The 44,921-nt window shown below is 60.5% G+C and carries 33 protein-coding genes and 1 pseudogene; 19 read left to right on the forward strand and 15 right to left on the reverse strand.

Annotated features, from left to right (window positions below; all coding sequences use genetic code 11):
• Positions 1–271 precede the first annotated feature (271 nt).
• Positions 272–1,108 (reverse strand): phytanoyl-CoA dioxygenase family protein, encoded by an 837-nt coding sequence (locus AC1RT2_RS31280; protein WP_493108312.1) that lies wholly within the window; start codon positions 1,106–1,108, stop codon positions 272–274.
• A gap of 102 nt (positions 1,109–1,210) precedes the next feature.
• On the opposite strand from AC1RT2_RS31280, the gene AC1RT2_RS31285 reads away from it, so the two are divergent.
• From AC1RT2_RS31285 to AC1RT2_RS31300, 4 genes are all read left to right on the forward strand, one after another.
• Positions 1,211–2,251: a LacI family DNA-binding transcriptional regulator gene (locus AC1RT2_RS31285; protein ID WP_493108314.1), complete on the forward strand. Its 1,041-nt coding sequence runs from the start codon at positions 1,211–1,213 to the stop codon at positions 2,249–2,251.
• A 1,411-nt stretch (positions 2,252–3,662) separates the two neighbouring features.
• Entirely contained in the window at positions 3,663–4,127 is a 465-nt protein-coding gene (locus AC1RT2_RS31290) for an MgtC/SapB family protein (RefSeq protein ID WP_493108316.1), read from the forward strand.
• A 453-nt stretch (positions 4,128–4,580) separates the two neighbouring features.
• Complete coding sequence (locus tag AC1RT2_RS31295; RefSeq protein WP_493108318.1) at positions 4,581–5,810, forward strand: putative DNA modification/repair radical SAM protein; 1,230 nt, start codon at positions 4,581–4,583, stop codon at positions 5,808–5,810.
• Positions 5,810–7,333, forward strand: a complete 1,524-nt coding sequence (locus AC1RT2_RS31300; protein ID WP_493108320.1) for a UdgX family uracil-DNA binding protein — start codon at positions 5,810–5,812, stop codon at positions 7,331–7,333. The genes AC1RT2_RS31295 and AC1RT2_RS31300 overlap by 1 nt, the downstream gene beginning before the upstream one ends.
• Here the strand turns inward: AC1RT2_RS31300 and AC1RT2_RS31305 are convergent.
• The gene (locus tag AC1RT2_RS31305) at positions 7,269–7,703 is read right to left on the reverse strand and encodes a pyridoxamine 5'-phosphate oxidase family protein (protein ID WP_493108322.1); all 435 of its coding nucleotides are present in this window, start codon (positions 7,701–7,703) and stop codon (positions 7,269–7,271) included. The genes AC1RT2_RS31300 and AC1RT2_RS31305 overlap by 65 nt on opposite strands.
• Positions 7,704–8,366: 663 nt before the next feature.
• Here AC1RT2_RS31305 and AC1RT2_RS31310 point away from each other — a divergent pair.
• Positions 8,367–9,080: a carboxypeptidase-like regulatory domain-containing protein gene (locus AC1RT2_RS31310; RefSeq protein WP_493108324.1), complete on the forward strand. Its 714-nt coding sequence runs from the start codon at positions 8,367–8,369 to the stop codon at positions 9,078–9,080.
• 437 nt (positions 9,081–9,517) lie between these two features.
• On the opposite strand, the gene AC1RT2_RS31315 is transcribed toward AC1RT2_RS31310, so the two are convergent.
• A complete protein-coding gene (locus AC1RT2_RS31315) occupies positions 9,518–10,903 on the reverse strand; it encodes a glucoamylase family protein (RefSeq protein ID WP_493108326.1) in 1,386 nt (461 codons plus the stop codon).
• A 454-nt stretch (positions 10,904–11,357) separates the two neighbouring features.
• On the opposite strand from AC1RT2_RS31315, the gene AC1RT2_RS31320 reads away from it, so the two are divergent.
• The 7 genes from AC1RT2_RS31320 to AC1RT2_RS31350 all read left to right on the forward strand — a co-directional run bounded on the left by AC1RT2_RS31320 (position 11,358) and on the right by AC1RT2_RS31350 (position 24,699).
• Positions 11,358–11,768 (forward strand): SyrB-like regulator, encoded by a 411-nt coding sequence (locus AC1RT2_RS31320; RefSeq protein WP_493108328.1) that lies wholly within the window; start codon positions 11,358–11,360, stop codon positions 11,766–11,768.
• A 128-nt stretch (positions 11,769–11,896) separates the two neighbouring features.
• Positions 11,897–12,484: a hypothetical protein gene (locus tag AC1RT2_RS31325; protein ID WP_493108330.1), complete on the forward strand. Its 588-nt coding sequence runs from the start codon at positions 11,897–11,899 to the stop codon at positions 12,482–12,484.
• Between the two features lie 292 nt (positions 12,485–12,776).
• Positions 12,777–12,917 (forward strand): hypothetical protein, encoded by a 141-nt coding sequence (locus tag AC1RT2_RS31330; RefSeq protein WP_493108331.1) that lies wholly within the window; start codon positions 12,777–12,779, stop codon positions 12,915–12,917.
• Between the two features lie 1,279 nt (positions 12,918–14,196).
• A complete protein-coding gene (locus AC1RT2_RS31335) occupies positions 14,197–14,448 on the forward strand; it encodes a DUF1488 family protein (RefSeq protein ID WP_069062419.1) in 252 nt (83 codons plus the stop codon).
• Positions 14,449–14,616: 168 nt separating this feature from the next.
• On the forward strand, positions 14,617–23,247 hold the full coding sequence (locus AC1RT2_RS31340) for a GH36-type glycosyl hydrolase domain-containing protein (RefSeq protein WP_493108333.1): 8,631 nt from the start codon (positions 14,617–14,619) through the stop codon (positions 23,245–23,247).
• A 474-nt stretch (positions 23,248–23,721) separates the two neighbouring features.
• Complete coding sequence (locus AC1RT2_RS31345; protein WP_069062421.1) at positions 23,722–23,973, forward strand: YMGG-like glycine zipper-containing protein; 252 nt, start codon at positions 23,722–23,724, stop codon at positions 23,971–23,973.
• A gap of 183 nt (positions 23,974–24,156) precedes the next feature.
• Positions 24,157–24,699, forward strand: coding sequence for a DNA-3-methyladenine glycosylase (locus tag AC1RT2_RS31350; protein ID WP_493108335.1), 543 nt, complete (start codon positions 24,157–24,159; stop codon positions 24,697–24,699).
• A 12-nt stretch (positions 24,700–24,711) separates the two neighbouring features.
• Here the strand turns inward: AC1RT2_RS31350 and AC1RT2_RS31355 are convergent, their stop codons facing one another.
• The 4 genes from AC1RT2_RS31355 to AC1RT2_RS31370 form a co-directional block, all read right to left on the reverse strand.
• Positions 24,712–26,250, reverse strand: coding sequence for a sensor histidine kinase (locus AC1RT2_RS31355; protein WP_493108337.1), 1,539 nt, complete (start codon positions 26,248–26,250; stop codon positions 24,712–24,714).
• A 77-nt stretch (positions 26,251–26,327) separates the two neighbouring features.
• Positions 26,328–28,298: a hybrid sensor histidine kinase/response regulator gene (locus AC1RT2_RS31360; RefSeq protein ID WP_493108339.1), complete on the reverse strand. Its 1,971-nt coding sequence runs from the start codon at positions 28,296–28,298 to the stop codon at positions 26,328–26,330.
• 70 nt (positions 28,299–28,368) lie between these two features.
• Positions 28,369–28,626, reverse strand: a complete 258-nt coding sequence (locus AC1RT2_RS31365) for a hypothetical protein (protein WP_069062425.1) — start codon at positions 28,624–28,626, stop codon at positions 28,369–28,371.
• 107 nt (positions 28,627–28,733) lie between these two features.
• The gene (locus AC1RT2_RS31370; RefSeq protein ID WP_493108341.1) at positions 28,734–28,982 is read right to left on the reverse strand and encodes a DUF982 domain-containing protein; all 249 of its coding nucleotides are present in this window, start codon (positions 28,980–28,982) and stop codon (positions 28,734–28,736) included.
• A gap of 149 nt (positions 28,983–29,131) precedes the next feature.
• Between AC1RT2_RS31370 and AC1RT2_RS31375 the strand changes: the two genes are divergently transcribed.
• A complete protein-coding gene (locus AC1RT2_RS31375; protein ID WP_493108343.1) occupies positions 29,132–29,386 on the forward strand; it encodes a hypothetical protein in 255 nt (84 codons plus the stop codon).
• Between the two features lie 469 nt (positions 29,387–29,855).
• On the opposite strand, the gene AC1RT2_RS31380 is transcribed toward AC1RT2_RS31375, so the two are convergent.
• The 3 genes from AC1RT2_RS31380 to AC1RT2_RS31390 all read right to left on the reverse strand — a co-directional run bounded on the left by AC1RT2_RS31380 (position 29,856) and on the right by AC1RT2_RS31390 (position 31,005).
• Positions 29,856–30,077 (reverse strand): hypothetical protein, encoded by a 222-nt coding sequence (locus tag AC1RT2_RS31380; protein ID WP_493108345.1) that lies wholly within the window; start codon positions 30,075–30,077, stop codon positions 29,856–29,858.
• Between the two features lie 175 nt (positions 30,078–30,252).
• Entirely contained in the window at positions 30,253–30,513 is a 261-nt protein-coding gene (locus AC1RT2_RS31385) for a PepSY domain-containing protein (RefSeq protein ID WP_493108347.1), read from the reverse strand.
• Between the two features lie 135 nt (positions 30,514–30,648).
• On the reverse strand, positions 30,649–31,005 hold the full coding sequence (locus AC1RT2_RS31390) for a DUF982 domain-containing protein (RefSeq protein ID WP_493108349.1): 357 nt from the start codon (positions 31,003–31,005) through the stop codon (positions 30,649–30,651).
• Positions 31,006–31,126: 121 nt separating this feature from the next.
• On the opposite strand from AC1RT2_RS31390, the gene AC1RT2_RS31395 reads away from it, so the two are divergent.
• The gene (locus AC1RT2_RS31395) at positions 31,127–31,369 is read left to right on the forward strand and encodes a hypothetical protein (protein ID WP_493108351.1); all 243 of its coding nucleotides are present in this window, start codon (positions 31,127–31,129) and stop codon (positions 31,367–31,369) included.
• Positions 31,370–31,422: 53 nt separating this feature from the next.
• Positions 31,423–31,665 carry a DUF982 domain-containing protein gene (locus tag AC1RT2_RS31400; RefSeq protein ID WP_493108353.1) on the forward strand — a complete coding sequence of 81 codons (243 nt, stop codon included), beginning with the start codon at positions 31,423–31,425 and terminating at the stop codon, positions 31,663–31,665.
• Between the two features lie 198 nt (positions 31,666–31,863).
• On the opposite strand, the gene AC1RT2_RS31405 is transcribed toward AC1RT2_RS31400, so the two are convergent.
• The 3 genes from AC1RT2_RS31405 to AC1RT2_RS31415 form a co-directional block, all read right to left on the reverse strand.
• The gene (locus AC1RT2_RS31405) at positions 31,864–32,454 is read right to left on the reverse strand and encodes an SOS response-associated peptidase (RefSeq protein WP_493108355.1); all 591 of its coding nucleotides are present in this window, start codon (positions 32,452–32,454) and stop codon (positions 31,864–31,866) included.
• A gap of 102 nt (positions 32,455–32,556) precedes the next feature.
• On the reverse strand, positions 32,557–33,645 hold the full coding sequence (dinB, locus tag AC1RT2_RS31410) for a DNA polymerase IV (RefSeq protein ID WP_493108357.1): 1,089 nt from the start codon (positions 33,643–33,645) through the stop codon (positions 32,557–32,559).
• A gap of 1 nt (position 33,646) precedes the next feature.
• A complete protein-coding gene (locus tag AC1RT2_RS31415) occupies positions 33,647–35,716 on the reverse strand; it encodes an ATP-dependent helicase (RefSeq protein WP_493108359.1) in 2,070 nt (689 codons plus the stop codon).
• A gap of 217 nt (positions 35,717–35,933) precedes the next feature.
• Between AC1RT2_RS31415 and AC1RT2_RS31420 the strand changes: the two genes are divergently transcribed.
• Genes AC1RT2_RS31420 through AC1RT2_RS31430 form a run of 3 tightly spaced genes read left to right on the forward strand, consistent with a single transcriptional unit; the run spans position 35,934 to position 41,384 of the window.
• On the forward strand, positions 35,934–36,692 hold the full coding sequence (locus AC1RT2_RS31420; protein WP_493108361.1) for an ImuA family protein: 759 nt from the start codon (positions 35,934–35,936) through the stop codon (positions 36,690–36,692).
• On the forward strand, positions 36,610–38,124 hold the full coding sequence (locus AC1RT2_RS31425) for a DinB/UmuC family translesion DNA polymerase (RefSeq protein WP_493108363.1): 1,515 nt from the start codon (positions 36,610–36,612) through the stop codon (positions 38,122–38,124). Before AC1RT2_RS31420 ends, AC1RT2_RS31425 begins: the two co-directional genes overlap by 83 nt.
• Positions 38,124–41,384, forward strand: coding sequence for an error-prone DNA polymerase (locus AC1RT2_RS31430; protein WP_493108369.1), 3,261 nt, complete (start codon positions 38,124–38,126; stop codon positions 41,382–41,384). Before AC1RT2_RS31425 ends, AC1RT2_RS31430 begins: the two co-directional genes overlap by 1 nt.
• Before the next feature lie 126 nt (positions 41,385–41,510).
• Here AC1RT2_RS31430 and AC1RT2_RS31435 read toward each other — a convergent pair whose 3' ends face one another.
• Together AC1RT2_RS31435 and AC1RT2_RS31440 are read right to left on the reverse strand one after the other, a co-directional pair.
• Positions 41,511–41,759: a DUF6894 family protein gene (locus AC1RT2_RS31435; RefSeq protein ID WP_493108365.1), complete on the reverse strand. Its 249-nt coding sequence runs from the start codon at positions 41,757–41,759 to the stop codon at positions 41,511–41,513.
• Between the two features lie 833 nt (positions 41,760–42,592).
• A complete protein-coding gene (locus AC1RT2_RS31440) occupies positions 42,593–44,203 on the reverse strand; it encodes a winged helix-turn-helix domain-containing protein (RefSeq protein WP_493108367.1) in 1,611 nt (536 codons plus the stop codon).
• 277 nt (positions 44,204–44,480) lie between these two features.
• On the opposite strand from AC1RT2_RS31440, the pseudogene AC1RT2_RS31445 reads away from it, so the two are divergent.
• Positions 44,481–44,804, forward strand: a pseudogene (locus AC1RT2_RS31445) (integrase core domain-containing protein); the annotation flags it as partial.
• Between the last annotated feature and the right edge of the window lie 117 nt (positions 44,805–44,921).

Raw genomic sequence — 44,921 nt, forward strand, 5'->3', positions numbered from 1 at the left:
CCGCTACCGCCGCAAACACCGAAACCAAAAACCGCTGGAGCGAACTCAAAACTGGATAAAACTTGGGGGCAAGGTCACTTCGTCTTCCTGAGAGGCTTTCAACCGACGCCAGGTCATGGAATTCGCCGCGAGCGCCAGCATCCAACTCTGTCCCGCAACAATTGCCATCGATGAGCAACGATATCCAAACCTCAGGGTGATGATGTCGGTCGCGATCAGAATACCTTGCTTTCTGTCGGTGACGTCGCGATAGGCCGCCGTAAGGCGGTGATCAACTTGGGTCAGCGCCCATAACAAGGCCCTCGATGTCGTGCTTCTGGGTAATCGGAGCGAGCTCCTCAACGACGCGGCAGACGAGGTGCTTCTTGCCGATTTCGGGTAGGGCATCGTACCAGTCGCGGGTAACCATCATGTCGTGCAGTTCGGCATGTCCAGCGCCCGGCCTGTCCACACCCAGCACCAAGACCGGCCGCGCAATTGGGGACTGATGCTCCGTGCCACGGTGGACCGTTAGCGCCGAGCGGCAGGAAATGTCGCCGCGCTGCGGATACTTGCGTGTTGCACGTTCCTGGAAACGGCCCCAGAGCGCCTTATCCGGGAACATTTCGTGCTTCCATTCCCGGCCATCGTCGTATTGCGTTCCAGGCGCCACTTCGAACGGCCCCATGTCTTCGGTGACGTCGACACCGGTGAGGTTGAAGGCAAGCGAGGTGATCTGGCGGTCGCGATAAGTATCGGCGGGAGATGGGAAGTCGCGGTGCCACGGCTGGTACTTCGCCCCCTGGAACGGTACGTCGAGGCCGATCTCCACGATCTGGTAGTCCGGTCCCAGCACATTGGTGCAGACATCCACGACCCATGTATGGGTGATGAGATCGACGAAACCGCGGAAGGCCTGCGGATGGATTTCGACATACCAGCGGCGTGGTCCCCGGCCGACCGCGCCCCCGGGTCTTTGGATAGCCGACCAGAAGGCCGTCATCATGTCTTCGCGCATCTCGTCGGCCCATGCGGGGCTGAAAGCACCCTTCAGCCCGATGATGCCGTCTGCTGCCAGTTGCGCCATCTGCGCAGCGATATCGTAGTCGAATGCTGGCTTCGTGTTCATCCGGTTCTCCTCCCGATCTTCGGAAAGGCTACCTCTACTAATAATTATTAGTCAATGGCCGAATTTTATTAGTTAGTGTAGAGAGGGAAAAATGGGGGGTACATGAGCGGCGGGAAAACGAAGAAGCGCGTGACTATGATGGATGTGGCCAAGGCGGCAGGCTGCTCGCAGGCGACGGTCTCGGTCGTCCTCAACAATGTCACGGACATCAAAATATCCTCTGACCTTCGCGTCCGCGTGATAGATGTAGCGCATAAGCTTGGCTATGGGCTCGCAAGCCCGATACGTCGCGCGGGCCTCGAAGACATCCGAGGTGGCTGTATCGGTTTCATCGTCGACCAACTCGCGACAACCCCGGAGGCGGTCAATGCCATCGAGGGCGCCCGGCACGCTTCATGGGAGAGCGATGTTACAATTCTCGTGGCGCAGACGCAGGGGCGAGCCGAGAATGAGCGAAAGGCGGTGGCACGCCTTCTGCAGGCCGGAGTTCAGGGTATCGTTTATATGTCGATTTTCACCCGTCGCGTATCGCTCGACGCGGTCTTCGACGACCTTCCGGTGCCGCTGGTTCTGCTCAACTGCTACACCAGTGATAACCGTTTTCCCGCCGTCGTTCCTGATGAAATGACCGGGGGGCGCACGGCCACGACATCCCTCATCAAGAAGGGGCATACACGCATCGCAACGATCGTCGGCGAGAGCTTCATGGAGGCCGCGCAGGATCGCCTCGCGGGCTATCGTAAGGCGCTGGCGGAAGCGGGGCTCAACTACGATGACGCCCTGGTGGCCGAAGGAAATTGGACGCCGACATCCGGCTTCGAGGCAACACAAAAGCTCCTTTCACTTCGAGAGCCGCCGACGGCGATCTTCTGCCAGAACGACAAGATGGCGATGGGCTGCTTCATGGCGATTGGCGAAGCAGGTTTGCGCATTCCCCAGGACATCTCCGTCGTCGGCTACGATGACGACGAACTGTCGCGCCATTTGCGGCCACAACTGACCACCCTGGAGCTTCCGCACCGGCCGATGGGAGCCTGGGCCATCGAGGAACTCGCAAAGAAGTCCCGCTCAGGGCACCGCAGCCTTCACAAGGTCGTATGCACGTTCGTCGCCCGGGGCTCGATCAGTCGCAAGTCGGCCTGACATGATGACGCGGGTGCAGAGAAGAGAGACAGGTGATTTCTGCGGATGGATATTTTGGACCTCGCACTTGAATGAGGGCATGCAAGGCTCAGTAACGTAAGCCGGAAGCTGAGGTCAGTGCTCAAGAGTGTGGGACAGCCGTTGCAAGTGCCACGGCCATGTCTCGGTTTCTTAGACGTGTGCATTGATTTGCGCAACGCTGAACACTGCTTGGCTCGAAAGAACTACTGCGCCGAACAGTACGCCAATCGGTGGACAATACTCCCCATTCGCAGACGCTCAGGATGGCCGTGATTATCACATGGTAGACTCGGCATAAGCCGGGCGACAGGCGATCTGGCCCGCGCGATTCCCCCCTACAATGTGCAACTTTCGCATGATGCTTAAAGGGCGAGAAAGCCCATGGCATGAAGAACGAGCCAAAGTGGTAAGCCGACGGTCGCCAAAGTCGCAGCGCCCACCGACAGCCACTTAATTGAATAGGCGCGCCGAGCGCGCTTTGCGTCCCACTCGTAGACCATTTGAAACTTCCCCTTCGCTTGAAATCAAACACGGGTTACGGGGCGAGTCGAGTCATCAGAAAGATATAGAGAAGAGTAATGGCAAACCCTAAGCTCACCATGCTTACCGCGTGTACATCACTTTCACGCGTACGGGCGCGTGCCGCCAATCTATGCAGGGCGCAGTGTTTAGACGCCAAAGAGAATCCACGGCGGAATGCCAAGCATCATAAGCCCGGCTACCACCAGCGCCCCAGCCGCTAAAAGAGTATGGTCTTGCTTTCTTTGCTCTTGCGATCTGCCTCTCATAGCGCTCTCCCAGCTTGACTGATCGGACGCTCAAATTCCCATTCGGCCCTCTTTGTTCCGACCTCCACCACACAAGTAAAACGCCATGAACGGAGCGGCATCCTTTGCCGCTCTGTGGGGCCGTACCGTATCTCCGAACGGCTTCTCCACCTTACGTTTGAGGTGCTTCATGCGGTCGCCTACGGGCGGAGATGCGAGAGGACTTTTTCCCCTCATCGCTATGTTCTCCGAGGTCTATCCCGGAGACCTGCGGCCAGACGCAGCCCATTGGTGCGGAGCTCCAGAAAGGTGGGGTTGGCGCGCCCTGCCGGTGAAAGGATTGGGGCGGTCGGAGCGTATTCGGATGCGGAGCTCGGCAAGAAGCGCCAGCGCGCGCCGCCCGACGGCCGCCTTCGAAGGTACCAGTTCGGAAGGCCGCCGCGATCCTTTCTACCTCCCAGATACGGCTGTGATTGGCCAATGAGCTGGCGTCGGGCTGTCGCGGGAAGGGAGCTATGCCTATGGAGCGTTGCCGGTGATAAATAATTCCGATGGAGACCTCCACACCTTGTCCCGCGGGGGTGGGAAGCTATCTAACCTGCAGATTGGCAGAGGGGGCGTGCTTGACCGAGTGGCTGCAAACGATTGGGGCAAACTTCGATTTCCTTCCGCATCTGGGGTCGCTTCTCTTCGCTTATGTGCTTGCCCTACCGATCGGTTGGGACCGCGAAAAGCACGAGAGAAGCGCCGGCCTCAGGACGTTTCCCCTGGTGGCGATCGCAAGCTGTGGCTTCATCCAGGCCGCGGAACCGCTCATTAGTGGCAACGCTGAAGCCACGGCCCGGATCGTCGAAGGCTTAATCACCGGAATGGGCTTCATCGGAGGCGGCGCCATCCTCGTCGTGAAGGCCAGCGTACGCGGCACGGCAACGGCCGCAAGCCTGTGGGCGACGGGCGCTATCGGAACCGCCGTCGGGCTCGGCTCCTTCGACACGGCAATCGTGCTCTCTCTCGTAACATTTCTGACGTTGCGCACCCTCTCAAACCTCAAAGAAGAGGGCAAGGATGACCGCCGGGACGGCGAGTAGCTCCTAGTGCTGGTGACAGCGAGTAACCTACAGCGTTTGAAATGGATATGGCGCTGTTCGTCGGTTATCTCGCATCGGCTTGTTCCATCACGAGCTTTATTCCGCAGGTCTGAAAGGTATTTTAGACAGGTGACACCGCAACGATATCAGCGAAGATGCACACGCTGACGGTCACCGGATTCGCCCTCTGGACGGCGTACGGTGTTTTGCGTGTCGAGTGGCCGACTATCCCGACGAACCCTTTCTGCTTTTAGCTTTCCGGACTGGTTCTCATCAAAACGCCCAGCGCGAAGCTGCATCGAAGGGTTGATACCTAAATCGGATCTATGCCACGCTGGCACGCTGCTTCCATGAGGCGGCTTCGAAGATCCGTTGAGGTCGGTTCTGCGCCCAGCTTGCCCTGAAACATTCTTTCCAATTGACTACACAGGAAAGAACATATAGTGAACATATATGAAGAAATCGCTGCAGCAACGCTTGGCCATCCTGTCGGATGCCGCCAAATACGACGCCTCGTGTGCCTCGAGCGGAACGGTCAAGCGCGACTCCGCTCGAACCGGCGGGCTGGGCTCGACGGAAGGGGCGGGGATTTGCCATGCCTATGCGCCGGACGGGCGGTGTATTTCGCTCCTCAAGATCCTGCTCACCAACTTCTGCATTTTCGACTGCGCCTATTGTATCAACCGCTCCTCCAGCAACGTGGAGCGCGCCCGCTTCACACCGGAGGAGGTCGTATGGCTGACCCTCGAATTCTATCGGCGCAACTATATCGAGGGGCTGTTCCTGTCCTCAGGCATCATCCGCTCGCCGGATCACACGATGGGCGAGATGGTGCGGGTAGCGCGGGACCTGCGCACCGTGCACGGTTTTCGCGGCTACATCCACCTGAAGTCTATTCCCGATGCCGCTCCGGAACTGATCGAGGAGGCCGGGCTTTATGCCGATCGCCTCTCCCTCAATATCGAACTGCCGACCGATGCCGGCATTGGGCGCTTCGCGCCGGAAAAACGTCCAGAGGGAATTCGCCGCGCGATGGGGGAATTGCGCCGGAAGATCGAAGCGGCCGATGACCCGACCTTGCAGACCAAACGGCGCAAGCGTTTCGTTCCCGGCGGCCAGAGCACGCAGATGATCGTCGGCGCCGATGGTGCGGACGACGCCACGATCCTGAAGACCAGTGCCCGGCTCTATAGCGGCTACGGACTGAAGCGCGTCTACTATTCGGCCTTCAGCCCCATTCCCGATGCCTCCCGTGCGCTGCCGCTCATCAAGCCGCCACTGGTACGCGAGCATCGGCTCTACCAGGCGGACTGGCTCTATCGGTTCTACGGTTTCGGCGTGGAGGAGATCACCGGGGCGACGGGCGGCATGTTGGATCTCGACATGGATCCCAAGCTGGCCTGGGCGCTCGCCAACCGCCAGGATTTTCCGGTTGACGTCAACCGGGCGGAGCGCGAGCGGCTGCTGCGTGTGCCTGGCCTCGGCACGAAGACGGTCACGTCCATTCTCTCCAGCCGTCGGTTCCGGCGTCTCAGGCTCGAGGACCTAGCGCGGCTCGGCGTTTCGCTGCGCAAGGTACGTGCCTTCATCGAGGCGGAGGGCTGGGTGCCGCGGCGGCTCGCAGATCGTGCCGACCTGAAAGCGCTTTTCGCGCCGAAGCCGGAACAACTCTCGTTGCTCTGATGCAGACGATCCCGCTTTCCGGACGAGGCGATTTCTCCGAGTGGCGTGATGCGGCGCGGGCCCTGGCCGCGGCCGGCATTTCTCCCCGCGAGGCGGATTGGCGCATCCGTGGCCTAGGCGATGAGCTGTTTGCTGCCGATGCGCTGCCGGATTTGCCGAAGCCCGACAAGGGCGCGCTGCCGCTCACCGTGCCGCCCGCGTTCCTGTCCTTGGCCGAGGCGGTCGTCTGTCACACGGAGCCCGGCCGTTTCCATCTGCTCTACAGGCTGCTGTGGCGGCTGCAATCCGACCGCCACCTGCTGGAACTGGACGCGGACACGGATGTCGCCTGGGCACGGCTGCTTGCCAAGAACGTCAATCGGGACGGCCACAAGATGACGGCTTTCGTGCGCTTCAAAGAGATCGGCGGCCAGATGAACGGCCGGCGGCGCTTCTTCGCCTGGTTCGAGCCCTCCCATTTCGTCGTCGCCCGGACCGCACCCTTCTTCCGCCGGCGCTTTGCCGACATGGACTGGATCATCGCGACGCCGAACGGCACGGCCAGTTGGGATGGCGGCAGCCTGATCTTCGATGCCCGGCCGGGCGAAAATCCTGGTCATGGCGATCCGACGGACGATCTCTGGCGGACCTATTATGCGAGCATCTTCAATCCGGCCCGCCTCAAGCTGAAAGCCATGCAAGCGGAAATGCCGAAGAAATACTGGCGCAACCTGCCGGAGGCGGATCTCATTCCCGGTATGATCGCCAATGCCGAGGCCAATGTGCGGGCCATGGCCGAACAGGCGGCGAAAGATCCACCGTTGTTTCACTACCGTCTTCAGGAAACGGCGCAGGCCATGCCCAGGATCGAGCCTCTTGGAGCCGGGACCATCGAGGCCCTGCGGGAGGAGGCGCGCGGCTGCACGCGCTGCCCGCTGCATTGCATGGCAACGCAGACCGTTTTCGGCGAGGGGCCGCAAGGTGCGCCTCTGATGATGGTGGGCGAGCAGCCGGGTGATCAGGAGGACCTTGCCGGTCGCTCGTTCGTCGGCCCGGCGGGAAAGGTCTTCGATGCGGTTCTGAAAGAGGCGGGCCTCGCCCGCGATACCGTCTACCTCACCAATGCGGTCAAGCATTTCAAGTATGAGCCACGCGGCAAGCGGCGCATCCATGAGAAGCCCAACAAGGGGGAGATCGACCATTGCCGCTGGTGGCTGGCAAAGGAGGTGGAGCTTATCAAGCCGCGCCTTATCGTTTCGCTGGGCGCCACCGCGCTCTATGCGCTGAGCGGGGAGCGCAAGCCGCTTGACCAAATACGCGGCAAGACGATCACTATGCAAGGCAATATCGTGCTCTACCCCACCATCCACCCCTCCTACCTGCTCCGGGTCCCGGACGAGGCCGAACGCCGACGCCAACAGGCCCGCTTCGTGGAGGACATAAGGCATGTTCGGCAGTTGGTGGAGAGGCTTGAGGCGCTCAAAGCTGGAACGTTCCGTTTTCCTCGCCATCCCAGTACTGCACGCGCTTGCCCTGGACCTTGATCAGCACAAGGCCGGGCGTTTCAGCCCCTTGCGGGAACCAGCGGTCAAGATCAGGTACCCAGTGCTCCTCGAACTGCGCCATGTCGCGAATGAGGGTTGCTTCGCCTTCGATCGATATGAACATGCCGGGTTTTCCAAGCAGGCTCGGCGGTTCCGTGAAGGACAGCGTTACCTGCGCATCACGGCCGATATCGGCGACCTTTTTGGTATCGGTAAAGGAAAAGAACCAGGAGTCGCCATCGTACTCGACATCGCCATTGTTGCTCATCGGTCGGTTGGTGATAGCCCCCGATCCTCCGTGGGTCGACATCATGCAGAAGTCTATCTTCTTTAGCTTTCGGGCGATATCGGCAAGCAGAGTCTCGGACATGGCGCATAACCTTCGAAAAAGAGTGAGACGCGTACACGTGCGCGCTTGAGTGCTTTTCGCTGGCCATGGAGAGAAGGCGAAGAACCACGATCTCCATGTTTTATCGTGCGATCGACACAGCCCGCGCTAATGAAGGAAATGGAGAAGGCGCTGGAAGGTTCCGCGGGATTACACTGGGCAATTATGAGCCGATCGCATTCGAAAACGCCATCTCTGCCTTCACAAGGGCCTACCATGCGGCAGTGGGCTTCCCCATTTCCTGAAGTATATCCATTGACGTGTCGCTCACTTTCAAAAGCGCCTTGGCGCCCGCCGTCTCCGGCACACTTCGATCCTTATCCCTGTCACCGAGGTTACGCCTCTTGGTTAGTGCAGACGTATACGTTCGGGGCATCGCAGGATCGCGCTGACGGAGGGTACTGCTGCATGCTGCAACCGCGACGGAAAATTTCGACTTACTCGCCAAATCAGTTGCCGTAATTTTACCGGCGAAGTCATCGCGCTCATGGGGCCGTTTGGGACGCGCACCGAAACTATGAGCCGGCAATGGATGAATGCGCGAGGCGCGGTTGGCTCGTGATTCCAGGCTGAGACGCCACGAGTGGTTCGCGAGATGACGGCCTATCGAACCCTCTTGTCGAAATTATTCAGAGTGAGTGAAAAATGCAGTTGAAGCGGTTCGGGCTTTGCCTTGCAGCCCCCCTATTGGGCACATCGTATGCGCTCGCAGGCTCGGTCAGTGGTATAGTCGTTGATGATCAAGGCAAGCCGGTGGCTGGCGTCCATGTTGAGGTCTTGTACCAGACCTTCAATTCGGACCAACTTACGGGGTATGGTGAAAGCATCAAGGCAGAAACAGTGTCTGGGCCCGATGGGCGTTACACGCTTGACACCACTCATATGCCTCGGGGCGAATACTCCGCGCATGCCTATCAGGTGATCGTGAACGGTGACGAGGAGATGAACGTCGATGCTGTGGGCAGCGATCCCTCTACCTTCACAGGGAGTGCCGACACGATCCGAAACTTTTCCGTAGGAATTGTCGAAATCTCTGACGACATGCCCTACGGCAATGCTGGAATTGTCGTCGTCAACAATGCTATCGGGGACTACACGGACCTTAGTGGCACCGAGATCACGCTGGTGAACATCGAAAGGGGCGCCACGTACGTTAAGACGGTGCGCTTGACCGGCGAAGGCCTCGTCGTCACCGGAATCCCTTTTGGCACGTATCGCGCGTCCGCTCGTCTTTCAGGTCGTTCAATGCAGATCGCGCTATGGGGGCCGGGTGAAAGTGACGTCTTCGCCCTAACCGTCGAGCACAACTTTACGATGGGCTATTCCGGGAACCAAATGCAGGTGGCTGTGAAGCCCTGAGCGCATCCTTGCGACATTGGCAAGGTTGTTCACTCATACTTGGTATCACTTAGCCTGTCTTGACTGCTCAGTTGCGGAGCAGCGCAGCTAAAGCGTCATTGCGGGATATCCCTCGTGCTCGAGCGAAGCGCTCTTCCTGGCAAGCGGGTCATGTCGCGATATCGCCGCACCGTTCATTGAAGCGTTTCGTCATCTAGGTATCGGCGCGGGGGCCGTCTAAGGCTATTCGATGCCGATGCGTCCACCTACGGTTCCGACTCGACCCATGCCTGGGACAGGGTTCTATCTTCCCGGCGTGGGATGGAACACCTTTGACCCAACCCATCGCCGGTTGGCGGCGCCAATCTCATCCCGGTGGCGGTCGCCCGCAGCGATCGCCAGATCATGCCGGTCATAGGCGGTTGTATCGGCGCGTGGGGGGTTCATCGCCATGGAGGTCAAAGTTCGTGTTGCGCCTGAATCATAGCGGGAGCGCTGGGGACCCGCGACAGATGCGGGCTGTTGAAGCCCAACCTGGACAGTCCGGTGCGGATTTCCGGCGATTTCATAAAGACGTCCCAGAGCAGCCCCGTCCGAAAGTTTTCCATCATGATGACGATCGGCCCCTGGTTGATTGCAAGATAGGTCCGGGCATACCAGTTCCGGCTTTCGCAAAAGGCATCGACGAAACCGAATCGGCCCCATATGCGGTGCCTCGGTTTGGTGAGAAAAGAGCGCAGCGCGCGGAGCGACTCTTCCGGTGTGTAGGGGAAACTCGAAAGGGCCGCGCTCGGGGTAATGACGCCGATATCCTTATCAGGCGCGTGGGCCACATAGCCTCTCGGCCCGTGGCTGGACGTCAGTCCCCAGCAGTCCGGCCCATAGCCCGCGTGCCCGAATGGGTTGCGTAGACAATGCTCGTAGTTGATGAGGGTATGGCGACGGTTCTGCTGCCAGTAATCGGCATGGCGATCCGACAGCCCGCGCGGGTCGAGGCCGCAGAAGGAATAGTGTGAAATGAACAACGGGCCTCCATAGTTCATGCCGAGCGGAAGCTCCACGCCGTGGTAGCTTCGTCCGTTGCGAAAACCAGGACCTGAGGCAAATCCGTCGTGATAGACGTCGGCGTCGATTGGGTAATCTGGAGCGCCGGCGGCAAGCACAAAGGCCAACAGACCTTCGTTCCAACCAATGATCCTGCGATTCATCGCCCATCCGTGGCGGGGGCTCCAGTGCCAGTAAAGATGGTTGCCGCCATCCCGCCTGTACCAGCCCCACTCCGCCTCACGCCAAAGTCGGTCGATGCGACGGCGAAGGTCTCGCTCCAAAGTGGTGCCGTCGTCGAAATATTGACGCGCGCAGAGGAGCCCTTGGAACAGCAACGCGCTTTCGACCACATCGCCGCCGTCGTCCTTCCGGCTGAAGGGAATGGTTTCTCCGGTTCGTCCGTCGATGAAATGCGGGAACATTCCGTGATAGCGCGGCGTCTGTTCCAGGCACGAGAGCATCCTAGCGAGCCGGTTGACGGCGTCACAACGCGAGACCCACCCACGTGCGACGCCTACAACGATTGCCATAATGCCGAAGCCCGAACCGCCGATGGCGACGAGGTCGTTGGCGGGGTCGCCTGTCGTCTTCTGTCGGTCACGCGCCAGCCCGCTTGTCGGATGCGCGCCCTCCCAGAAGTAGCGGAATGTCTGCTTCTGGACCACATCAAGGCATTCGTCATCGGATCGGGATAACCGCCATGGGCGATGATCTGTTGGTGGGGTCATGGAAGACCAATAGGCCAAGCCATTACGATCAACCAGATAGCTCGATGAAACAGGTGTGGAAGATGTCATCGTTCGGAAGGCATGTTGCCGGTGAGCGGGCCAGGTGTGCCGGCAGGCTGGCGACCGTGTGGGCGTAGGCTGCACACCCTCGGCAGATGTTCGGCCCCGAGGCATTTTCCGATGCCTGGTATGTCTGATGGCTGTGGGTGCTCTAGGCGACGTGGGCGTCGCCGGCCGACGAGGCTAATTGTAGGTGGCTGAGCCGATGATCGCATCTGTTATGAACGCGATGCCCGAGTTGCATGCCATCATGCCAATCTTCGGTGCCAAGGCAGAACCAAATTGCCTCACATGTCCGCTTGCATGCTGGGTACCTCATCAAGGACACCCACAATGCGGACACCTAGAGTCATTTTCCCTTTTGCTAATACAGTGATCCGCTTGTCACGCCGAAATGCGTAGATATTGACTTGATCCCCCGCCTGACGGACAAAGAAGTTTAAAGCATGAAGGGGCTAAACTTATGGCTGAAGAAGACAAGACGATCGAAATAGGTGAAGCAGCATCGGCGGAAGTGACCGCGCCGGCGCTGAAGAAAGAGCGCACCCCTCGGCGTGCGAAAACCGCCCCTGAGGCGAAGAGCGCTCCGCTAGACATTGCACCCGTCGTAAGCCAACGCAAGAAGCGCGTCGCAAATGTTGATCTCGATGCCAAAGTTGCAGTGATCGCAAAGAAGCCCATTAAAGCGAGGGCCAAAAAGGCTCCTGCGGCCGTTAAGTCTACGAAGGCTGTAGCGACCGGACCTGCGCCTGTCCTGGACGAGATGGCCGAGCTCCTACAGTTGGAAGAAGAGAACAAGCGTCTTCGGAAAACCCTTGCCGAAAAACTACGCGAAGAGAATGCAAATCTGCGCAAAAGGCTCGGTCTGAACTGATGTGAAGGCGTATCCGCAGCCGAACCAGTTCGGCTGCAGATGCTGCAACACGCCATGCCCCTCCGATTTAGAGCGAGCCAGAGGTGGAATACGCGACTCTTGCTGCGGACACTGAAGGTTGAAGCGCAATGAAGTCACCTTGGAAAATGATTGGTGAATTGATCTTCCGTCACCGGCCGACGGGGGAACCGCGAGATTTGGCCAATGAGCAGCCTGCGGGCCAGGTGGATGTCGCTGATGACGGGAAGACACCGTTGTCGCCACCCTCGTTGATTCGGCCTTTCCTTGAACCTCGGGCCGAAGATGTTGAGCCGGTTGGCCAAAGGGCTTTTGAGGGTGTCGAACGCGACGACATCATCCCTCTCCCGAATCCGGTCGCTGTCGATCAGGTAGCAACGCGGCCGACGAAAAAATCCAGTAGCGGCGCTTCTCCAAAGACCAAAAAAGCCAAGACGGCAGAGATCATTAATATACAACCGGCTACGCGAGCCAGGCGAGGCGGAAGGCGAGGCGCAACCGAATCGATGAAGCAAACGGTCCATGCTGTGAGTAATGTTGAGACGCCGACCAGATCTATGGGAGACACCATCCATATCGAAGTTTCCGAAATTGATGTCCAGATTCGGGCTTTGACGCGCCACTTGGCGGAGAAACTGAAGCAGCAGAACGCTCAGCTTCGAAAGATGTTGGAGCGATTTGGCGGTTCAACCACTTGAGGCCAAGGATACTCGCGGTCAGGAACACGCAGATATTAAAGGGTGCTTTCGATTTTCGTTCGAGCGCGGCCAGGCAAGTGAACGGATGACCGCCTAAGGAAATCGTATACGCATAGGTTTTAGATGTTCGTTGCTTTGCGCTGACCAGCTGCTGGCCCGGAAGCCGAAAAGGTCCGTTCGCGGCGGTAGGAGAATGGCAACCCTCCGTCAGTTTCAGTGGGAAGAACCGAAAGTCTCGTCAGGAACCTAATCAACGCACATAGAGTTGTTGCTTGAACCGAAGGAGGTCACGATGGTTGAGAAAAAAGGTGTGATTGTTGCGGGGAAGGATGCACGCAAGCGGCTATCTGGCGAGATTAAGCCGAAGGATGCTAAGGACCCCGGCAACACGAAGTCACCAACCAAGACAGCGAAGTTACCGGCCGCGAACTAAATCGGCAGGGCGTGTATGCAAGGTGTGCCGCTTGCTACGGGTTGATGGGTTGCAGATTGCCAGCAGCACAGCGGCGAGGGCATGGTGTGGGGTGGCATCAGCACGGCGTATGTTTACGTGCGAAGATGGGATGGGTTGGTGCTGGCCATCCCTTAGATCCGTTGGGCATAGTCTTCCATGACGTGTCCGCCTTTTCGTGGCAGTTCCTGGCGGCAATACAAACCAAGGTGCGGCCACCGCGATCACCATCATGACCAGAGCGATTTCGCGCGGGTTCGACTCCCAGGTCGGTTGCCAAAGGCGCTCTTTCCAAACGTCCAGCTGAACCGCTACGATGCTTTCAGTGCAAAATGCGACATTTAGCCGTCGTACATCGGTATCGGACTGCCCTCGCGTGCTGGACTAGGCGTGGGGCATGGTTGCTCGTAGTACTTTTGCTTTCACGTCAGAGGGATTCTTGCTCCGAACTCCGTTGCGCGGCCCTCGTTGTCCCAAACGTCAATGCCCGAATTCTGGTCACGAGGTAGCGACGATCGGGAGCGTGGATACTAAGCAGGGTCGATCGTCGCGGATTTGATGAGCCGTACGACATTGCGCGCTTTTTCGTTCTCTGGGCCGGTGCCTCCGCGAGATTTTTGCTTTGGTAGTTTGCGTCACGGAGAACCTGGCGAAGAATCGTCCTTGGGAATCCGGCACCATTATCTAGTCCCTTAAGTATCAGGATCACCATATCCATGCTGGTGACGGCGAGGGTCGACGATTGGGTCAAAGCGGAGGCCGAAGCCACACTTCGCAGGTCGAACTGGGTGATCCCATTCAATGGCGCGCCGTCTATGCCGGAGAAGATATGGCCGATCATCGAGGCAGCCGTGCCGCGACGACCAGCTTTACAGCGCGTCCGCAAAGCCAAATCCCGAGCGCATAACGCTTACTGGAGCGCTTATAAACGTGACAGGGGTGGAAATGATATCTTGTGAGAGGTAAATGAAATCGCGAATTTAAACCGATAAATCTCGAATAATTGCCTCAGAGATAAATAAAAAATCGGAACCCTTAGTTTCGTGCTATGATGAACCTAATTGTAAATCGCGCAAGATTACGCGCGTCCAATTCTAATTTTCATTATTGTTGGCAATTAAATCTTAGAGTGAGGCCAAGATATCGAGATGGCGGCTATCATTTTTTCGATTTTATTTATGCGTATCGGCTTTCACGGCGCTGGATGGCTGTTTCTTCGTGTTGAAGGGGCAGGCCCACGGCGTATTTTCAGGAGTTTTCCATGAGCTTGAGTTTTCCGAACCAGAGCCGAAGCTATGAGGAGGCGGGCAAGCGCATCCGCTTCATCGGCCATGACGGCATGTTCGAAATTCCCTTCTTCGCGGGGGCGGATCTTTTTCCGGCTGCAACGTCTGAAGCCGCTTACCTGAACGCCTTCGATGCCGCCCGGGTTGCCATCTACAAGGCTGCGCGCCGGGCTTATTCCGGCGCCCGTCGAACAACCTACGTCCTGACACGTGCCGACTTCGGCTGACGCTCGGACGTAGGGCGCGCTTTGGCGCTCGTTCCCTGCCGCCAGTGTCGATGAAGATGCAGCGGAACTGCCGGGTCATACCGGTTGTTATCCCAGATCAATTTGTCAAAACCGACCGCCGGACTATGCCCGGCCGGCTGTTCGGCCGTATCCGGGCGAGGAATGATAATGGCCAGAGGCCAAGAGCACGACATCGAAGACAGCGGCCACTCGGAAACCCTCGTCCTGCCGGAAAAGCTCGTCGCCGAGCGGTCCCCCACTCCCGAGACTGGCGTCAAACTCATTGGGAAAGAGTTGGCCGCTCACAGCGGAAAAGGCGAGGTCGCCAAGCGTACTTCCGGTTTCCGCTTTCACCGGGCGTCGAGATCGCCGTGGAACGACCCCCTACCGGTGCGCGAAGAACTCTTCGGCATCGAACGGCTCGAACAGCACGCCGCGACACTCGCGCTTGCGCAACCGGTGACGCGGCGGCCGCCCTCCGTCCAGTCCCTGCACAAGCGATTGAAGAGCAATGCGGCAGTTCTGCTCGCCGCCTATCGTGCCAGCGCCTTGGAGGTCGAGAACGAGCGTGGTGTCGTGCCGGCAGCGGAATGGTTGCTCGACAACTACCATCTTATCGAGCAGCAGATCCGCGAGATCCATGATGATCTGCCACCCAACTACTACAGGCAACTGCCCAAGCTTGCCGAAGGTCCCTTCGCCGGCTATCCGCGGGTGTTCGGCATCGCCTGGGCCTTCGTCGCGCACACCGACAGCCATTTCGACCCGAAGACGCTTGTCCGGTTCATCTGCGCTTATCAGAAGATCCAGCCGCTGACGATCGGGGAACTGTGGGCGGTGGCGATCACCTTGCGCATCGTGCTCGTGGAAAACCTGCGACGACTGGCCGACCAGATCACTGCCGGGCGCAGGATGCGTGCTGAGGCCGACGCTTTGGCCGACCGGCTGCTTGCGGAAGACGCCGGTCGTGATGTGCTTCACGAGATGTCGGACGATCCTTTGCCTGAATTGTTGGCGGCTCAGCTTGCCAAACGCCTCCGGGACCTGGATCCCAGCACGACGCCGGCCCATGGCTGGTTGGAGATGCGGCTCGCCCGGCAGGGAACGTCAGTCGATGCCGTCGTGCGCCATGCCCAGCAACGCCAAGGCGCTTCCAACGTCACGATCCGCAACATCATTACCAGCATGCGGCTAATCTCCGATGTTGATTGGGCCGACCTTTTTGAAAGCGTCAGCCTCGTCGATACGCGGCTGTCGACAGACGGCAGCTTCGCCCACATGGATTTCGCCACACGCAATCTCTATCGCAGCGCCATCGAGGACCTCGCGCGCGGCTCGGACATGTCGGAGCTTGAGATTGCCGGCCAAGCGCTGGAGGCGGCGCGCCAAGCACCGGTCGAGGGCATCGCCGCGACGGAGGCCGAACGCATGGCCGATCCGGGCTATCACCTGATCGCGGAAGGACGGCCTGCCCTCGAGCGTGTCGTCGGCTTCCGAAAGCCCCGGCGCCTGATGTTCGGGCGCCTGGTCGCCCGGGTGGGTATTGTCGCCTATGTCGGGGCGATCGGCCTCGTGACGGTGCTCCTTCTCGCCCCCGCCCTCGTGCTGCTGTCGAGCTTCGGACTCTCCCCGCTCGCCATGGTTTCCTTCGCCTTACTGGCTTTGCTGCCGGCAACCGACATCGCCACTGCGCTCGTCAATCGCTGCGTGAGCTGGAGCCACGGTGCCGTCGGCCTTCCGGGCATGGAGTTGTCGCAAGGGGTTCCGAAAGTGTCGCGCACGCTTGTCGTTGTGCCCACGCTGTTGAGCAGTCGCGCCGACCTGCTGGAGCAGATCGAACGGCTGGAGGTCCATCATCTGTCCGGTGCTGGCGGCGATCTGAGCTTCGCGCTGCTGACCGACGGCAAGGATGCGTCACAGGAGATCGTCGAGGCCGACGCAGCGCTTCTCGCTCTCGCCGTCGAGGCCATAGCCGACCTCAACCTTCGCCATGGCCCCGGCCCGGCCGGTGATCGTTTTCTGCTACTGCACCGAAGGCGCCGCTTCAACGCCAGCGAAGGTGTCTGGATGGGGTGGGAACGCAAGCGTGGTAAGCTGCACGAACTCAACCGCCTGCTGCGTGGCGCCACCGACACCAGTTTCATGGCGCTTGCGGGAAAGCCGCCGGCCGTTCCGCCGGAGGTACGCTACGTCATCACCCTCGATGCGGACACGAAGCTGCCGCGCGATACGGCCCTGCGGCTGATCGGCAAGATGGCGCATCCGCTCAACCGGCCGCGTTTCGATAGCCGGCAGCAGCGGGTCGTCGATGGCTATGCAATCATCCAGCCACGCGTCACTCCCTCGCTTCCCGTCGGGCGTGAAGGCTCGCTCTACCAGCGCGTTTTTTCAGCCCCCGGCGGCATGGATCCCTATGCTGCAGCCGTGTCTGACGTCTATCAGGACCTCTTCGGCGAAGGCTCCTACACCGGCAAGGGCATCTATGACGTCGATGCATTCGAGGCCGCCCTTGCCGGACGCATTCCGGACAATACTCTCCTCAGTCACGATCTTTTCGAAGGCACGTTCGCGCGGGCGGGGCTCGCCTCGGATGTCGAGGTGGTCGATGATTTCCCCTCGCGCTACGACGTGGCGGCCCGGCGCCAGCATCGCTGGACGCGCGGCGACTGGCAATTGCTGCCTTGGATTTTTGGAAAACGGCCACTCCCTGCGCTCGGTCGCGGGAAAATGCTGGACAATCTGCGCCGCACCCTGATCGCCCCCTCGACGTTTCTGGCCCTCGTTGCCTGCTGCGCGATGCCGTTGCAGGCGGGAATAGTGGGTGCGTTGATGCTCGCCTCCAGCATCGCCATTCCCGCTTTCCTGCCAGTGCTGTTCGCCATTCTGCCGCGGCGCAGCGGCTTGCAACTGGACAGCCATGCGATCAGGCTGGCTGCCGACATCAAGCTGGCCGCCATGCAGACCGCGCTTGGCCTTGCCTTCCTGCCCGATCAGGCATGGCGCAACAGCGATGCCATCGTTCGGACCTTCTACCGGATGCTGGTAACACGTCGGAAACTTCTGGAATGGACGACCGCGGCAACCTCCGGAAAACGCACGCGACTGACCCTTGCCGGTTTCTACCACGATATGGCGGGTGGCACGGTTGTGGCATTGATCCTGCTGGCGGCCGCCGTTGCGTTTTCGCCGGCCGCCTGGCCGCTAGCACTGGTCCTGTCTCTGCTCTGGCTTGCCGCACCCGCCATCGCGCTCTGGGTCAGTCGGTCCCCGACGGCAAGACCGGGCAAGGTGCTTTCGGACACCGATGCGGCACAGTTCCGGCTGGTTGCGCGGCGCACCTGGCGGTTTTTCGAAACCTTCGTCACGCCGACAGACAACATGCTGCCGCCGGACAATTTCCAGGAAACACCGGCACCGGTCATCGCACACCGCACCTCGCCGACCAATATCGGCCTCTACTTCCTGTCAACGGTTGCCGCCCGCGATTTTGGCTGGATTGGCACCCTCGAAGCGCTCGAACGGCTGGAAGCGAGCTTCACGACACTCAAGCGGCTCGACCGTTTCAACGGGCATTTCTTCAACTGGTACGATACGCGTGATCTCAGGACCCTCGAACCGGCCTATGTGTCGTCGGTCGACAGCGGCAATCTCGCCGGCCACCTGATCGCGCTGGCGAATGCCTGTGAGGAATGGGCCGAGGCGCCCCCCGCTGAAAATGTCCAGGGTTTTCGTGATACGCTGGCGCTCTCCCGCATGGCGCTTGCCGAGATACCCGGAAAACAGAGTGCCGGCCTCGCATCGGTTTTCGACGAGATCGAAACCCTGCTGGGCGGCCCGCAATCCATCGAGGCCGCAACGCCCGCCTTAACACGCCTTCTCGACAAGGCGCTGAAGCTGGCGCAGCAGACTGGACCTGCCGATAGCGGTACGACCGCCGAGCTTTTGTTCTGGATTGCCGCACTCGCACGCTCCGTCACCCAGGCGGCGCGCGACCGGCAGGCCTTGCATGACGATGCCGTATCCCTGAAGCAGCGGCTTCAGGCGGTTGCGGACACGGCCCGCTCGATGGCGCTCGACATGGATTTCGCCTTCCTGTTCGATCCGGACAGGAAGCTGCTGTCGATCGGCTATTCGCTCGCCGACAACGGCCTCGACCGGAATTGCTACGACCTGCTGGCCTCCGAAGCGCGCCTTGCGAGCTTCTTCGCCATCGCCAAGGGCGATATCAGCACGCGGCACTGGTTCCGCCTCGGCAGGGCGGCCACGCCGCTCGGCAGCGGGTCGGCGCTGATCTCCTGGTCGGGCTCGATGTTCGAATACCTCATGCCGTCGCTGGTGATGCGCGCGCCTTCGGGAAGCCTGCTCGCCGACACCAACCGGCTGATCGTGGCGCGCCAGGAAGACTATGGGCGGTCGCGGGATGTGCCGTGGGGCGTATCGGAATCGGCCTATAATGCGCGCGACATCGAGTTCACCTACCAATATTCCAATTTTGGCGTGCCGGGACTGGGCCTCAAGCGCGGGCTGTCGGGCAACATGGTCGTCGCCCCCTATGCCACCGGCCTTGCCGCCATGGTCGATCCCCATGCGGCACTCGATAATTACAAGCGCCTGGAGGCGCTGGGTGCCCGGGGCGTGCACGGTTTCTACGAGGCGCTGGACTTCACCCGCGCCCGTCTGCCTGAAAACGAGAGCGTCGAAATCATCCGCAGCTACATGGCCCACCACCAGGGCATGACCATCGTCGCCATCGCCGTGCTGCTGCAGGACGGGCGCATGCGCAGCCGGTTCCACCGCGAGCCGATGATCATGGCCAGCGAACTGCTGCTGTCGGAACGCATGCCGCGCGATGTTGCGATCGCCCGCCCGCGGGCAGAAGAGGTCAAGGCGTCTGCCGGCATTTCGCTGAACCCCGCGCCATCGGTTCGCCGACTGCAATTGCCCGTCGCCGGCGCACCGGTGACGCATCTGCTGTCCAACGGCCGTTATGCGGTCATGGTGACGGCCTCGGGCGGCGGCTACAGCCGCTGGCGCGACATCGCCGTCACGCGCTGGCGCGAGGATGCAACCCTCGACGACTGCGGTGCCTTCATCTTCCTCAGGGACATGCAGAGCGGCATGGTCTTTTCCCCCGTCGCACCGGCGACCGGCGACAGGGCCGACACTTCGGTGGTCTTCGGGGAGGACCATGCGCAATACATCCGCCATGACGATACGCTGACGACGGAGATGGATGTCATCGTCTCGGGAGAGGACGACGGCGAGGTACGCCGCATCTGCCTCACCAACAGTGGGCGGCGGGCACGCGACATCGAACTGACCTCCTACGCCGAACTGGTGCTCGCCACCACGGCGACCGACAATGCGCATCCCGCCTTCGCCAAGATGTTCGTCGAGACCGAACATCTCGCCGAATACGGCGCGCTCATCGCGACGCGCCGCCGCCGGACGCCCGCGGAACCCGAGATCTGGGCCGCCCACTTCGCCGTGGTCGAGGGCGATGCCATCGCCGATCCGCAATACGAATCCGACCGCGCCCGTTTCCTCGGGCGCAACCGCTCCATTGCCAGCGCCGCCGCCATCCATGACGGGCAGGCGCTGTCCAACACCGCGGGAACGGTGCTCGACCCGATCTTTTCGCTGCGCCACAGCATACGGGTTCTTCCTGGCAAGGTGGCGCGGGTCGCCTTCTGGACGATCGTCGCAGGCTCGCGGGAGGAGCTTCTCGAACGCATCGACAAACATCACGACAGGAGCGCCTTCGAGCGGGCGAAGACGTTGGCCTGGACCCAGGCCCAGGTGCAGCTTCACCATCTCGCCGTGGATCTCGAGGAGGCGGCGGACTTCCAGCGCCTGGCAGCGCCCATCCTCTATGCCGATCCGCGCTTCCGCCCATCCTCGGACGCCATTCTCGCCGGTGCCGGTCCGCAATCCGGTCTCTGGCCCTATGGCATCTCGGGCGATCTGCCGATCGTGCTGTTCCGCATCGACGACGTCGAGGACCTTCCCCAGCTGCGCCAGATGCTGCGTGCCCACGAATATTGGCGCATCAAGCGGCTTGCCGTCGATTTGGTGATCGTCAACGAGCGGGGTGCCTCCTATGTGCAGGACCTGCAAAACGCCATAGAGGCCGCCGTCCGCTCCAGCCAGTCCCGCCCCCGTTTCGGCGATGTTCCGGCACAGGGTGCGGTATACGTGCTGCGCGCCGACTTCCTGAACCAGGACACGAAGAACCTGCTGGGCGCGACCGCGCGGGTCGTTCTGGCAGCCCACCGCGGCCTGATCGTCGACCAGCTCGCGCGTCTGCCCGGGGTGGTCGAGCGGGCGGTTCCGCTGGTCACCCGCCTGCCGTCGAGGCCCTCGGCCGAAACGGTCGCGCAACCCGAAGCGCTTGAGTTCTTCAACGGACTGGGGGGATTTGGCGCAAACGGCAAGGAGTATGTCACCGTCCTGGAAGGCGGTTCGACGACCCCGATGCCGTGGATCAATGTGATCACCAACCCTGCCTTCGGCTTCCAGGTGTCGAGCGACGGCAGCGCCTATACCTGGGCCGACAACAGCCGCGAGAACCAGATCACGCAATGGTCCAACGATCCGGTCGTCGACCCGTCCGGCGAGGCGCTCTATATCCGCGACGAGGACACGCTCGATCTCTGGAGCCCCACGGCGCAGCCGATCCGGGATGCAGGGCGTTATGTGGCGCGCCACGGCTTTGGCTATAGCCGCTTCAGCCATCGCGCATACGGCATCGAAAGCCAGCTGCTCTCCTATGTGCCACTCGCCGACCCGATCCGCATTTCGCGGTTGACGCTCACCAACCATTCGTCCCGGCCGCGCCGCCTGTCGGTCACAAGCTATGCCGAATGGGTGCTGGGCACGCTACGTGGGGCAAATGGACCCTTCATCTCGACCTCTCTCGACACCGAGACAGGGGCGATCCTTGCCCGCAATCGTTGTGCCACGGCCTTTCCCGGCCGTGTCGCCTTTGCAGATCTTGGCGGACGACAGACCGCCTGGACCGCCGACCGCACGGAATTCCTCGGGCGCAATGGCAGCCCCGCAATGCCCGCGGCCCTCAGAGATCGAGCGGCGCTCGGTGCGAAGGTCGGCGCGGGCCTTGATCCGTGCGCGGCCTTGCAATGCGTGATCGAACTCGGCGCCGGTGAAAGCGTCGAGATCGTCTCCTTCCTCGGTCAGGCCGCCTCAGTCGATGAGGCCGGCGCACTTGTCGCCCGCTATCGCGCCACAGACCTCGACGCCGTGCTGGCAGAGGTCACCGGTCATTGGCAAACGGTTTTGGAGACCATTCAGGTCCGGACGCCGGATCGGGCGATGGACATCATGCTCAACGGTTGGCTGCTTTACCAGACGCTCGCCTGCCGGATATGGGCGCGCTCCGCCTTCTATCAGGCAAGCGGTGCCTATGGCTTCCGCGATCAGTTGCAGGACGGCATGGCGCTGGCCTTCACCCGACCGGAGGAGACGCGTGCGCATATCCTGCGCGCCGCCGGACGGCAATTTGCCGAAGGGGACATGCAGCATTGGTGGCTGCCCCATTCGGGCGCCGGGGTGCGCACCCGGATTTCCGACGACCGGGTCTGGCTCGCCTTCGCCGCCGCGACCTATATCGCAACGGCCGACGATGCGGCGATCCTCGACGAGAGCGTATCGTTTCTCGACGGGCCGGCCCTCGGTCAAGGGGAGCATGACGCCTTCTTCCAGCCGACGCCGTCCGGTGAGGCCGCCTCCCTCTTCGAACATTGCGCCCGTGGCCTCGACCAGGCTATCGCGCTCACCGGCAGGTATGGCCTACCCCTCATGGGCACCGGCGACTGGAACGACGGCATGAACCGGGTGGGCGAGGGCGGGGAGGGCGAAAGCGTATGGCTCGGCTGGCTTCTGATCCGCACGATCGACCTGTTCGTGCCGCTTGCCGAGACCCGTGACCCTGACCGCGCGGCGCGCTGGAAAGCGCATGCCGCAGCGCTCAAAACCTCTGTCGAGCGCGAAGCCTGGGATGGGGCCTGGTACCGGCGCGCCACCTTCGACGACGGCACGTGGCTGGGCTCGAAGGATAGTGATGAGTGCCGGATCGACAGTATCGCCCAATCCTGGGCCGTCCTGTCAGGAGCGGCCGATCCCGAACGGGCCAAAACCGCCATGGCGTCGCTGAAAAGCCACCTGATCCGCAAGGAGGACAGCCTCGCCCTCCTCTTCACGCCACCTTTCGACACCACCCCGCGCGATCCGGGCTACATCAAGGGATACCCGCCCGGCCTGCGGGAGAACGGCGGCCAGTACAGCCACGCCGCCATGTGGGCCATCCTGGCCTTCGCCCGGCTGAGAGAGGGTGACAAGGCACATGATCTCTTCGGCCTCCTGAATCCGATCACTCATGCAAACACGCCCGAGGCGGTAGCGCGCTACAAGGTCGAGCCGTATGTGGTCGCCGCCGATGTCTATTCGATCGCCCCCCATGTCGGGCGTGGCGGCTGGACATGGTATACCGGTTCCGCCGCCTGGATGTACCGCGCCGGCATTGAGGGCATTCTCGGCCTGCGCAAGGAAGGTGCGTTCCTCGTCATAGAGCCTTGCCTGCCGAAGTCATGGCCGCAGTTCGAGGTGACGCTCAGAATGGGCGAAACCCGATACGATATCCGCTTGGAAAGAACAGCGGATTGGGCGGGTGGCTCGCCCTGCGCAACGTTGGATGGCTCGATGCTGCCTTATGCGGACACAGCAGTGCACGCGCCCCTTGATGGGCGTGACCACACTCTGCTTATCCAGGGATACCGGTGAGGAAAGCCAACCATATGAATGTCGAGTGCGCTTGCTGACTACCAGGGCATTGAAGAAGCATCAACGTCCCCCTGTCCGAAAATGAGGAGGATCTGCTGACTGAGGCCGATGGTGCCGGAAATGGTTGTGACAAGTTGCATTGAAGCATGAGCATCGCCTGATCGTCAATCGGCGCGGAATGTTGACCCTTTATCGGCGTCAAATCTTCACCCCCTTTAGACGATTAGAGGTTGGCCTGCCGGCGCTGGCCATGGAGAGAATGCGGAAGTTCACAATGTCCATGTTCCCATCGACACAGCCCGCGCTAGTGAAATGGAAAGGTGCTGGAAGGTTCTGCGCGATACACCGTCGTCAAACTTGCTTTACGGAGTCAGACAATCCGCTTGGCCATCGCTGGCTCTGCCTCACACGCATCGCATTGGAACAAAGGTCAAGTTTGGTGAGTTTTTCGACGGTAAACATCAGGAGGCTCAAATGAAGAAGATCATCATCCTCGCCTGCATGGGGCTGTCGCTGGCGGCATGTACTGCGACGGAGCGTGGCGCTGGTATCGGCGCGGCAACCGGCGCAGTCGTTGGAGGGGTCGCGACCGGCAACGTCCGTGGTGCAGCGGTCGGCGCAGCCGTTGGCGGAGTGGCGGGCGCTCTAATCGGCAATGTCGCAAACCAACCCGGCCAGTGCTACTACCGCGACCGTTATGGCAATCGCTATATCGATCGCTGCTGACGGTAACCATAGCGCTCAAGTGCTGCGTTGTGTCGCGACTTTCCGCGGCCGCGTCGAGATGCCGGCCGATTTGAATGTGCGAAACTTTGGCTAGGCTGCTCGCACCTATCGTACCAGCCAGCCGCGGTGCACCGCAATTGGTCTGGCGATCCGCGATCACATGGTTTGACGACGGGTTGCAGGATGGATGAACGTTTCTTGGCACGTGACGTAGTCAGCGTCGCCGTGGATCTCCTGGGGGCACGCCTGCTGATCGATGGCGTGGGAGGGCGCATCGTGGAAACCGAGGCCTATCGCCAGGACGACGAGGCATCCCATAGTTTTCGTGGGCAAACGGCGGCAAACGCTGCGATGTTTGGTGAAGCGGGCCACGCCTATGTCTATCGCTCCTATGGCCTGCACTGGTGCTTCAACATCGTCTGCGAGCGGGGTAGCGCGGTGCTCATCCGCGCTCTGGAGCCGACGCACGGGCTTGGGGCGATGATGGAGCGGCGGTCCATAACCGAAGCGCGCAAGCTCTGCGCCGGGCCGGGCAATCTGTGCAAGGCACTCGGCGTCACCGGCGGCATGAACGGGCTTTCGGTTTTCCACGCGCCTTTTTCCCTGGAACCTCCGTCCGAGGCGCCTGTATCGGCGAGCGGTGTCCGTATCGGGATCAGTAAGGCTGCCGAACGCCCCTGGCGTTTCGCTGTGAAAGGGTCGCCTTCTTTGAGCAGGCCGATCTGACCCTTGGCGCGCCTAGATCTCAACGATCTCCAGCTCCGCGGTGAAGGTCGTTCCATTGCTTCCGTCAAATGTGTGGGTGCCGTTCAACTGATTGACGACGCCCCGGATCAGGCGACTTCCCATACCCTGCTTTATGGCTTGCGGATCAAAGCCGATGCCGTTGTCGTGGACGGTAAGTCGGGCTCGTCGCTCCCCGACAGCTTTGAGTGCGATGGAAATCCGGCCCTCGCGGCCCTCCGGAAAGGCATACTTCAGGATGTTGGTCAGGAGTTCGCTTGTCAGCAGGGCAAGCGGGGTGGCGTTGTCGGCCGAGACGGCAAGCTCGTCGATATCGTAATCCACCTTCACGGGCGCGCCATAGGCGGTGATCAGTTTCTCCGTCACCGATGTCATCAGGTCCCGTGCACGGAGGCGGGAAAATTCATCATGCCTGTAGATCTGCTCATGCACGGCGACCATGGAGGAGATGCGATCGGTCAGCGATTGCTGGATATTCGGGGCCAGGCGTTGCAGCTGGATGACGCTCTGGACGGCTTGCAGGTTGTTCTTGACGCGGTGGTGGATCTCGCGAAGGAGCAACTGGTTGTCCGCAAGGGCATTGCGGAGCAACTGGGACTGCGCGGCATCGCGTTGTCGAAGGTGGCGGATCCACTGGCCGGCGGCAAGGAGGCTGACGCTTGCGAGAATAAGCACCGAGACCGCCACCGTCACATCCCGCCAGAAACGCTGGATGCCGAAATCGTAGTCCGCGGAGGCGAGCGCGATCAGCCCGGTACCATCGACGGTTCGATAGGCGACGATGCGGTGGGCGCCGTCGACGGGCGAGATGGCGTCATAAGTGCCGGACGCGGCCTTGGGCAGATAATCCGTAAACAACACGTATTTGCTCATGTCGAGCGGCCCGTCGGCAAGCGGATAACGGGCGACGAGCTGGCCGTCGGAGCGGACGAAACTGACGGTGGAGTTCGGGCCGAGATCGACGGCCTCCCAGACGTCGGCCAGCACCTTCACCTCGAAGGAAACGACGGCGGCACCGGCAAAACGACTGTTCCGCTCCAGCCTGCGGCTGAAGGCAAAGATCTGCTCGCCGTTCAGGCGGCTGATCAGCAGGCTTGAAATGTGCTTCTTGGCGCCCTTTGCCAGCTCCGAGAAATACGGTCGGTCGACAATGCTGATCGGCTTGACCATCGGATCGGTCGAATAGAGCGTCAGCCCCGTATCATCGACCACGTAGGCCTTGACCTGGCCTGGCAGGTCGGCGACCGCCTCGTCGATGTTGCGCACCTTGGCCGATGCCGGTGGCACGATGTTCTCGCCAAGCGTCTCGTCGATGCGCTGAAGGGCCTGACGTGCCAGAGAATCAAGCAGGGACACGTTGCTGGCAACGATCTTGGAGGCGGCGACCGCCCGCTCCTCGGTGCGGCGGACCGCATCCCGATAGCTCGTGTTGAGCCACAGGCCGAGCATGAGGACAAGCGAGACGAACATCGCAACGATGATCATCGCAGCCGCTCTTGCCAGCGTGAAATGAATGTTCAGCCCGCGCAGCACCGCTATCCCCCAAGTGCGTCGATCTTAACGAGAAGGGTTGGGTGTGTCGCTGCTTTTTGTCAAACCCAACGGGCCGGTCATCTATCGTACGACGGTGACGGTTGCTGGCGGTCGCCGGACACGGCTCTTCGTATGATGTCTTCGAGCTGGCGTTCGCTGAACGGCTTCGACAGGCGCAGCAGATCGGCGCGCGCCTCCGGGGGCAATTCGGAATAGCCCGTGGCGATGACTATCGGAATGTCCGGCCAGCGCTCGCGGATGATGTCGGCAAGCTGGGAGCCGGTCATCTGCGGCATGGCTTGGTCGGTGACGATGAGATCGATCGTCCGCTCGGCCAGAAATGCCAGCGCCTTCGTACCGGAACTGGCTTCACAGACGGTGTGGCCCATGTCTTCCAGCATCATGACGGTATTCATCAACACGAGTGGATCGTCATCGACGGCGATCACGCAGAGCGGGTGGACCTCTTTGGGCACTGGAGGTGCGGATGGCACCTCCTTCCTTGCCAACTCGATGGCCGTGGCCTCGGCTTCGGCGACCGGAAGCCACAGCTCAGCGGTGGTGCCGGCGCCCGATTTGGACTGGAGCACGAGCTTTCCTTCGGACTGCGCCATCAATCCCTGCACCATGGAAAGCCCTAGCCCCGTACCCTTGCCGACGCCCTTAGTGGTGAAGAACGGCGACGCTGCGTTCTTCAGCGTGTCGGGATCCATGCCTTGTCCTTCATCCTGCATATAGAGGCAGAGATAGGCCCCTTTCTGCAGGTCGGGATGGCTTTTGGTTCCGTCGGCTTCCAGGCGTGCGCCGATGAGAAGGCGCCCGCCGTCCGGCATTGCATCGCGCGCGTTGATCGCCAGATTGAGCAGCGCATTCACCATCTGGTTCGGGTCCGTGCGAACAGGCGGCAGGTTCGGGGGGAAGTGTGTTTCGATCATGACCGAGGGGCCGATGGACCGTTGCAGCATATCTGTCATGCCGCGGATAAGGCTCCACAGATCGACGGACTCGAAATCTAGTTCCTGGCGGCGCGAGAAGGCGAGCAGCCGTTGGACGAGAGAGGCGCCACGGCGCGTCGCCTGCAGGGCGTTGTCGATCAGTGATTGGGCTTCGGGTGCGGGCGAGATGCGGCGCTTCAGGAGGTCGAGGCTCGCCTGGACGGCCATCAGGAGGTTGTTGAAGTCATGCGCGACACCGCCGGTCAACTGGCCGAGGGCTTCCATCTTCTGCGCCTGGAAAAGCTCTTCTCTCGCCAGTTCAAGGGCTGCCTGTGCATCGCGCTTTTCCGTTATGTCGCGGGTGATCTTGGCAAATCCGATCAGCGCGCCATCGTCGTCGCGGATCGCGTCGATGATGGCATGTGCCCAGAAACGGGTGCCGTCCTTTCGCAGCCTCCAGCCTTCCGATTCGTACCGGCCTTCGTTGCGGGCGATGTCTAGCGCATGGTCCGGAATGCCGGAAAGCCGGTCCTGCTTGGGAAAGAAGTGGGAGAAATGCCTGCCGATGATCTCGCCCGGGCGGTAGCCCTTGATGCGCTCCGCGCCGGCGTTCCAGCTTGAAACCCGGCCGTCGGCATCCATCATATAGATCGCGTAATCCGTGACACCCTGCACGAGAAGACGGAATTGCTGCTCCGTTCTGCGAAGATGCTCCTCCGCTTGCCGCCGCTCGGTCAGGTCACGGGTGATCTTGGCAAAGCCGATGAGACTGCCGGCATTGTCCCTGATGGGGTCGATGATGACATGCGCCCAGAATTCGGACCCGTCCTTGCGCACCCTCCAGCCTTCGTCTTCGAAGCGGCCCTTCTCAGCGGCGTGCGTCAGGGCGAAAAGGGGAAGGCCCTTGTCGCGGTCGGTTGTACGATAGAAACGGGAAAAATGCGTGCCGAGGACTTCGCCTGCCTCGTAACCCTTGAAACGGCTCGCCCCAACATTCCAGCTGACAATATTGCCCTGCCGATCCAGCATGTAGATAGCATAGTCGGTGATTGCATCGACCAGCACTTTATACCGATCCTCCCCGGCAAGCGCCGATCCCTCGTCTCCAACCATGTTTTTTCCCCATAAAGCCAACCACAGAAAACGTTGAAGGTGGGGAAAGGTTCCACGTCATTGACGTCCCTCAGAACGGTGCCATTGAAAACCCTGTTCGGGGACGGACCGAGACCGGATCGTCTGTTGGATCCGGATCTTTCTGGAACGCAGCCGCCTGACGATGCGCAACGCGCTTGATAGCTTGAAATACCGCCTCCGGTGGCCACCCTGCGGTGATCACAAGGTCAGCAAGCTTCTGCACCGGCGCATCGACCGCCCGCTCGCATTCGAGTGCGACGTCTGGATCGGTCGTCAGTTGCTTAGGTGGAGGAATTCGGAACTTCATCGGTGGTCTCCGAAGCAGAGGACTAAAACGTGTGGGAGAAATGCTTGGAACTTGCGATTCGTTCCGGCCCTTACCAAGCTCAGCAACCAACGGCCCTGGTTGGCTCGCTATCGTACGACCAAGACGTTGGCCTCCCGGGCTGCTGCGAGAAACGCCAGTCGAGCCTTGGTTGGGGAGCATTTACCTTCAATAGCCTTGGCGCAAAACGCCAGCGCCCGCTGAAATGCGCGTCCGTAGGTCACCGGCCATCTCTCAGCCAGCACGAACATGGCGTTCCGTGGATCCTTGATCTGTATGGCACGGGGCATGCCCGGAAGCAGAATGGCAAGTGCGTGGTCCCAAATCACAGAAAGCATTTCATTATTCCCAATCTGAACGGGGCAATAAATGCTAATCCGTGGAAGTGGTTCCGTGATAGATCGATGAAAATTTGCCTGGCAGACGTATTAGGTCGCTTGGACTGCATTAGACCTGGACGGCGCGCTGGATGACGAAGGGCGCTCGAGTGAGCAGTCTGCCATTTTCCCCCGGTAACGGCGTTCACACGGCGGACACGATCATCGGTGTTGAGGTGCCGCAGATTAATGCCGGCTATATCGAACCCGGCCAGCCTGTAGAGGCGATCTTCAAGTTCATGTCGGGCAAGTTTTTTCCGGGAAAGGTCGAAAGCGCACTGCAGGCGGTCGCTTCTGGTCAGGCGAGGGTTTCCGGCAACGCCGTGACACCTGAGCTGATCCAGAGTCTGCCTCATCGTTGTTAGGACTAAACTGGACGACGCCCAGTCTGCAGACAGCCTGCCGGCTGGAAGCACTAATACAGCCGCGATCTTCAGACCACGTCCGTTCTGACGGCCGCTCGCAAAATGCATGTTGGATGGGGAGCGAAGGCGGAGCGGGAGGCACGGAGGGGGTCTCCGCAGCCTCCCTAATCCGGGCAAACTTGAGGTGCCCGGGTATAGTTTCCAGCCTACGCGAGCACAACATCCTGAAACAGGATCATCGTCAGGCAAGCGGAGGAAAACCAACAACCGCAGCCGCCCTCTAAACATTTTCCACACTTCGGCGGTGCCGGCTCTCCTCGTCACGCTCATCCCAAAAAAGCTCCGCCGAAACGGGGCAAGACATGCGGATCCACAGAGTCGCCCTACACTTGGCGGGCTATAAGGATTTTATCACGGGAGGTGCAGACGTAAAAGATGACTAAGGGCGCGCTGCCCCAAAACACCAAGATTATACCAGGCGCTTTACGAGACGAAGTCTATTCCCCTCCAATAATTTGATCTCATGCGCGGCTTCCATGCGATAGAGCCGATTTATGATTTGATCTTGGGTAAACCCTTGTTCCATCAAGGCACTCCCTACACGGAGAAGGCTGACCGGATTCTCCGGGGCCGCTTGTAGCGAAGATAATACGTCGGCCATGGCGGCTTTCAGTTCGTCGTCTGCGCGCATACCCTCATTTCCATGACACAAGCCTAAATAACAATTGCGGAGACAACGCGAGCGGTTTTACAATGTTCCTGCCCCAAAAAAATGGTTGGACATGGCGGGGCGATAGCTGGAGTAAAGTGGCGCGCGCGAATTTCGCTCGAAAGCGAATTGTTCAATATCAAAAAGGCCGTGATTCCTATTGCTGCTCAACGGGTTTTCCGGTGGGGTCTACATTTATTTCCACGCGAGCCTTGTCCTTAGTTCGATAAGTTACTTCGTAGTAGCCGGCATCGTCCCACGACATCTCGTCTAGGCGTGCAAAATCGGGCCTTTGCTCGATGGTGGCGAGTATTTCAGACGGCTTTTTCCCGTTTTCAGGAATCCGCTTGGTATCCTGTGCGTGGGCAGCGATAGAGGCGCCTAAAAGTATTGACAGAAAGACTACGGTTCTCTTCATGATTTGCACTCCCGATGACGTGCGCTTGCAAACGAGTAAAAGCCCCGCGGGAGCGGAGCAGTTTCGCGTGCCGTGACGGCATTTTGCAAATGGACTGCCGCGGATATTGTTCCATATTGAGTGGCCAAGGAGAGGTTAGCGGATTAACACGTTGGCCTCTTTCGCCGCCACTACAAAGGCCTTCCGGGCTGCGGCTGGCTTCTCTTTTCCCTCCAGTACGGCCAGACACGCTTCCCGCGCTTTTTCAAGCGCCTTGCCCCTGTCCAGGGGCCAGTGCTCCAGCAGCACCCGTGCGGCCTCAGCCGTGCTCGATATGGTCAGGTAAGCACCAAGTTTCTTTGTCTCGAACGTGATCGGCTCTTCCCACCTTCCAACTTCCATCTCAGACCTCACCAAAAAGAAGCGCCCCGCAAGCGGCGGGGCAAAGGCTGAACTGTCAAAGTGGCAGCCTTCTAATGCGTGATGGTGAGGTTTGTTCCGAGACGTCGACATGATCTGCACTTGGTGTTGTGGCCTACCGCACGGAGCCTTGATTGTTGGACGCGAAAACGCATCTTGAACCTGCAAAAAGAGCGAATTATTTTAAAGTAGGAGGAAAATTGAGGAGGTTGACATGGGTACCAACTTTTTCAGCAAAGGCACGTTCGAACCGGATGAATTGGGAGCGCTGAGGGACGTTTTTGACGAGATAACCTCGCAGCCATGGTTCGATAATTCGCAAGACAACAAGAAGAGTTTTGCGAAATCTCTCTTCGAGACCTTTCCCGCTGTGCACTTCGATCCAAAGAAGCACCGATCGATAATCGAGGCATCTGCGCGCCTATTCTATTCACGCGAGGATGGCGGAAAAGGCTGAGGAACAATTTCTCGCGCTCTGCGTTCAAGGCTGCGCAAAAAGGGAGGAGCGACATGTCCAGCAGTGCATGGAAGACGCCGGTCGAAATCGATCTTGGAATGGTTGGCACCCACACGGTGTCCGGGCCATTCGATGCCCTGATCTATCTGACGGACCGGTGGCCGAACCGTTCTGGGTGCCGCTTTTTGAAGGCGCGGATCGCTTGCAAGGCGGCGATAGAAGGACGCCTTGAAGCTGAAGCGGCGCGTCAAGAATTCATCGCGGCCGCAAATGAAGTTCAACTGCTGCGGCACTGACGTTCGTGGGGTCAATCGGCGCCCCATTTTGGGGATGCAGCGGTGCGGTCAGGCCGGCAAGGACCTGCCGGAGCGCGTCGATGTAGCGGCGAAAACGCTACTCCATGCCGGCAGCTCACCGGTTTAAAAAAAATAGTCGGCAGGCCAAATTCCTCAAGCACCGCAAAAGGATGGTTATGCAGGAGGAAAAAAATCGTATCAACCGACTTGCTCCACGAATAGAGACCCTTCCGGAAGCGGTCTGATCAGCGACTTGGCCGAAACCGAGGGATCCAGCCAGTCTGCCCATGTCTCCCGTGCCAAGATGACGATTTGGCGGTCATGGTAGGGCGCGATGTCAGGCCCCGGCTCCATCGTCAGCATGGTGAAGGCCTCGCCGAAATCATCGGTCTCTCGCCAAATGCCGGCGATGGCGAAGATCGGTTCTCCGGCCTTCCGGAACAGCCACTTGTCCTTGTGTTTCTTTTTCGGGTCAGCAGGTGTAGTGAACTCGTAAAAGCCATCGGCAACGATGATGCACCGGTTGGAGGCGAATTCTCGTCCCTCCGAGCGGAAATTGTAGACGGGCTTCTTCGTCGGGCTCGGCCAGCTCCACCGGCGCTGGACGAGTTCACCGCCCTCGCGTTCACCCTCGACGGTCCGGACGATAGGCGCCGTGTCGGTGATCTTGATATCCTCGCGCGCTTCGATGTTGGGCCGGCCTTCGGGAAACCGGATTTTGATTTTCAGGTGTTCGAACTCCTCGATGACCGATGCGAGTTCGACCATCAGGCGATAATCATTGCACATGGCTACTCCGAATGGCTTGCGTTGTCACACTGTCCTTCCACTGGCGCAGTGGCAATGTAAGGCGCTGGGAGCGGATTTCGAGCCGCCGTGTCCCGTGGCGATCTAGATTTGCAGTTCAAGCTGGTTTGCCTCGCTCACCTCGGCGTCAGAAAAGGATGAAAGCGTGAGGCCGAGCAGACGAATGCCTTTCACTGTGGGAAAGAGCGGTTCGAGAAGGGATTGGCCCAAGGCTTCGAGATCATCGGCGGTGGCGAGCGGAGCGGTCATCGTCCTGCTGCGGGTGATGATCTGAAAGTCGGCGTATTTAACCTTCAGGGTCGCGGTGCGGCCGTGAAGGCCTTTGCTTTCGCAACGGCGCCAGACCTCCGCGGCCAGTGGGGTCAGTTCGGCGCGGGCGGCCTCCAGGTCGACGATATCGACCGTAAAGGTATCTTCGACACCCACCGACTTGAGCGGCCGGTCCGGCTGCACGGAACGGTGATCGATACCGCGGGAGATGTCGTAGTACCACCCGCCCGCCTTGCCGAAATGCTCCTGCAGGAAGATGAGCGATTTCGCCTTGAGGTCCGCCCCGGTCAGAATGTCAAGCCGCTCCATTTTCTCGGCGGTCGCGGGCCCAACGCCGTGGAACTTCTTCACCGCGAGCGCCTCGACGAAAGCCGGTCCATTCTTCGGCGTGATCACCGCCTGGCCGTTGGGTTTGTTGAGGTCCGACGCCATCTTGGCCAGGAACTTGCAATAGGAGATGCCAGCCGAGGCGTTGAGCCCTGTGACCTCCTTGATCCGCGCACGGATCAGGGTGGCGATATCCGTTGCGACGGGAATGTCCTGTTTGTTGTGCGTCACGTCGAGATAGGCTTCGTCGAGCGACAGCGGCTCGATGAGGTCGGTGTGCTCCGCGAAAATCTCCCGGATCTGGCCCGAGACGGCACGGTAGACATCGAAGCGAGGCGGAACAAAGATCAGGTCCGGGCAGCGCCGTTTCGCGGTGACCGAGGGCAGGGCGGACCGAACGCCGAAGGCGCGCGCCTCATAGCTTGCGGCCGCGACAACACCGCGTGCGGCCGAACCGCCGACGGCGACCGGTTTGCCACGCAGCTCCGGATTGTCGCGCTGTTCGACCGACGCATAGAAGGCATCCATGTCGACATGGATGATCTTTCTCGTCTGTGGCGCTTCGTCCTCGCTCATCTCATTTCCACATTGACCGCATGCGGGCGGCGACATCGATCCGGATCTGTCGCGCGCTGCGCTCGCTGGCGGCGGCCGAGACCTTCGGCCAGCTTGTCGCCTCGAAGAACTGGAGGAGCGTCGCTGGAATAAAGCGTGTCCGCGAGGCATAGACATGCCGGTCGCCCTGGGCGTTCTGGCCATGGGTGAAGAACCGCTGCGGAGTAACGAGGGCAAGATTGTCACGCGCCCGTGTCATGCCGACATAGAGCAGGCGGCGCTCCTCCTCGAGCTCTGCGGTCGTGCCGGCCCCTAGGTCCGAGGGAATACAGCCGTCGACGACATTCAGCATGAAGACGGCGCGCCACTCCTGTCCCTTGGCCGAATGGATCGTCGAAAGGATCAGGTAATCCTCGTCGAGCAGTGGCACGCCCGCCTGGTCGCTGGTGGCGTCCGGTGGGTCAAGCGTCAGTTCGGTGAGAAAGCGTTCGCGGTTCGGATAGCCGCCGGCGATCTGCTCAAGCTGGATGAGGTCGGCTTTGCGGGTATCGGCGTCTTCGTGGATGCGATCAAGATGCGGTTCGTACCAGAGGCGCGCCAGCCCGATCTCGCCGGGCCATCCGCCTTCGGCTTTGCGAAGGGCGGTGAGCAGGGTGATGAAGGCCGGCCAATCTTCACCCGTTTTCGGCGGGGGCGGTATCTCGGCGAAAGTTTGCAGCGGCTCCGGGTCCGCAGCAATCGCATCAAGGATCTTTCCTGCGGTCTGCGGCCCGATGCCCGGCAGCATTTGCAGCAGACGGAAGCCGGCGACGCGGTCGCGCGGGTTCTGGGCAAAACGCAGGGTCGCCAGCAAGTCCTTCACATGGGCGCTGTCGAGGAATTTCAGGCCGCCGAACTTCACGAACGGGATGTTCCGGCGGGTCAACTCGACCTCCAGCGCTCCGCTATGACTCGATGTCCGGAAGAGCACGGCCTGCTGCTTCAAGGTCATGCCAACCTCGCGGTTAGCCAGCACCTGCTCGACGATGTAGTTGGCCTGGTCCGTTTCGTCCTTCACTGTGACGAGCATCGGCCGCTGTTCGGACTGTCGATCCGTCCAGAGGTTCTTCGTAAAACGCTCTCGCGCGAGGTCGATCACGCCATTGGCGGCGGCAAGGATTGGCTGCGTCGAGCGATAGTTGCGATCGAGTGTGATCACATCGGCCGGCGTCGGCGAGAATTCTTTCGGGAAGTCGAGGATGTTGCGCACCGTCGCTGCGCGGAAGGAATAGATCGACTGCGCATCGTCGCCCACCACGGTTAGCCCGCGGCCGCCGGGCTTGAGGCCCATCAGGATAGAAGCCTGCAGGCGGTTGGTGTCCTGGTATTCGTCGACGAGGACGTGATCGAAGCGGCCGCCGATATCGTCCGCAAGCTCCGGATCGGACATGACCTGCGCCCAGTAAAGCAGCAGATCATCGTAATCGAGCACGTTCTGGACCTGCTTTGCCTCGACATAGGCGGCAAAGAGTTGCTTCAGCTGCTCCTCCCAGCCCAGCACATAGGGATAGGATGCCTTCAGAATCTCGTTGATCGAGCTTTCGGAGTTCACGACGCGCGAGTAGATCGCAAGACAGGTGCCCTTGGTCGGAAACCGGGTTTCCATCTTGGAGAAACCCAGTTCATGGCGAACGAGGTTCATCAGGTCGGCGCTGTCTTCCCGGTCGTGGATGGTGAAGTCGATGTTGAGGCCGATCTGCTCGGCATACATGCGCAGGAGCCGGGCGCCGATGCCGTGGAAGGTGCCGGCCCAGGCCATGGCGTCCGTCATGACCGCGGCATTGTCACCGAGCACCTGTCGGCAGATGCGCTGAACGCGGCGCGCCATTTCTGACGCCGCCCGGCGCGAGAAGGTCATCAACAGGATACGCCGTGGATCTGCGCCATTGACGATGAGATGGCCAACGCGGTGGGCGAGCGTGTTGGTCTTTCCGGAGCCAGCACCGGCGATGATCAGCAGCGGGCCGCCGATCGCGCCGTCGGCCAAGCCAATGCCGTGTTCGACCGCCTCACGTTGGCGGTCGTTCAGTTTTTCCAGATAGGCTGCCGTCATCTGCCCCAAATTTTCCTAAGAAAAAATTCCTGTCCGTTTTCCTTTCCCATCTCCTTGATCGGCCTTGCGGAATCGTACTGCGAGGCTGATCTGAGGTGACCGTCATGGTCGGGAACGCCGTTTCGGGTGGATTGACTCGATAGGGCATTAGGAACAAAAAAGGAACATATCAGCTTAACCCGCTGCTGGAAACCCCTGAAGGAGCGACCTTTCCGCCGTGTCAAAGCCCGCTCTCAATCCTGTGCTTGCCGACCTTCGTGAGCGTATCGGCCGGCTCGAAGGTGGAGCGGCACGCGCCAGAACCGTCCTGCCGTTCGCCGTCCCGGAGATGGATCGGGCTCTGCCGGGCGGAGGGCTTGCCTTTGGCGCGCTGCACGAGATCGCCGGCGGCGGAGGTGGGACGGTCGATGGTGCGGCGGCCGCGCTCTTCGTGGCGGGCATCGCTGCCCGCACGCGCGGCAAGGTCCTCTGGTGCATGACGCGCCCGGATCTCTTTTTCCCCGCGATCTCGCAAGCGGGCCTCCATCCTGATCGCGTCGTTTGGTGCGAGAGTGACAGGGAGGAAGAAGCGCTTTCAGCAATGGAGGAGGGGCTTTCATTCGGCGGCCTTGCCGCAGTGGTAGGGGAACTGGTTCGACTGCCGATGAACGCCTCGCGGCGCCTGCAGCTGGCAGCGGAGAAGACCGGCGCCATGGGCATCGTGCTCCGGCGGTGGCGACGACAGAACGAGGCCTCGGACTATGGACAGCCGACAGCCTCGACGACGCGGTGGCGCATCAGCACCCTGCCGTCGGAAAGATTGCCAGTGGCGGGCGTCGGGAGGGCGCGCTGGCTGGCAGAACTGATGCGCGTAAAGGCGGGTGCGTGCGCCGAGTTTGAAATTGGAGCCCCCGATGCCAAGGGTCGTATCTGTCTACTTCCCCTTTCTGCCGGTCGACCGGATCAGACGGCGCGCTTCGGAAGCCTTGCCGGCTGACAAGCCGCTGGTGGTAATTTCCCGCAGCGGCTCGAAACGCTGGGTCTCTGCCGCTGATCCATCCGCCCTGAAGCTTGGCCTTCGTATTGGCATGCCGGCCAGCAAGGCTCAGGCCATGGTCGCTGATCTCCTGCTGGTCGACGCGGCGCCGGCAGAGGATGCAGCCGCGCTTGAACGCCTGGCGCTCTGGGCGTTGCGGCAATACACCCCCGTCGTTGCGATAGATGGGGCCGATGGCCTGGTCATGGACACGGAAGGCGCCGATCACCTTCAGGGCGGCGAAAGCCTTCTCCTGTCAGGCCTCATCAATCGCTTTCGTGGTCATGGACTGACGGCGCGTGCTGCCGTCGCCGACAGCTGGGGTGCCGCGCACGCACTCACCCGGCTGCTTGCGGCCGAGACGACCATCGTGCCGGTCGGTGATGTCGCAAAAGCGGTCATCGACTTGCCGATCATGGCGTTGCGGTTGCCGGCAGAGACCATCAAGAGCCTGCGCGTCCTCGGCATCGACACCATCGGCCAGCTCTCGGCCATGCCGCGTGCTCCGCTGACCCTGCGGTTCGGGCCGGAACCCGCGCGCCGGCTGGACCAGATGTTCGGCCGTGTCGCCGAGCCGATCGAACCGATCCGCACGCCGGAGCTGGTCGAGGTTGCGAAGAACTTCGCCGAACCGATTGGCGCGCCGGAGACGATCACCAAATATGTCCGCCGACTGGTCGGCCAGCTTTCGGCCCGCCTCGCGGAAGATGGCCTCGGCGCGCGGCGCTGCGACCTCGTCATCCATCGCGTCGACAACACGCGCCAGCATCTTCGCGCCGGCCTTGCCAAACCGGTCCGCGATCCGGCGCGCTTGTCGAAACTGCTGTGCGATCGCATCGAGACCATCGAGCCGGGCTTTGGCATCGAGAAGATGGTGTTGGTCGCGGTCTTCGCCGAGCCGTTGGAGGAGCGGCAGGTCGCGTCCGCGCTCATCGAGGAAGACGTCGCCGACATCACTCCGTTGGTCGACATTCTCGGCAATCGTGGCCACCGGCTCTTCCGGGTTGCGCCCGTCGCGTCCGACGTGCCTGAGCGTTCGGTCAGGCGAATTGCGGCGACGGCACCTGACATTGGCGACGCCTGGGCTGCCAAATGGCCGCGGCCCACGCGGCTCCTTGTAAACCCGGAACGCATCGAGGTCATCGCGCTGCTACCGGACCAGCCGCCGGCGGTCTTCACCTGGCGTGGCAAGCGCCGGAAAGTCGCGCGCGCCGACGGTCCCGAACGCATTTTTGGAGAGTGGTGGCGCCGGCCGCGTGAATTTCAGGCGGTGCGCGACTACTTCACCGTGGAGGATGAGCTCGGCGAACGCTACTGGGTCTATCGCGCCGGCGATGGCGTCGATCCGGAAACCGGCTCGCACCTCTGGTTCCTGCATGGGGTGTTCGGGTGATGCGGTACGCCGAGCTTCAGGTGACGACGCATTTCTCGTTCCTTCGCGGCGCGTCCAGCGCGGATGAACTGTTCGCGACAGCGGCGGCGCTCGGCATCGATACGCTTGGCGTGGTTGACCGCAACAGCCTCGCGGGCATGGTGCGGGCATGGGAAGCAGCCAAGGCCACCGGCGTCCGGCTGGTGATCGGCTGCCGCCTCGATTTGACGGACGACATGTCGATCCTGGTCTATCCGATGGATCGGCCGGCCTATTCGCGACTGACGCGGCTGCTGTCGCTCGGAAAGGAGCGCGGCGGCAAGGGCAAGTGCCTGATCGATTTCGCCGACCTCACTGAACATGCCGCGGGCATGATCGGTGTCTTGGTGCCGGATGAGGCCGACGAGGCGTGCAGCGTGCAGCTTCGCAAGATGGCCGAACTGTTCAGAGACCGCGCCTATGTCAGCCTCAGCCTGCGGCGCCGGCCCAATGACCGCGTGCGCCTGCATGGCATCGCTGCGATGGCCGCCCGATTCAAGGTGAGGACCGTCGTCACCAACGACGTGCTCTTCCACGAGCCGGGCCGACGGCAGTTGCAGGATGTCGTGACCTGCATTCGGACCCGCACCACCATCGACGACGTCGGCTTCGACCGAGAACGTCACGCCGACCGTTATGTCAAAGCGCCGGAGGAAATGTACCGGCTCTTTAGTGAGTATCCGGAAGCTCTCGCCCGCACGCGGGAGATCGTCGCGCGCTGCAGGTTCGATCTTGCGGAGCTGCAATATCAGTATCCGGAGGAAGCAATCGAGCCCGGCCTCGATCCGCAGCAATCACTGGTCAAGTTCACCTGGGAGGGGGCCGCCAAGCGTTATCCCGAGGGTGTGCCGGACAAGGTCCGCAAATCCCTGAGCGATGAGCTGGAGCTGATCCGGGCGATGAACTATGCGCCCTATTTCCTGACGGTCTATTCCATCGTGCGTTTCGCCCGGTCGAAAGGTATTCTCTGCCAGGGCAGGGGCTCGGCCGCGAACTCGGCCGTCTGCTATTGCCTTGGCGTGACCTCCATCGATCCCGAGACCAACGACCTGCTGTTCGAACGCTTCATCTCCCAGGAACGGGACGAGCCGCCGGATATCGACGTCGACTTCGAGCACGAGCGGCGCGAGGAAGTGATCCAGTGGATCTACGAGACCTATGGTCGAAGCAGGTCTGCCCTATGTGCGACCGTCACTCGCTACCGCGCAAAGGGCGCGCTGCGCGACGTCGGCAAGGCGCTCGGCCTGCCGGAGGACATGATCGGTCAGCTGTCATCGGGCGTCTGGGGCTGGTCTGAAGGAGTGTCCGAGCGCCAGTTGAAGGAGAACAATCTCAACGCGGCAGACTATCGACTGAAACTGACCTTGGAACTGGCGCAACAACTGATGGGTGCGCCGCGCCATCTCGGGCAGCACCCGGGTGGCTTCGTCCTGACCCAGGATCGGCTCGACGATCTTGTGCCGATCGAACCGGCGCGCATGGATGACCGCCAGGTCATCGAATGGGACAAGGACGACATCGAGGCGCTGAAGTTCATGAAGGTCGACGTGCTGGCGCTTGGCATGCTGACCTGCATGGCCAAGGCCTTCGCGCTGATGGCCGAGCATAAGGGCGATGTCCGCGACCTTGCCTCCATCCCCGCCGAGGATCATCGGACCTATGCGATGATCCGCAAGGCTGACACGCTCGGCACCTTCCAGATCGAGAGCCGGGCGCAGATGTCGATGCTGCCGCGCCTGAAGCCCCGGACCTTCTACGATCTCGTCATCCAGGTCGCCATTGTCCGGCCGGGACCGATCCAGGGCGACATGGTGCATCCCTATCTGCGTCGGCGCGAGGGCAAGGAGAAGGTTGAATACCCAACACCCGAGCTGGAAGCCGTGCTGCACAAGACGCTGGGTGTGCCGCTGTTTCAGGAAAGCGCCATGAAGGTGGCGATGGTCTGCGCCGGGTTCACCGGCGGGGAGGCCGACCAGTTGCGGAAGTCGATGGCGACCTTCAAGTTCTCCGGCGGCGTCAGCAAGTTCAAGGACAAGCTGGTCGCTGGCATGGTGAAGAACGGCTACACGGAGGAATTTGCCGAGCGCACCTTTTCTCAGCTGGAAGGCTTCGGTTCCTACGGTTTTCCAGAAAGCCATGCGGCCAGCTTCGCGCTGATCGCCTATGCATCCAGCTGGGTGAAATGCCACCACCCCGATGCCTTTTGCGCAGCGCTCCTGAATTCGCAGCCGATGGGTTTTTATGCGCCTGCCCAGATTGTGCGCGACGCCTGCGATCATGGTGTCGAGGTCAGGCCGGTCTGCGTGAATACCTCGCGATGGGACTGTACGCTCGAAGATGCGGGCGAGGGGGGCAGGAAGGCTGTCCGACTCGGCATGCGGATGGTGAAAGGTCTGTCGACGGCCGATGCCGCCCGTATAGCAGCAGCGCGCGCCGATGAGCCATTTGGTTCCGCCGATGATCTGTGGCGCCGATCCGGCGTGCCGACCGCTGCGCTTGTCAAGCTTGCAGAAGCCGACGCGTTCCTTCCATCACTGGAACTCCAGCGCCGGGACGCGCTATGGGCGATCAAGGCATTGCGGGACGAACCGTTGGCGCTTTGGGTCGCAGCAGCGGAACGCGAGGCGCACCAGGTCCCCGAGACGCTGGAGCCTGGCGTAGATTTGCCCTCCATGCCGACTGGGCATGAAGTGGTGGAGGACTACTCCCATGTTGGGCTCACCCTTCGTCAACATCCGGTTTCGTTCCTGCGAGAGGATTTGCGCAAGAAGCGGATGGTTACCTGCGCAGAGGCCAATGCCGGGCGGGATGGCTGCTGGCTGATGAGCGGTGGGCTCGTCCTCGTGCGCCAGCGGCCCGGCTCGGCCAAGGGCGTCATGTTCATGACACTGGAAGACGAGACCGGCATCATCAACGCCGTTATCTGGCCAAAGGTCTTCGAGCGACAGCGCCGGTTGGTGTTGTCGGCGTCAATGGTGGCCATCAACGGCAAGATTCAAAGGGAAGGTGACGTCGTGCATCTTGTCGCACAACGGCTGTTCGACTTGTCCGACGATCTTAGCCGGCTGGGCCAGCGGGACGAGCGGTTTCCTCTTCCTCACGGACGAGGGGATGAATTCGCGCACGGAAATGGGGCGCCTGACTCTCGTAAGAGGAAACCTGCCGCCCCGCCAGCGCGCGATATTTACATACCCGATTTGCTGATTGATCGGCTCAAAGTGAAAAGTCGGAATTTTCAATAAACCTTCTACAACAGCGGTGACCACGGCGCAGATCGCGAACCACTGTTAGCGCGTTAGGCTCAACTGGCGAACGATTGTGCGCGCGCTCTGGCAGCCGCTCCTCTCCCAGTACAGCCAAAGACCCGCTTAAAGCTGTTGTGTACCATGCGGGATCAATTCCAGCACAAGTCTCAACGTTAGGATGGGAACGCGATTGGCGTCTTGAAGCTCAACCGCAATGCTGTCTACGGGCTCATTAGGAAGCCCGTCTAAGGCCATCTCAGCCAGAAGGCTTTTAACTTCCACCTTCGCGCGCTCGAGGTCGGGAAAATCAAAACCCCGATCCGGTTGGAGCACTCCATCTTGGTCTTGGATCTTGAAAAAGTATCGGCCCATCGTAGCGGTCTCCTTGCCATCGTGCACCAATGGTATGGCTGATGAAACGTTCCGGACGGCATCAAATAATTCAAAGATTGACCTAAAAAAGAAGGCCGCCTCGGAGGGGCTCGAAGCGACCTTCTATTGCAGCGGGTTAGGCATCCAAGAAGAGTGTGGACACCCAATAGCTGCACCTGTCAACGACACTGCCCCTTCCTTGTTCCGAACGATTTCAATTAATCCACTCAGAGGTATGCCTGCATAGTTTTACCGCTCCCGTAGTCGCATGAAATAGGCTATTTCTGCGTCTCCGCCACAGCTTCCAGGCTGATTTCCGTGGGTTGGGCACCCGCCTTGAACAAGGCCATGCTCAATACCGAGCCAAAGATAACGATAAAAGTGGCAGCGAGACACAGGCCGACGATGTTAAATCTGGGGCGCAAGTAATCCTCGCAAAAGAAAACCCCGCGCTAGGCGGGGCAAAAGGCTGAACTAAAAAGTGGCAGCGGATAAACTGACGAGAGTGGATTTTGTTCCGAGCTCTCCGACTTTTTTGCGTTGTAACAGGTGGGGCGCTTCGCTTGTGTGCAGGGTTTGGGGGGTGCTCTTCGCAGCTCCCGCTAGTCTTCGTACGCCGTTCTGGGAGAAGCCCGGTTGTGAGCGAAAGCCGCTCGCTTGTGTAGCCGGTAGATTTTTGCAGCTCCGCGATGGGGCCGACGCTACGCGTGATGCGCATCTCCTGTTGTTGCATCGCAATATAGGCGCGCTGTAGCGCACAGGGCGCCGCTAAGCGGCGCCAAAACTCGGATCCAGGACAAAGCCAGCGCTCATGTATTCTTTCCATCCCATCCTCACAAAGGAGAATCCAATGGCCTGCTGCCGCGCAGAACAAGGTCGGGAATGGCCTTGATGCCGTATAGTCGCGCCACATGCGCGATCATGCTGCGCATGACGTTCGCGCGGCCAATCTCTGGGATAATATGGCGGACAGAGGTGAAATACAGATATTCCAGCCCCCTGGCCGCGCCCACGCCACCCAACTCCTGCAGCGCTTTTTCCGATGCGGGTGGCAATGGCCTGTCCGGTGCAGCCGTCATCCATCCGAGCATCAGGTTGATCTCGTGAAGACTGCCAGAGCCAAAATTGCCGATATCCGTTGCCTGCGCCGCTGAAGCGCCACTGTGGCCAGCGGCCACCAAAGCAAGGCACTTCAGGACCCGCATATGCCAGTGAAATTCCGAGCCTGGCGCGGCCATTTCAATGCCGCGGTCGAAAAACTTGACCGCATCGTCATAATGTCCGCGCGCGTATTTTAATTGTCCAAGTATTGGTAGGGCGGCCATGAAATCCTGCGTTGGCGCGAAGGCTCGTTCGGCAATCTCCTCGGCAAGGTCAAGGTGGCCGCGGTTGATGAAATAAAGCAGCTTGGCCGCTGCCAGCATCAAAAGAGGATTGTTTTCGACGCCAGGCAGGCATTCCAGGACCGTACTCTCAATTTCGTTCTCGATGCCGTCCCGCTCCTCTAGGCTCACCCCTTTGAATGGTTCGGTTAACACAAGCCGCGAAAAAAGATGCATGCACCACTGAAGCGCGGCATCGGCATCGTGTGGATCCTGCTGGCGGATCAATTCAAGTCGAGCGCCCTTTGCCAACCATTTCGGGTTGTCGGCGGACAGCAGCTTTGACGCGCTTTGGAAACGCTGCTCTATTCCTTCGTGCTCGGACATGCCCAAGCCTCTGGAAGCGGCTTTCAGCGCCTTCTCCACAGCATCTACAACGCCGTCGGAAACGCGAGACGCCTCGTTTTCAAATGTCGCATCGTCTTGGACATCGAGCTGCAGCCGGAACGTCTTCATAATGCGCTTCGACGTGATTTCGCGCAAAGCGGCAGCACAGCTCAGGCGTCCGTGGTCCGTGTGGAAATTAACCTGCAGGGAATATCGTGCTTTGCCGTGGACACCAGCCAATTTGCTATCGGTCACGGCAACCTTACGTTCCGGACGAATGCCGGCAGAAATTGCGCTCTGAAGCCGATCCATCAACAACGAAGCCTGCCTGCGGAATGGATGTGTTTCGACATCTGAGGTCGAGCCGATTACCAGAAAAGCATCAAGCATAGTAGTCGAAGATGACGTTGCGACCCAGAGGTAACCCTCGCCATATTGCGTGGCGATGAAGGCCGGCGACTTGGCTTTGTCGCCGAGCTTCGACCGCAGCCGATTGACCAGAAAATCGATGTTCCGGTCGGATGGATCGGAGGTCCTGGTGGCGATTTCGTCGAGCAGTCGGCTGCGGGTCATGAGACGACGCGGATTGCTCATCAAGACAAGCAACAGGGCCCGCTCGCTGCGGGTGAATTGAATTGTGCGGCCGTGGCGCTGGGCGAACATGCACGTCGCATCAATCCAGAGGTCTCCAAAGCTGAACCCCTGCGCTTTTTCCCCGGATGCAACCAGATCCATTGCCAATTCCACTACCTGACGATTGAACCGAACTGGGTTTGCCGGAGGCATTGCGTTCAAATTATGCGGCAATGTCCGGTTCGTCCAGCGGCGCTTAGTAGCTTCCGCTGTCGGTGCGGCGCTGATGGCGAAGTCGAACGCTTCAAAGTTGCACGAAGGCTTAGGTTGATGGATAATCTCCGCCTTGTGGAGACAGTTGATCGTTTCGGCGGGTGCATTGCCGCAACTATCGCCGACGCTTCCACTTATGGACAGTCGTGATCCCCGTTGGAAGCATGTGATCGATGTCCTCAATCGGCTTGTTCGGCGGCGCAAAGCCCCCGAACGGCTGTTGGCTGACAATGGCAGTGAATTCACGGGTCACATGGTGGATCTGTGGGCGTATCACCACAAGGTGCGCATCGATTTCTCCCGCCCTGGACGACCGACCGACAACGCCTTTATCGAGACATTTAATGGCTCATTGCGTGACGAGTGCCTGAACCTGCACTGGTTCGAGACCATCGCCGATGCAAGGGGCCAGATCGAGGCTTGGCGAAGGGATTATAATGAGAGCCGGCCTCACGCGGCCCTTGGCTATTTGTCACCGGCAGAATATGCTGACGGTGCAGTGACTTCGGTGGGCCAAAACGGCCTCATCCCTGAGGTGACACGGCGAAAGTGGTCCGGTTTTGATGTTAGTTTTCGGCGGATTTTCCTCTTGTTTGAAAGGAGAGTT

The organism is Shinella sp. GW821-FHT11G07 (assembly GCF_058808115.1).

Coding starts and splice junctions, on each gene's coding strand:
- AC1RT2_RS31280 (WP_493108312.1), bottom strand. CDS start 1,108: ATGAACACGAAGCCAGCATTCGACTACGATATCGCTGCGCAGATGGCG.
- AC1RT2_RS31285 (WP_493108314.1), top strand. CDS start 1,211: ATGAGCGGCGGGAAAACGAAGAAGCGCGTGACTATGATGGATGTGGCC.
- AC1RT2_RS31295 (WP_493108318.1), top strand. CDS start 4,581: ATGAAGAAATCGCTGCAGCAACGCTTGGCCATCCTGTCGGATGCCGCC.
- AC1RT2_RS31300 (WP_493108320.1), top strand. CDS start 5,810: ATGCAGACGATCCCGCTTTCCGGACGAGGCGATTTCTCCGAGTGGCGT.
- AC1RT2_RS31305 (WP_493108322.1), bottom strand. CDS start 7,703: ATGTCCGAGACTCTGCTTGCCGATATCGCCCGAAAGCTAAAGAAGATA.
- AC1RT2_RS31310 (WP_493108324.1), top strand. CDS start 8,367: ATGCAGTTGAAGCGGTTCGGGCTTTGCCTTGCAGCCCCCCTATTGGGC.
- AC1RT2_RS31315 (WP_493108326.1), bottom strand. CDS start 10,903: ATGACATCTTCCACACCTGTTTCATCGAGCTATCTGGTTGATCGTAAT.
- AC1RT2_RS31320 (WP_493108328.1), top strand. CDS start 11,358: ATGGCTGAAGAAGACAAGACGATCGAAATAGGTGAAGCAGCATCGGCG.
- AC1RT2_RS31325 (WP_493108330.1), top strand. CDS start 11,897: ATGAAGTCACCTTGGAAAATGATTGGTGAATTGATCTTCCGTCACCGG.
- AC1RT2_RS31330 (WP_493108331.1), top strand. CDS start 12,777: ATGGTTGAGAAAAAAGGTGTGATTGTTGCGGGGAAGGATGCACGCAAG.
- AC1RT2_RS31335 (WP_069062419.1), top strand. CDS start 14,197: ATGAGCTTGAGTTTTCCGAACCAGAGCCGAAGCTATGAGGAGGCGGGC.
- AC1RT2_RS31340 (WP_493108333.1), top strand. CDS start 14,617: ATGGCCAGAGGCCAAGAGCACGACATCGAAGACAGCGGCCACTCGGAA.
- AC1RT2_RS31345 (WP_069062421.1), top strand. CDS start 23,722: ATGAAGAAGATCATCATCCTCGCCTGCATGGGGCTGTCGCTGGCGGCA.
- AC1RT2_RS31350 (WP_493108335.1), top strand. CDS start 24,157: ATGGATGAACGTTTCTTGGCACGTGACGTAGTCAGCGTCGCCGTGGAT.
- AC1RT2_RS31360 (WP_493108339.1), bottom strand. CDS start 28,298: ATGGTTGGAGACGAGGGATCGGCGCTTGCCGGGGAGGATCGGTATAAA.
- AC1RT2_RS31365 (WP_069062425.1), bottom strand. CDS start 28,626: ATGAAGTTCCGAATTCCTCCACCTAAGCAACTGACGACCGATCCAGAC.
- AC1RT2_RS31370 (WP_493108341.1), bottom strand. CDS start 28,982: ATGCTTTCTGTGATTTGGGACCACGCACTTGCCATTCTGCTTCCGGGC.
- AC1RT2_RS31380 (WP_493108345.1), bottom strand. CDS start 30,077: ATGCGCGCAGACGACGAACTGAAAGCCGCCATGGCCGACGTATTATCT.
- AC1RT2_RS31385 (WP_493108347.1), bottom strand. CDS start 30,513: ATGAAGAGAACCGTAGTCTTTCTGTCAATACTTTTAGGCGCCTCTATC.
- AC1RT2_RS31390 (WP_493108349.1), bottom strand. CDS start 31,005: ATGTCGACGTCTCGGAACAAACCTCACCATCACGCATTAGAAGGCTGC.
- AC1RT2_RS31395 (WP_493108351.1), top strand. CDS start 31,127: ATGGGTACCAACTTTTTCAGCAAAGGCACGTTCGAACCGGATGAATTG.
- AC1RT2_RS31400 (WP_493108353.1), top strand. CDS start 31,423: ATGTCCAGCAGTGCATGGAAGACGCCGGTCGAAATCGATCTTGGAATG.
- AC1RT2_RS31405 (WP_493108355.1), bottom strand. CDS start 32,454: ATGTGCAATGATTATCGCCTGATGGTCGAACTCGCATCGGTCATCGAG.
- dinB (WP_493108357.1), bottom strand. CDS start 33,645: ATGAGCGAGGACGAAGCGCCACAGACGAGAAAGATCATCCATGTCGAC.
- AC1RT2_RS31415 (WP_493108359.1), bottom strand. CDS start 35,716: ATGACGGCAGCCTATCTGGAAAAACTGAACGACCGCCAACGTGAGGCG.
- AC1RT2_RS31425 (WP_493108363.1), top strand. CDS start 36,610: ATGCCAAGGGTCGTATCTGTCTACTTCCCCTTTCTGCCGGTCGACCGG.
- AC1RT2_RS31430 (WP_493108369.1), top strand. CDS start 38,124: ATGCGGTACGCCGAGCTTCAGGTGACGACGCATTTCTCGTTCCTTCGC.
- AC1RT2_RS31435 (WP_493108365.1), bottom strand. CDS start 41,759: ATGGGCCGATACTTTTTCAAGATCCAAGACCAAGATGGAGTGCTCCAA.
- AC1RT2_RS31440 (WP_493108367.1), bottom strand. CDS start 44,203: ATGGATCTGGTTGCATCCGGGGAAAAAGCGCAGGGGTTCAGCTTTGGA.